At 69.8% G+C, this 47,062-nt stretch carries 44 protein-coding genes, 1 tRNA gene and 4 pseudogenes; 31 read left to right on the top strand and 18 right to left on the bottom strand.

Annotation, left to right across the window (positions count from 1 at the left end; genetic code table 11):
• Positions 1 to 534 precede the first annotated feature (534 nt).
• The 6 genes from AB0A61_RS01625 to AB0A61_RS01600 form a co-directional block, all read right to left on the bottom strand.
• Positions 535 to 1,638, bottom strand: a complete 1,104-nt coding sequence (locus tag AB0A61_RS01625) for a substrate-binding domain-containing protein (RefSeq protein ID WP_361284989.1) — start codon at positions 1,636 to 1,638, stop codon at positions 535 to 537.
• Between the two features lie 413 nt (positions 1,639 to 2,051).
• Positions 2,052 to 2,504: a helix-turn-helix domain-containing protein gene (locus tag AB0A61_RS01620; protein ID WP_361284350.1), complete on the bottom strand. Its 453-nt coding sequence runs from the start codon at positions 2,502 to 2,504 to the stop codon at positions 2,052 to 2,054.
• Between the two features lie 5 nt (positions 2,505 to 2,509).
• Positions 2,510 to 3,682 (bottom strand): molecular chaperone DnaJ, encoded by a 1,173-nt coding sequence (gene dnaJ / locus AB0A61_RS01615; protein WP_361284347.1) that lies wholly within the window; start codon positions 3,680 to 3,682, stop codon positions 2,510 to 2,512.
• Between the two features lie 36 nt (positions 3,683 to 3,718).
• Complete coding sequence (grpE, locus tag AB0A61_RS01610; protein ID WP_361284344.1) at positions 3,719 to 4,384, bottom strand: nucleotide exchange factor GrpE; 666 nt, start codon at positions 4,382 to 4,384, stop codon at positions 3,719 to 3,721.
• Positions 4,381 to 6,228: a molecular chaperone DnaK gene (gene dnaK / locus AB0A61_RS01605; protein ID WP_361284341.1), complete on the bottom strand. Its 1,848-nt coding sequence runs from the start codon at positions 6,226 to 6,228 to the stop codon at positions 4,381 to 4,383. Before dnaK ends, grpE begins: the two co-directional genes overlap by 4 nt.
• 94 nt (positions 6,229 to 6,322) lie before the next feature.
• A complete protein-coding gene (locus AB0A61_RS01600; RefSeq protein WP_361284338.1) occupies positions 6,323 to 7,618 on the bottom strand; it encodes an MraY family glycosyltransferase in 1,296 nt (431 codons plus the stop codon).
• Positions 7,619 to 7,811: 193 nt separating this feature from the next.
• Here AB0A61_RS01600 and AB0A61_RS01595 point away from each other — a divergent pair, with 193 nt between their 5' ends.
• Positions 7,812 to 10,094 (top strand): heterodisulfide reductase-related iron-sulfur binding cluster, encoded by a 2,283-nt coding sequence (locus AB0A61_RS01595; RefSeq protein ID WP_361284335.1) that lies wholly within the window; start codon positions 7,812 to 7,814, stop codon positions 10,092 to 10,094.
• Between the two features lie 105 nt (positions 10,095 to 10,199).
• Here the strand turns inward: AB0A61_RS01595 and AB0A61_RS01590 are convergent, their stop codons facing one another.
• On the bottom strand, positions 10,200 to 10,580 hold the full coding sequence (locus AB0A61_RS01590) for an antibiotic biosynthesis monooxygenase (RefSeq protein ID WP_361284332.1): 381 nt from the start codon (positions 10,578 to 10,580) through the stop codon (positions 10,200 to 10,202).
• On the opposite strand from AB0A61_RS01590, the gene AB0A61_RS01585 reads away from it, so the two are divergent.
• The 7 genes from AB0A61_RS01585 to AB0A61_RS01555 all read left to right on the top strand — a co-directional run bounded on the left by AB0A61_RS01585 (position 10,530) and on the right by AB0A61_RS01555 (position 19,054).
• Positions 10,530 to 12,212: a recombinase family protein gene (locus AB0A61_RS01585; protein ID WP_361284329.1), complete on the top strand. Its 1,683-nt coding sequence runs from the start codon at positions 10,530 to 10,532 to the stop codon at positions 12,210 to 12,212. The genes AB0A61_RS01590 and AB0A61_RS01585 overlap by 51 nt on opposite strands.
• Before the next feature lie 631 nt (positions 12,213 to 12,843).
• Entirely contained in the window at positions 12,844 to 13,425 is a 582-nt protein-coding gene (locus tag AB0A61_RS01580) for a recombinase family protein (protein WP_361284326.1), read from the top strand.
• Between the two features lie 223 nt (positions 13,426 to 13,648).
• Positions 13,649 to 14,233, top strand: a complete 585-nt coding sequence (locus AB0A61_RS01575; protein WP_361284323.1) for a hypothetical protein — start codon at positions 13,649 to 13,651, stop codon at positions 14,231 to 14,233.
• 520 nt (positions 14,234 to 14,753) lie between these two features.
• On the top strand, positions 14,754 to 15,662 hold the full coding sequence (locus tag AB0A61_RS01570; RefSeq protein WP_361284320.1) for a Yip1 family protein: 909 nt from the start codon (positions 14,754 to 14,756) through the stop codon (positions 15,660 to 15,662).
• A gap of 239 nt (positions 15,663 to 15,901) precedes the next feature.
• Positions 15,902 to 16,360, top strand: coding sequence for a DoxX family protein (locus tag AB0A61_RS01565; protein WP_361284317.1), 459 nt, complete (start codon positions 15,902 to 15,904; stop codon positions 16,358 to 16,360).
• A 370-nt stretch (positions 16,361 to 16,730) separates the two neighbouring features.
• Positions 16,731 to 17,576 carry a hypothetical protein gene (locus AB0A61_RS01560; protein ID WP_361284314.1) on the top strand — a complete coding sequence of 282 codons (846 nt, stop codon included), beginning with the start codon at positions 16,731 to 16,733 and terminating at the stop codon, positions 17,574 to 17,576.
• The gene (locus tag AB0A61_RS01555) at positions 17,573 to 19,054 is read left to right on the top strand and encodes an NADH-ubiquinone oxidoreductase-F iron-sulfur binding region domain-containing protein (protein WP_361284311.1); all 1,482 of its coding nucleotides are present in this window, start codon (positions 17,573 to 17,575) and stop codon (positions 19,052 to 19,054) included. Before AB0A61_RS01560 ends, AB0A61_RS01555 begins: the two co-directional genes overlap by 4 nt.
• Before the next feature lie 111 nt (positions 19,055 to 19,165).
• On the opposite strand, the gene AB0A61_RS01550 is transcribed toward AB0A61_RS01555, so the two are convergent.
• Both AB0A61_RS01550 and dcd read right to left on the bottom strand, forming a co-directional pair.
• On the bottom strand, positions 19,166 to 19,684 hold the full coding sequence (locus AB0A61_RS01550; protein WP_361284308.1) for a phosphoribosyltransferase: 519 nt from the start codon (positions 19,682 to 19,684) through the stop codon (positions 19,166 to 19,168).
• Complete coding sequence (gene dcd / locus AB0A61_RS01545; RefSeq protein WP_361284305.1) at positions 19,681 to 20,256, bottom strand: dCTP deaminase; 576 nt, start codon at positions 20,254 to 20,256, stop codon at positions 19,681 to 19,683. The genes AB0A61_RS01550 and dcd overlap by 4 nt, the downstream gene beginning before the upstream one ends.
• 574 nt (positions 20,257 to 20,830) lie before the next feature.
• Between dcd and AB0A61_RS01540 the strand changes: the two genes are divergently transcribed.
• From AB0A61_RS01540 to AB0A61_RS01525, 4 genes are all read left to right on the top strand, one after another.
• Positions 20,831 to 20,904: transfer RNA gene (locus AB0A61_RS01540), tRNA-Gly, on the top strand.
• A 280-nt stretch (positions 20,905 to 21,184) separates the two neighbouring features.
• Positions 21,185 to 21,733, top strand: a complete 549-nt coding sequence (locus AB0A61_RS01535; protein ID WP_361284302.1) for a DUF5994 family protein — start codon at positions 21,185 to 21,187, stop codon at positions 21,731 to 21,733.
• A gap of 4 nt (positions 21,734 to 21,737) precedes the next feature.
• On the top strand, positions 21,738 to 21,962 hold the full coding sequence (locus AB0A61_RS01530; protein ID WP_361284299.1) for a hypothetical protein: 225 nt from the start codon (positions 21,738 to 21,740) through the stop codon (positions 21,960 to 21,962).
• A complete protein-coding gene (locus AB0A61_RS01525; protein ID WP_361284296.1) occupies positions 21,959 to 23,152 on the top strand; it encodes a GAF domain-containing SpoIIE family protein phosphatase in 1,194 nt (397 codons plus the stop codon). Before AB0A61_RS01530 ends, AB0A61_RS01525 begins: the two co-directional genes overlap by 4 nt.
• Positions 23,153 to 23,182: 30 nt before the next feature.
• On the opposite strand, the gene AB0A61_RS01520 is transcribed toward AB0A61_RS01525, so the two are convergent.
• Positions 23,183 to 23,665, bottom strand: coding sequence for a DUF5994 family protein (locus AB0A61_RS01520; protein ID WP_361284293.1), 483 nt, complete (start codon positions 23,663 to 23,665; stop codon positions 23,183 to 23,185).
• A gap of 547 nt (positions 23,666 to 24,212) precedes the next feature.
• Here AB0A61_RS01520 and AB0A61_RS01515 point away from each other — a divergent pair.
• The 4 genes from AB0A61_RS01515 to AB0A61_RS01500 all read left to right on the top strand — a co-directional run bounded on the left by AB0A61_RS01515 (position 24,213) and on the right by AB0A61_RS01500 (position 26,945).
• A complete protein-coding gene (locus AB0A61_RS01515; RefSeq protein WP_272118185.1) occupies positions 24,213 to 24,416 on the top strand; it encodes a cold-shock protein in 204 nt (67 codons plus the stop codon).
• Between the two features lie 180 nt (positions 24,417 to 24,596).
• Positions 24,597 to 26,087 (top strand): DEAD/DEAH box helicase, encoded by a 1,491-nt coding sequence (locus tag AB0A61_RS01510; protein ID WP_361284290.1) that lies wholly within the window; start codon positions 24,597 to 24,599, stop codon positions 26,085 to 26,087.
• 200 nt (positions 26,088 to 26,287) lie between these two features.
• Positions 26,288 to 26,539: a CBS domain-containing protein gene (locus AB0A61_RS01505; protein WP_361284987.1), complete on the top strand. Its 252-nt coding sequence runs from the start codon at positions 26,288 to 26,290 to the stop codon at positions 26,537 to 26,539.
• Between the two features lie 61 nt (positions 26,540 to 26,600).
• Positions 26,601 to 26,945, top strand: coding sequence for an SCO5918 family protein (locus AB0A61_RS01500; protein ID WP_361284287.1), 345 nt, complete (start codon positions 26,601 to 26,603; stop codon positions 26,943 to 26,945).
• A gap of 127 nt (positions 26,946 to 27,072) precedes the next feature.
• On the opposite strand, the gene AB0A61_RS01495 is transcribed toward AB0A61_RS01500, so the two are convergent.
• Entirely contained in the window at positions 27,073 to 27,447 is a 375-nt protein-coding gene (locus tag AB0A61_RS01495) for a hypothetical protein (RefSeq protein WP_361284984.1), read from the bottom strand.
• Between the two features lie 590 nt (positions 27,448 to 28,037).
• Here AB0A61_RS01495 and AB0A61_RS01490 point away from each other — a divergent pair.
• The 8 genes and pseudogenes from AB0A61_RS01490 (at position 28,038) to AB0A61_RS01455 (ending at position 33,578) form a co-directional block, all read left to right on the top strand.
• A complete protein-coding gene (locus tag AB0A61_RS01490; RefSeq protein ID WP_208033372.1) occupies positions 28,038 to 28,382 on the top strand; it encodes a MerR family transcriptional regulator in 345 nt (114 codons plus the stop codon).
• Between the two features lie 315 nt (positions 28,383 to 28,697).
• Positions 28,698 to 29,054: pseudogene (locus tag AB0A61_RS01485) on the top strand (hypothetical protein); the annotation flags it as partial.
• Positions 29,055 to 29,158: 104 nt separating this feature from the next.
• Entirely contained in the window at positions 29,159 to 29,707 is a 549-nt protein-coding gene (locus AB0A61_RS01480) for a YcxB family protein (protein ID WP_361284283.1), read from the top strand.
• 412 nt (positions 29,708 to 30,119) lie between these two features.
• Positions 30,120 to 30,459: pseudogene (locus tag AB0A61_RS01475) on the top strand (MerR family transcriptional regulator).
• A gap of 228 nt (positions 30,460 to 30,687) precedes the next feature.
• Positions 30,688 to 30,891 carry a cold-shock protein gene (locus tag AB0A61_RS01470; protein WP_031482971.1) on the top strand — a complete coding sequence of 68 codons (204 nt, stop codon included), beginning with the start codon at positions 30,688 to 30,690 and terminating at the stop codon, positions 30,889 to 30,891.
• Positions 30,892 to 31,134: 243 nt separating this feature from the next.
• On the top strand, positions 31,135 to 32,715 hold the full coding sequence (locus tag AB0A61_RS01465) for a DEAD/DEAH box helicase (protein ID WP_361284280.1): 1,581 nt from the start codon (positions 31,135 to 31,137) through the stop codon (positions 32,713 to 32,715).
• Between the two features lie 79 nt (positions 32,716 to 32,794).
• A complete protein-coding gene (locus tag AB0A61_RS01460) occupies positions 32,795 to 33,202 on the top strand; it encodes a CBS domain-containing protein (RefSeq protein ID WP_361284277.1) in 408 nt (135 codons plus the stop codon).
• An 88-nt stretch (positions 33,203 to 33,290) separates the two neighbouring features.
• Complete coding sequence (locus AB0A61_RS01455) at positions 33,291 to 33,578, top strand: SCO5918 family protein (RefSeq protein ID WP_361284274.1); 288 nt, start codon at positions 33,291 to 33,293, stop codon at positions 33,576 to 33,578.
• Positions 33,579 to 33,697: 119 nt separating this feature from the next.
• Here the strand turns inward: AB0A61_RS01455 and AB0A61_RS01450 are convergent, their stop codons facing one another.
• Positions 33,698 to 34,606: a serine/threonine-protein kinase gene (locus AB0A61_RS01450; RefSeq protein WP_361284271.1), complete on the bottom strand. Its 909-nt coding sequence runs from the start codon at positions 34,604 to 34,606 to the stop codon at positions 33,698 to 33,700.
• Between the two features lie 87 nt (positions 34,607 to 34,693).
• Between AB0A61_RS01450 and AB0A61_RS01445 the strand changes: the two genes are divergently transcribed.
• From AB0A61_RS01445 to AB0A61_RS01435, 3 genes are all read left to right on the top strand, one after another.
• Positions 34,694 to 35,239 carry an RNA polymerase sigma factor gene (locus AB0A61_RS01445; RefSeq protein ID WP_361284268.1) on the top strand — a complete coding sequence of 182 codons (546 nt, stop codon included), beginning with the start codon at positions 34,694 to 34,696 and terminating at the stop codon, positions 35,237 to 35,239.
• 250 nt (positions 35,240 to 35,489) lie between these two features.
• Entirely contained in the window at positions 35,490 to 36,068 is a 579-nt protein-coding gene (locus tag AB0A61_RS01440) for a hypothetical protein (RefSeq protein ID WP_361284266.1), read from the top strand.
• Between the two features lie 194 nt (positions 36,069 to 36,262).
• Positions 36,263 to 36,904 carry a hypothetical protein gene (locus AB0A61_RS01435; RefSeq protein ID WP_361284263.1) on the top strand — a complete coding sequence of 214 codons (642 nt, stop codon included), beginning with the start codon at positions 36,263 to 36,265 and terminating at the stop codon, positions 36,902 to 36,904.
• Between the two features lie 93 nt (positions 36,905 to 36,997).
• On the opposite strand, the gene AB0A61_RS01430 is transcribed toward AB0A61_RS01435, so the two are convergent.
• Both AB0A61_RS01430 and AB0A61_RS01425 read right to left on the bottom strand, forming a co-directional pair.
• Positions 36,998 to 39,310 (bottom strand): transglycosylase domain-containing protein, encoded by a 2,313-nt coding sequence (locus AB0A61_RS01430; RefSeq protein ID WP_361284260.1) that lies wholly within the window; start codon positions 39,308 to 39,310, stop codon positions 36,998 to 37,000.
• Positions 39,311 to 39,330: 20 nt separating this feature from the next.
• Positions 39,331 to 41,781 carry a glycosyltransferase gene (locus tag AB0A61_RS01425; RefSeq protein WP_361284257.1) on the bottom strand — a complete coding sequence of 817 codons (2,451 nt, stop codon included), beginning with the start codon at positions 41,779 to 41,781 and terminating at the stop codon, positions 39,331 to 39,333.
• Positions 41,782 to 41,790: 9 nt separating this feature from the next.
• Between AB0A61_RS01425 and AB0A61_RS01420 the strand changes: the two genes are divergently transcribed.
• Positions 41,791 to 42,156: a hypothetical protein gene (locus tag AB0A61_RS01420; protein WP_361284253.1), complete on the top strand. Its 366-nt coding sequence runs from the start codon at positions 41,791 to 41,793 to the stop codon at positions 42,154 to 42,156.
• 476 nt (positions 42,157 to 42,632) lie between these two features.
• Here AB0A61_RS01420 and AB0A61_RS01415 read toward each other — a convergent pair whose 3' ends face one another.
• Complete coding sequence (locus AB0A61_RS01415) at positions 42,633 to 43,127, bottom strand: DUF1877 family protein (protein ID WP_361284250.1); 495 nt, start codon at positions 43,125 to 43,127, stop codon at positions 42,633 to 42,635.
• Between the two features lie 482 nt (positions 43,128 to 43,609).
• On the opposite strand from AB0A61_RS01415, the gene AB0A61_RS01410 reads away from it, so the two are divergent.
• Positions 43,610 to 44,242 carry an RNA polymerase sigma factor gene (locus tag AB0A61_RS01410; RefSeq protein WP_361284247.1) on the top strand — a complete coding sequence of 211 codons (633 nt, stop codon included), beginning with the start codon at positions 43,610 to 43,612 and terminating at the stop codon, positions 44,240 to 44,242.
• Between the two features lie 201 nt (positions 44,243 to 44,443).
• The gene (locus AB0A61_RS01405) at positions 44,444 to 45,154 is read left to right on the top strand and encodes a hypothetical protein (RefSeq protein ID WP_361284244.1); all 711 of its coding nucleotides are present in this window, start codon (positions 44,444 to 44,446) and stop codon (positions 45,152 to 45,154) included.
• 78 nt (positions 45,155 to 45,232) lie between these two features.
• Here AB0A61_RS01405 and AB0A61_RS01400 read toward each other — a convergent pair.
• Together AB0A61_RS01400 and AB0A61_RS01395 are read right to left on the bottom strand one after the other, a co-directional pair.
• Positions 45,233 to 45,493: pseudogene (locus tag AB0A61_RS01400) on the bottom strand (hypothetical protein); the annotation flags it as partial.
• Positions 45,494 to 45,549: 56 nt separating this feature from the next.
• On the bottom strand, positions 45,550 to 45,705 hold the full coding sequence (locus AB0A61_RS01395) for a hypothetical protein (RefSeq protein WP_361284241.1): 156 nt from the start codon (positions 45,703 to 45,705) through the stop codon (positions 45,550 to 45,552).
• 133 nt (positions 45,706 to 45,838) lie between these two features.
• Between AB0A61_RS01395 and AB0A61_RS01390 the strand changes: the two genes are divergently transcribed.
• Positions 45,839 to 46,330: a hypothetical protein gene (locus AB0A61_RS01390; RefSeq protein ID WP_361284238.1), complete on the top strand. Its 492-nt coding sequence runs from the start codon at positions 45,839 to 45,841 to the stop codon at positions 46,328 to 46,330.
• A 9-nt stretch (positions 46,331 to 46,339) separates the two neighbouring features.
• Here AB0A61_RS01390 and AB0A61_RS01385 read toward each other — a convergent pair.
• A pseudogene (locus tag AB0A61_RS01385) lies at positions 46,340 to 46,794 on the bottom strand (GAP family protein).
• Positions 46,795 to 47,062: the final 268 nt, after the last annotated feature.

Below are 47,062 nucleotides of genomic sequence, written 5' to 3'. Positions count from 1 at the left end.
GACGGCACCCTGAGCGCCCCTCCTCGACGGCACCCTGAGCGCACCCTGAGCGCCCCTCCTCGACGGCACCCTGAGCGCACCCTGAGCGCCCCTCCTCGACGGCACCCTGAGCGCCCCTCCTCGACGGCACCCTGAGCGCACCCTGAGCGCCCCTCCTGGACGGCACCCTGAGCGCACCCTGAGCGCCCCTCCTGGACGTGGCGACGGTGCGGCGGGGTGCGGCGCCGGGGGGGTGCTGCGGTGGTGCGGCGCCGACGTGAGGTGTGGCGCCGGTGCGGCGCCGACGTGAGCTGTCGCGCCGGTGCGGCGCCCGCGTGGGGTGTTTGCCGTGCACGACGGCAACGGCGGCCCGGTGACCCGGCGGCGGCGACCGCCCGCGTCACCCTCGGTCCCGGCACGTCGCCCGATCGGTGGTCCGCGCCCGCGCAGTGCGCCCCGTACGGCGCGCGGGAGGGGTGCGGCGAGCGCCGCCCGTGACCGGATCAAGCCGGTGGCCACCGGATCGGTCCCGGTGGCTCCCACGGCCCGTGAGGACTACTTGAGGCCGTTGGCGGCGCAGGCCGACCTGTACCTGGCGGTGCAGATCTCGGACTCCTTGTAGATGCCGTCGGCGAGGACCGTGTCCTTGATGTTGCTCTTGGTCAGGGCGACGACGGAGACGAGCTGCGCCGGGACGTCCTTGTTGGTGGGGCTGGTCACCTTGTCACGTGTGAGCGAGTCGAACTGGATGTCCTTGCCCTGGACCTTGGCGACGGCCATCTCGGCGGCGTTCTCGGCCTCGGTCGGGTAGGACTTGTACACGCTCATGTACTGCTCGCCCGCGAGGATCCGCTGCACCGCGTCGAGCTCGGCGTCCTGGCCGGTGATCGGCGGCAGGCTGGTGACGCCCGCGGCCTTGAGGGCCTTGATGACACCGCTCGCCATGCCGTCGTTGGCCGAGTAGACGCCGGCGATGTTGTTCTTGCCGATCTGGGCGATCGCCTGGGCCATGTTGGCCGTGGCGTTCTCCGGCTTCCAGTCCTTGGTGTCGTAGGACGCGGCGATCGTCACCTTGCCGCTGAGCTCCGACAGCGCGCCTGCCTTGAACTGCTTGGCGTTGGGGTCGGTGGGCGAGCCGTTCATCATGACGATCTTGCCGGAGCCGGTGTCCGCGCCCATCGCCTCGATCAGGGAGCGGCCCTGCACCTGGCCGACCAGCTCGTTGTCGAAGGAGATGTACGCGTCGATCGGGCCCTCGGCGAGGCGGTCGTAGGCGATGACCGGAATGCCCGCGTCCTTGGCCTTCTTCACCTGGTCGGCGATGGCGTGCGAGTCGACCGCGTCCAGCAGGATGATGTCGACCTTGTCGTCGATCATCTTCTGCATCTGCTCGGCCTGCTTGCCCGCGTCCGCGCCCGCGTTGGCGTAGTCGACCCGCCCCTGGTTCCGGGTCAGGGACTCGACCTGCCGCTTGATGATCGGGTAGTCGAACTTGTCGTACCGCGTGTTCGCCGTCTCCGGCAGCAGCAGACCCACTGTCACGTCGTTGCCCTTGGTCGGGCTCGCGGTGCTGCTGCTCCCGGACCCACCGAGCGCGCCACATGCGGCCAGCGAAAGGGACAACGTGGGCGCGGCCACGGCTATGGCGATACGACGCATCGAGGTGCTCACTTCTGGTGCCTTCCGGACGCGGGCGCAGCATTGCGGCCCAGGTGACTGAAAAGCCAACGCGGCGGCGACCATCTCCGTCAAGCCGTACCACTTAACGAGATGGCAACATCACGCTCCGCTTCCGGTGTGAAGGCTCTGCGGAATCCCCTCCAAACGCCCTTTACGGACCCTCCACCGAACAGTGGTTAACCGGAAGGCAAAGATCCGTACAACCAACTCCATTCACCGCGAGTCGAGATCCCGGGCGGATTCGCACCGTCAATCCGCCCCCGAGCAGGTGACCGAACGAACCAGGCCAGACGCACGACGGCCCCGGTGGCCGAGGCCCGGGACCGGTCGAGCACGAAGGGGCCCGGAGGTTCGGGTGAACCTCCGGGCCCCTGTTCCGCTCGTGCGCGCGGTCAGTCCGACTGCTGCTGGCGCTTGGGACGCCACACCACCAGCGCGCTGGTCTGCTGGACCTCCTGGTACGGGACCAGGTCCCGGCGGTAGGAGGCGTGCACGGCGGCCTCGCGCTGGCGCATCGCGGCCGCCGCGCCGTCCAGCGCCGCCTGCATCTCCGCGACGCGGGACTGGAGGGCGGCGACCTGGTTCTCCAGTTCGATGATCCGCTTGATGCCGGCCAGGTTGATGCCCTCGTCCTGGGACAACTGCTGCACCTGGCGGAGCAGTTCGATGTCGCGGGCCGAGTAGCGGCGGCCCCGGCCGGTGGTGCGGTCCGGGGAGACCAGGCCGAGCCGGTCGTACTGACGGAGTGTCTGCGGGTGCAGTCCGGACAGCTGGGCGGCCACCGAAATGACGTACACCGGTGTGTCTTCCGTCAGTTCGTACGGATTGCGACGGCGGCCGTCCATCTCTCTCATGCTCCCTTCGCGGCCTCGAACAGCTCCGCCCGCGGGTCCTCGCCCGCGGTCGCCTCGCGATACGCCTCCAGCGCGTCACGAGCCTTCCCCGCAAGGTCCTTCGGGACACTCACCTCGACGGTGACCAACAGGTCGCCGTGCGTCCCGTCCTTGCGGACCGCTCCCTTGCCACGGGCTCGCATCGTACGGCCGTTCGGCGTGCCGGGAGGCAGTTTCAGCGTCACCGGCGGCCCGCCGAGCGTCGGCACCCGGACCTCGCCGCCGAGGGCCGCCTCCGCGAACGTGACCGGCACGGTGACGGTGAGGTTGTCGCCCTTGCGGCCGAAGACCGGGTGGGCGGCGACGTGCACGACGACGTAGAGGTCGCCGGCCGGGCCGCCCCGCTCGCCCGGTGCGCCCTTGCCGCGCAGCCGGATGCGCTGGCCGTCCAGGACGCCCGCGGGGATGCGCACCTGCATGGTCCGCGAGGACTTCGCCCGTCCGCTGCCCTTGCAGACCTCGCACGGGTTCTCCGCGATCAGGCCGCGGCCCTTGCAGTCCGGGCAAGGGTCGGTCAGCGAGAAGCCGCCGCCCGAGCCGCGCGCCACCTGCCCGGTGCCGACGCAGGTCGGGCACACGCGCGGTGTGCCGTTCTTGTCGCCGGTGCCCGAACAGGCCTTGCACGGCTGCTGGCTGGACATGCGCAGCGGCACCGTGGCGCCCTCGATGGCCTCCGTGAAGCTCAGCGTGACCTCGGACTCGATGTCCTGGCCGCGCCGGGGCTGGGTGCGCGTGGTGCCCGCACCGCCCCGGTTGAACAGGCCCCCGAAGACGTCACCGAGACCGCCGCCGAAACCGCCGCCCCCGCCCTGGGCGCCGCCTCCGAAGAGGTCGCCCAGGTCGAAGTTGAAGTTGCCGCCGCTCGCGCCCGGCCCCGGGCGGAACCCGCCGTTGCCGAAGAGTGCGCGGGCCTCGTCGTACTCCTTGCGCTTCTTGGGGTCACCGAGGATGTCGTTCGCCTCGGAGATCTCCTTGAAGCGCTCCTCGGCCTTGGCGTTGCCCTTGTTGGCGTCCGGGTGGAACTCGCGGGCGAGCTTCCGGTACGCCTTCTTGATCTCGGCCTCGGTGGCGTCCTTGGGGACGCCGAGGACCTTGTAGTAGTCCTTCTCGATGAAGTCCTTGGTGCTCATCCCCGACGCCCCTCCTTCCCTGCGTTCGTTTTGACGTCAGCCCTCCTCCGGGCCACCGTTCTCCTTGTCCTCGGCCTGCTCCGCGGACGTGGCGTCCTCGGTCGGCTTGACCGTCTGCGCGCCCGGCTGGGGCTCGGCCACGGCCACCCGCGCGGGGCGGATGGTGCGCTCGCCGATCCGGTACCCGGGCTGCAGGATCGCCACGCAGGTCGTCTCGGTGACGTCCGGCGCGTAGCTGTGCATCAGGGCCTCGTGGATCGTCGGGTCGAAGGGCTCGCCCTCCTTGCCGAACTGCTGCAGCCCCATCTTCGCCGCCACGGTCTCCAGTGACTCGCCGACGGACTTGAAACCGCCCACCAGTTCGCCGTGTTCGCGTGCGCGACCGATGTCGTCGAGCACGGGCAGCAACTCGGTCAGGAGGTTCGCGATGGCGATCTCCTTGACCGCGATCCGGTCGCGCTCGACCCGGCGGCGGTAGTTCTGGAACTCGGCCTGCAGCCGCTGGAGGTCCGCCGTGCGCTCACCCAGCGCCGTGCGGGCCTGGTCCAGCTGCGCCGTCAGACCGGCCGTCCGATCCGCGTCCCCGGCCGGGGCCGCCCCCTTCTCCTGGGAGGAGGCGGCCTGCGGCTCGGCGTCGTCAGTCGAGGCGCCGGAGGGGACATCGGGCTGCTGCTCGTCGAAGCCCGGGGTCTCCTCCGTCACGCGGCACCGTCCTTACGGTCCTCGTCGACGATCTCGGCGTCGACGACGTCGTCGTCGGCCTTCGCCTGGCCGGCACCGGCGTCACCGGCACCGCCCGCGGCCTGCGCGGCCTGGGCGTCGGCGTACATGGCCTGGCCGAGCTTCTGCGAGACGGCCGCGACCTTCTCGGTGGCGGTGCGGATCTCCGCCGTGTCCTCGCCCTTGAGCTTCTCCTTGAGCTCGCTGACCGCGGCCTCGACCTCGGTCTTGATCTCGCCCGGGACCTTGTCCTCGTTGTCCTTGAGGAACTTCTCGGTCTGGTAGACGAGCTGCTCGCCCTGGTTGCGGGTCTCGGCGGCCTCGCGGCGGCGGTGGTCCTCCTCCGCGTACTGCTCGGCCTCCTGGCGCATCCGGTCGACCTCGTCCTTCGGGAGCGAGGAGCCGCCGGTGACGGTCATCTTCTGCTCCTTGCCGGTGCCGAGGTCCTTCGCCGTGACGTGCATGATGCCGTTGGCGTCGATGTCGAAGGACACCTCGATCTGCGGGACGCCACGCGGCGCCGGCGGCAGACCGGTCAGCTCGAACATGCCGAGCTTCTTGTTGTACGCCGCGATCTCGCGCTCGCCCTGGTAGACCTGGATCTGCACGGACGGCTGGTTGTCCTCGGCCGTGGTGAAGATCTCGGACCGCTTGGTCGGGATCGTGGTGTTGCGCTCGATGAGCTTGGTCATGATGCCGCCCTTGGTCTCGATACCGAGGGACAGCGGGGTCACGTCGAGGAGCAGGACGTCCTTGACCTCACCCTTGAGGACACCGGCCTGGAGCGAGGCGCCGATGGCGACGACCTCGTCCGGGTTGACGCCCTTGTTGGCCTCCTTGCCGCCGGTCAGCTCCTTGACGAGCTCGGCGACGGCGGGCATACGGGTGGAGCCACCGACGAGGACGACGTGGTCGATCTCGTTGATGGAGACGCCGGCGTCCTTCATGACGTTGAAGAACGGCGTCTTGCAGCGCTCCAGCAGGTCGGCCGTCAGCTGCTGGAACTGAGCGCGGGTGAGCTTCTCGTCCAGGTGCAGCGGGCCCTCGGCGGACGCGGTGATGTAGGGCAGGTTGATCGAGGTCTCGGTGGACGAGGACAGCTCGATCTTGGCCTTCTCCGCGGCCTCACGCAGGCGCTGGAGTGCCATCTTGTCCTTGGACAGGTCGACGCCGTGGCCGGCCTGGAACTGCTTGACCAGGTAGTCGACGATGCGCTGGTCCCAGTCGTCACCACCGAGGTGGTTGTCACCGTTGGTGGCCTTCACCTCGACGACGCCGTCGCCGATCTCCAGCAGGGAGACGTCGAAGGTGCCGCCACCGAGGTCGAAGACGAGGATCGTCTGGTCGTCCTTGTCGAGGCCGTACGCCAGGGCGGCGGCCGTCGGCTCGTTGACGATGCGCAGTACGTTCAGACCGGCGATCTCGCCGGCCTCCTTGGTGGCCTGGCGCTCTGCGTCGTTGAAGTACGCCGGGACGGTGATGACCGCGTCGGTCACCTTCTCGCCCAGGTACGCCTCGGCGTCCCGCTTCAGCTTCTGCAGCACGAAGGCGCTGATCTGCTGCGGGTTGAAGTCCTTGCCGTCGAGGTTGATCTTCCAGTCGGTGCCCATGTGGCGCTTGACCGACCGGATGGTCCTGTCGACGTTGGTGACCGCCTGACGCTTGGCCACCTCACCGACCAGCACCTCGCCGTTCTTGGCGAAGGCGACGACGGACGGCGTGGTCCTGGCGCCCTCGGCGTTGGTGATGACGGTGGGCTCGCCGCCCTCCAGAACGCTGACGACGGAGTTAGTCGTGCCCAGGTCGATGCCGACCGCACGTGCCATGGTGAATTCCTCCAGCTGACTTGAGTGGAACGGACTCAAGTGTGCACGAGCCCTTCCCCGGGGTCAACAGAGGTGAGTCGAGCCGACTCAAGTCTTATCTATCACTTACACGCAAGGGTCCCCTGACCTGCGGCGATGTGGATTGCCGGGGCGGCCGGGCGGAATATTCAGGTTGACGACGAGGGCCCTGGGCGGCGTCCCGGCCCCGGGTTTCGTAGGGGTCCCGGCCCCTGGGCTCGTAGGCGTCGGCCTGACTCCGAGGACCGCGCAGGGGGGCCTCCTGGCTCCGCAGGCCGCGCGGGGCGCTCTGGTTCCCGGCGACGGGGCCGCTCTCGTGCCGCCCGGTGCCGTGGGCGTCGGTCTGCCGCCGGGCGCCGTGGGTGCCGGTCTGCCGCCGCGCGGTCTGTACGTCCGCGGGGCGGCGGGGGCCGTACACCGGGACCCGCAGCAGCCCGAGAACGACCACCAGGGTCACGCCGACCACCCACAGTACGCTCGACCGCCCGGCCCAGTCCGTGTGGAGGAGCACGCCGACGAGCACCGCGGAGAAGGTCCCGATGCCGATCAGGACCGTCGCGCCCTGCGGGGTGAGGCCGAGCCGGCGCAGCCGGTGCGCGAGGTGGTCGGGGCCGCGGCGCGCCACCGCCCGGCGGGCCAGCTTCCGGGACAGCACGATCAGGAGGGCGTCGGCGCTCGCCGTCGCGGTGAGCGGGAAGAGGACGGCCGCGGTGGAGACCGGGTCGTAGCCGCTGCGGGTGAGGACGGCCGACGAGGCGAGCACGAAGCCGGTGAACAGCGCACCGCAGGCCCCGAAGGTGGTCCGCGCGGGATGCCAGTTGTGCATGAGGAAGCCGGTCAGGGCGGCGGCCAGCACGCTCAGCAGCACCGCCAGGTCGTCCATGACCTCGGCCGCCGCGCAGGCCCCCACCCCGAAGGCGGTGAGCACGCCCACCGTGCCCGCGAGGCCGTCGGCGTGGTCCAGCCCCCGGAAGGCGGCGGCCACGCAGGCGATCCAGACCACGGAAAGGATGCCCATGGGCAGCCCGGTCTCGTCGTAGGGCACCACACAGGCCGCCGCGGCGGCCGCGCCCACCAGCAGCAGCCGCGTCTTCAGCCGCCACACGTCCGCGACCAGCCCGAGGACGGCGACCCCGGCACCGGCCGCCAGCAGCCTTGCCACCCCGCCGCTGAGGGGGGCCGCGCCGGTCCAGTCGCCGGCCGCCGCGACCAGGCAGGTACTGGCCACCACGGCGACACCGCCGAGCAGCGGCACGGGCCGCACCCGCCGCCGGTCGACGAGTCCGAGCCGCAGCGCGGGCACCCGGAGCAGCGCCGAGAGCAGGGCGGCGAGGAGCAGGGCGGTGGTGGCGGTGGCGATCCCGTAGAGCACGCTTCTTAAATTAGGGGCGAATGGGTCGATTAGGTGTGAATAACACGATCAGATCCACAGGCAACCCTCAGCGACGCAGATCACCGACCATGCGGCTACATTGCGACGGAGGATGGGGGTAGTCTCAGACGGACTGCATAAGTTACCGCTTAGTAATCTCGCTCAGCCAATCGAGGCCGCCTCAGGAGCCCCAATGCAACTCGCCGCGATCATCGTGTCGCTGGTCCTGATCGTGGTCGGCGTGGCACTGTTCGGCCGCGCCCTCCTGCAGATCTACACCTTCATGCGGCTCGGTCAACCGCTGCCCGCCGGGTCCAGGACCAACGAGCCCACACAGCGCACCATCACCGTGGCCAAGGAGTTCCTCGGCCACACCCGGATGAACCGCTGGGGCGTCGTCGGCGTGGCTCACTGGTTCGTGGCGGTGGGCTTCTTCACCCTGCTGCTGACGATCGTCAACGCGATCGGGCAGCTGTTCCAGGCGGACTGGATTCTGCCGGTCATCGGAGACTGGGCGCCCTACAACATCTTCGTCGAGTTCATCGGCACGATGACGGTGCTCGGCATCCTGGTCCTGATCGTCATCCGGCAGCTGAGCAAGCCGAACAAGCCGGGCCGCAAGTCCCGCTTCGCCGGCTCCAACTTCGGCCAGGCGTACTTCGTCGAGGGCGTCATCCTCATCGTCGGCGTCTGCATCTTCATGCTGCACGCCCTGGAGGGCGCCCAGCACCACGTGGACGGCTACGAGTCCTCCTTCTTCATCTCGTACCCGGTCGTCTCGTGGCTGGAGGGCCTGGACGTCTCCACGCTCCAGAACCTCACCTACTTCTTCGCCGGCCTGAAGATCGCGACCTCCTTCATCTGGATGATCACGGTCGCCCTCAAGACCGACATGGGTGTGGCCTGGCACCGCTTCCTCGCCTTCCCGAACATCTGGTTCAAGCGCAACGCGGACGGCTCGACCTCCCTCGGCGCCCTGCAGCCCATGACGAGCGGCGGCAAGCCGATCGACTTCGCCGACCCCGGCGAGGACGACGTCTTCGGCGTCTCCCAGGTCGAGCAGTTCTCGTGGAAGGGCCTGCTGGACTTCTCCACCTGCACCGAGTGCGGCCGCTGCCAGTCGCAGTGCCCCGCCTGGAACACCGGCAAGCCGCTTTCCCCCAAGCTCCTGATCATGTCGCTGCGCGACAACGCGCACGCCAAGGCGCCGTACCTGCTGGCCGGTGGCGGCAAGACCATGGAGGGCGAGGAGAAGGCTTCGGCCGAGGCCCTCAAGGACGTCCCGGCGTCCGCGCTGGCCGAGGCCGAGCGCCCGCTGATCGGCACCGCCGAGGAGAACGGCGTCATCGACCCGGACGTCCTGTGGTCCTGCACCACCTGCGGCGCCTGCGTCGAGCAGTGCCCGGTGGACATCGAGCACGTCGACCACATCGTCGACATGCGCCGCTACCAGGTGATGATCGAGTCGGCGTTCCCGTCCGAGGCGGGCACGATGCTCAAGAACCTGGAGAAGAAGGGCAACCCCTGGGGCCTGGCCAAGAAGCAGCGCCTGGAGTGGACCAAGGAGGTCGACTTCGAGATCCCGGTGGTCGGCCGGGACATCGAGGACCTCACCGAGGTCGAGTACCTGTACTGGGTCGGCTGCGCCGGCGCCCTGGAGGACCGGGCGAAGAAGACCACCAAGGCCTTCGCGGAACTGCTGCACATCGCGGGCGTGAAGTTCGCGATCATGGGCGGCGACGAGAAGTGCACCGGTGACTCCGCCCGCCGCCTGGGCAACGAGCCCCTGTTCCAGGAGCTCGGCATGGAGAACGTGGCCGCGCTGAACATGGCCTTCGGCGAGGAGACGGACGACGAGGGCAACGTCACCCCCGAGTCGAGGAAGCCGAAGTCGGCGAAGAAGATCGTCGCCACCTGCCCGCACTGCCTCAACACCCTCGGCAACGAGTACCCGCAGCTCGGCGGCGACTACGAGGTCATCCACCACACCCAGCTGCTGCAGCACCTGGTGGACGAGGGCAAGCTGGTCCCGGTCACCCCGGTCGAGGGCATCATCACCTACCACGACCCGTGCTACCTGGGCCGCCACAACAAGATCTACACGCCGCCACGCGAGATCATCGGCAAGGTGCCCGGCCTGCGCAACGAGGAGATGCACCGCCACAAGGAGCGCGGCTTCTGCTGTGGCGCGGGTGGCGCGCGGATGTGGATGGAGGAGCGGATCGGCAAGCGCATCAACAACGAGCGCGTCGACGAGGCCCTGTCCCTGAACCCGGACATCGTCTCCACCGCCTGCCCGTTCTGCCTGGTCATGCTGACCGACTCGGTCAACGGCAAGAAGAACGACGGTAAGGCCAAGGAGTCCATCCAGGTCGTGGACGTCGCCCAGCTGCTCCTCGACTCCGTCAGGACGCCGGTCGACCCGGCGGGCGAGGCGGAGACCGAGAACGCACCGGAGCCCGAGCCGGTGAAGTAACCGACCCGGTCGCCGACGTCCGACGCCCCCGAGCCCGAACGGGCCCGGGGGCGTCGTCGTACGGTACGGCGGCCCTGGGATCGCCCTGGGAGCCCAGGGCCTGTCCTAGGCGCCCTTGGGGGCCGCCTGCTGCACCACCTCGAAGGACCAGAGGGTGGAGTCGGTGGCCGCGGGCCTGGGCCGCTCCCCGCCCTCGCCGACGCCCTGGTGGGCGGCCTTCATCGGCCCCTCCATCCAGGCCTGGAAGGACTCCTCGTCCCGCCACCGGGTGTAGACCAGGTAGGTGTCGGTTCCCTCGACCGGGCGAAGCAGCTCGAACCACTCGAACCCGTCGGAGCTCTCCACGGCATGCGCCCGCGACGCGAACCGCTTCTCCAGCGTCTCCCGCTGCTCGGCGGGCACGGTCAGTACATTGATTTTTACTACGCTAGGCACATGACACCTCTCGTCAAACGGGGCTCCGACTGGACCCCTAATCTGGACCATGTGCGCGCAGTGTCCTACATCCGACAGTCAAGGAAGCGTGAGGACGACTCCGCGTCGTCCCCCGAAGCACAGCGGACCAAGTGCGAGGCGCTGATCACGGCCAAAGGCTGGGACAACGCGGGCCACTTCGCCGACGTCGGTAAATCCGGCTGGGACCCGAAGGTCGTCCGGCCGGAGTTCGAGGAGATGATGTCCGCCGTTCGCGCCGGGCACGTAGACGCAGTGGTCGTGTTCTCGCTGTCCCGGCTCACCCGACAGGGCGCCCTCGAAGCGATGCTGATCAACGAGGAACTTGCCAAATACGGCGTACTGCTCGTCAGCGTCGAAGAGCCCTACTTGGACACGTCTACTCCCATGGGCGTTGCGATCTTCGGCCTCATCGCTGCGCTGGCTCAGCAAGAGTCAGACCTGAAGTCGGCGTACATCACGGCGACTAAAGAGACCCTGCGCGCTGCTGGCTCCCACGTGTCCGGCATGGCCCCGTACGGCTTCCAGTCGAGCCGTGAGCCGCGCGGGGACCTGGTGGTGGTCAAGCTGGTCCCGGACCCGGCAGAGGCACCGCACGTGCACCAAATGGTCGAGTGGGCGTTGTCCGGCGTAGCCGCATCTGCCATTGCCCGCAGGCTGAACACAGACGGCGTGCCGACCAAAGCGGCGGACATGGCAGCGCGCGTGACCGCCCGGCGGGGCAGGGGCATAAGCAAGCCGCTGGAGCGTACTGCGTGGGTGTCCTCGACCGTGCTGCGCATCCTGCGTGACCCTCGCCTTGCTGGCTATGCCGCTGAACGCCAGGGCACCAAGCGAGTCATTCTGCGCGACGATTCCGGCGCCCCCTTGGTAGCACATGAGGGCATCGTTCCCGCTGACGACTGGTGGCGCCTTCAGGACGTTCTCGACGGCCGTACGCCGCAGGTTGTGAGGCAGGCTGGCCGGTCTGTGCCGTCGCTGCTCGGCGGGGCAGGGATGCTGTTCTGTGGGGTGTGCGGATCGTCCATGGTGACCGACCGACGCAACGGCAAGCAGCTCTACCGGTGCAACCGGGCCCAGTCCGGCGCTGTGCCGGGACATGGTGGCCTGGCCATCAGCATGGAAGCCGCCGACGACGTGGTCGCCCGCACCGTGTGGTCGCGCCTGAGTGCGCTGGACCCCGAGGACCGTGAAGACCTGGAATGGCTTGAGGAGGCAGCGCGCCGATTTGCCGCCCAGGCAGACACGGGCGAACGGCAGGCTGAACTAGCCGCCGCGCGGGCTGAGTTGGAGCACGTACGGGAAGCCCTGCGCACGCTGTACGCCGACCGACAAGCAGGGCTGTACGCCGGGGCGACTGGCACGGCCATGTTCGCTGAATCCGTCGAGCGGCTGACTGCCCATGAGGCTCGCGTGAGTGAGCGCGTAGCTGAGCTGGGGCGGGATGAGAGCGGCACCGTGGCCATCCCCTCGGAGTGGACGGCCCCGGAGGGCGACCCCATCGGGCCGGAGTCGACGTGGGGCAGTTGGGACCTGGAGCAGCGACGTAGCTTCCTGGCTTTCTTCCTCGACCGCATCACCATCGCTAAGTCCATTGGCCGTGGCCGGCACGCGAACACGGAGGATCGGGTGACTGTGCGTTGGGCAGAGGCGCCAGCCAAGTAGGCGCCTGAGCACCCCCTGAGCCCCGTTTGGTCGATCCCTAGCGGGATTTGGTCGAGCGGGGTTCTTTCATGCCTCAGACGGCCGTACAGCGTGTAGGTGTTCGGCTCGCTCCTGCCCCATGTAGTCACTCAGAGCTTCCCCGGTTCCGCCCCAAATCTGGGCACTCAATGGACGCCCCACAGCGGGGTGCGCGTTGATCGCTACGTGTGATCACGACACAGCAAGCCACCCCTTCGTTACCTTCCGTCACTCTCGCGGCGTCAGCGGCGACCCTTGGAGCCAGCGAGCGTGACGAAGCGGTTTTCCGAGGCAAGATCCACACACCCTCTGACCTGCTCAAAGTGACGAAGTGACGATTTGACCCCCATCTCACAGATCCCTAAGGAGTTCTATAGAGATTCCGGAAGTGGCATCCGAACCGTCACTTCGTCACTCCTCCGGCGGCCAGCCTCTTCGGCGCACGGGGGTGGAGACCTCACGCAGCGTGATCAGATCCGGCCGTCTCTCAAGCGATGGTTAATGAGACGGTCACCGCGAGGCGGCCCGAAGGGCGTTTCGGGTGTTCAAAACCCGTCTCAGAACATACCCGGGAGGCCTGATGTTTTGAGACGAATTGTGAGACGATCTCGGCATGACGACGAGGAACGCCGGAACCCTGATCGGCTACCAGCGGGTCAGCACGAACGCGCAGGATGCACAGCTTCAGGCGGACGCTCTCGCTGAGGCAGGGTGCGCCCGCATCTTCGAGGACAAGGCTTCCGGCAAGAACGCCGACCGTGCCGGGCTGCTCGCTGCTCTGGACTACATGAGGGAGGGCGACATTCTCACCGTGTGGAAGCTGGACCGGTTGGGCCGTTCCACCAAGGACGTGCTCACGATCGCTGAGGATCTGCACGCCCGGGGGATCGCGCTGCGGATTCTGACAGGCACGCTGGCCGGTAGCTACTCCCCGAGGGGTGAGGGCAAGTTCTTCTTCACGATGATGGTTGCCTTTGCTGAGCTTGAGCGAGACATGATCGTTGAGCGCACCCGGGCGGGCCTGGACGCTGCCAAGGCTCAGGGTCGAACTGGTGGACGGCCCACTGTCATGGATGCTGACAAGCTCGCTGCGGCCAAGGCACGCAAGGCCAAGGGAGAGAGCGTCACGGCCATTGCCAAGGCGCTCAACGTGTCCCGCGCGACGCTGTACCGGGCGCTCGCCGACACGGAGTGACCCAGCCGATTTGAGAGACCGTCTGCCCACAGTGGTGGAGGGTCTTTCTCATGTTGTCGACGGTCACGTAATTCCCGACCAGGAGCTCCAGCTTCCCCGCCCTCGCGTTCGAGTGAGGCTGACAGATGCCTCCTGCGGCTGATGAACCGCATAGGGTTCGGTCCGGTCGGCTCAGCTGATAAGAGCTAGCTCGCGACCTGTCTCGTGCCTCAGAATCCTCGGCGTGGCAGACACGGGACCTACCGAAGAAGAGACGCCGGACGGGTTGCTGGGCTGGTGCCTGGTGGCCAACGTGGCGCGAGAAACCGCACGCGGCGAGAGCGGCCTCGACATCCAGCACGGCACGAAGCACTTCCGCGCAGGCGCCCTGCTGTGGATACCGCCCGTCCGCTGGGACCCGGGCGACGGTCGCTGGCACGCGGTGGGCCGGCACCGAGGCAACGGCCGCCGGTACGTCAACATGGTCGTGCGCGCGGACGACCTGGAGAACTTCCGGGTCAAGGGTGTCTACAGCGGGGCTCTGGTGCGCAGCCTCAACGGTTACGACCACGACCCGGCCGCCCCGCGGACCTTGCAGAACCCGTGGACCCGCGAGCGGGCCCAGAACTGGGCGGACGCCCGGAACCACTTCCGGGAGCCTGTCTTCATCGAAGACCAGCCCTACGCCCACCCGCGGATCTCCGTTCCCAACCCTCCGCCGGCAGAGATCCAGATCGACGGTGAAACCCTGCACCTCGCCCACTACGGCACCAGGGGCGCCCACTACAGCCGCATGCCCCCTTCCGTGGAATGGATCCCCGAGACCTAAGCGGGATGTTCGAACGTGTGGGTGGAGAAGTTGACGCCGCTGGTGGGGAATTACGTGACGTCCACACATGTCAGGACGCATGGGGGGGGTGGGGCAATCTCTGGACGAAGGGAGGCCCGGGACCCGGCCCCCATGCTCGCGCGTGTCATCGCGAATTTGGGACCCCGGGGGTCTGGACGCCAATCGGGCGGGACCTCTTGCTGTCAGACCATAACCGCAGGGCTCCTATGTGCATGGCTTGATACATTCATTGACGCTCATGGATCCATCCTGCCCCGCGCGGGCGCCGAGCGGACCAGGACACCCCCGGCGGCGTGCCCGTACCCGCGGGGCCGCCCTCCGCCGCGCCCCGCTGCCCCGGCCCCCGAGCCGACCCGGACCCCACTTCGGGGAGCACCCCGGAGACGCTCCCCGCTCAACTCCTGGACTCCCCTTAGGGGATGTCACAGCTCGGCAGCAAAGCCGGGCCGGACGGCCGAGCCCGGCATGTCACTCTCCGGGACCCGGTACGTTCGATTACGTGGCTGGATTCAGGATCGGACGCGGCGGCCGGGACAACCGCGCCCCGCAAGCGCGACCGCAACAACACCCGCACGGCCGGCAGGCCCCGCAGGGCCCGTCGTACGGCTACCCGCAGGCTCCGCAGCCGTACCCGCAGCGCGGGGGCGGCGGGTCCGGCGCCGGCCAGTGGCCACAGCCGAACGGCGGAGGTTACGGGGGCGGTCAGGGCGAGCCGGAGTACTTCGGCGACGGCGCCTACCCACAGGGCGGTCCGGACCCGTACGCGGCCAACAACCCGGGTCACACCCAGGCCTTCGCGGTCGGCGAGGACCCCTACAGCCAGAGCGGGACCTACCGCGCGGGCTCGGCCCCGGCCGGCCCGATCGGCCCCCGGCTGCACTGGAAGGACCTGCTGCGCGGCATCGTGCTGTCCCCGCGGCAGACCTTCCTGCAGATGCGCGACTACACAATGTGGGGCCCCGCCCTCGTCGTGGCCTTCCTCTACGGTCTGCTGGCGGTCTTCGGCTTCGACGGCGCCCGCAAGGACGCCATCAACGCCACGCTCTCCAACGCGGTCCCGATCGTCCTGATCACGGCCGTGGCCATGGTGATCAGCTTCTTCATCCTCGGCGTGGTCACCCACACCCTGGCCCGCCAGCTCGGCGGGGACGGGGCCTGGCAGCCCACGGTCGGCCTGTCCATGCTGATCGCGTCCATCACGGACGCGCCGCGCCTGCTGTTCGCCATGTTCCTCGGCGGTGACGCCGGCTTCGTCCAGTTGCTGGGCTGGGCCACGTGGGTCGCGGCGGGCGCCCTGCTGACCCTCATGGTGAGCCGCTCCCACGACCTGCCGTGGCCGAAGGCGCTGGGCGCCTCGGCGATCCAGCTGATCGCGCTGCTGTCGATCGTGAAGCTGGGCACGTTCTAGTAGTGCGGGAACGCGGTGCCGCGGCGCCATGGTGCCGCCGTGCCGCGACCGCGGGTGAGGGTGCGTGTGAGGGGCCTCGGCGTGCAGCCGGGGCCCCCGCCCGTCTTCAGAGGAAACGCAGAGCTTCCGGCGGCTGGTGCAGACCTGCGTCCTGCGTTACAGGTTGTATGTCATGCATGTCATGTCCATGGCAATCCGGAGTCCGCCGCCGGGTTTCCCAGATCTGAGGAGTGACCCCCATGAACTTCTCACCGGCACCGACGTTACGCACCGTGCGCCCGGTCGTGCAGGCCGTATTCCGCCTGGTGACCGGCTTCCTCTTCGCCTGTCACGGCGCGGCCTCCCTGTTCGGAGTCCTGGGCGGCGCCCACGGCGGCGGCACGGTCCCCACCCTGCAGTGGCCCGGATGGTGGGCCGCGGTCATCGAACTGGCCGGCGGAGTCCTGGTCTCCCTCGGCCTGTTCACGCGGGTGGCGGCCGTCATCTGCTCCGGTTCCATGGCCTACGCCTACTTCAGCGTCCATCAGCAGCACGCGCTCTTCCCCATCGACAACGGAGGTGAGCCGGCCGTCCTGTTCTGCTGGGCGTTCCTGCTGGTCGCCTGCCTCGGCCCGGGCGCCTGCGCAGTCGACACACTCCTGAAGAGAGGAACGACCACCAGAGCGGACGACGCCACGGCGCGGGTGCCCACCTCGTAGTCCCCGCCCTGCTCCCGCGCGGGTGAACCCGGTCACGCCGCACTCGGCATCCACTACGCACGGCCGTAGACCAGAAACTCCCACCGGGGCACGGGAAAGCGGCACCGAGGCCGGGCCCCGCTACGATCCGGGGCCGTATCGGGCGCCTTTGTCACCGGGCTGGGGTACCAGCTAACGATGGTTCCCGTCGTGTAGTGCCGCCGGTGCCACACTCCCCGGCGGCAGCCCTTCCCCGACGTTGGCATACGGAATCCCGATCCGGCCCCGCCACGGCCCGGCTGTGCGACCCGCACACGAGGAAGCCCGGCTGTGCGACCCGCGCACGAGGAAGCCCGGCTGTGCGACCCGCGCACGAGGAAGAAGGTGCCCCATGTCCAGCGTCGCCCTGCTCACCCACCCTGCGGTCGGCGCCGCGTCGGCCGCAGTGGCCGGCCGGACGATGGCCTTCCTGGACTACTTCGCCGGCGTCTTCACCCTGCTCTCGCTGACCGCCGTGGTGACATGCGGGCTCGCCGCCACCGACCGGCTGGTGCTGACCCCCCGGCTGCGGGTGGCCGTGCAGTCGGTGCACCGGGCGAGCGCCGTCGCGGCGCTCGGCTTCCTGGGCACCCACATCGCGGTCAAGGTCGTCGAGCGGCACGCCGCTCCACAGAGCGCGGTGGTCCCCTTCGCCGGCGGCGCCGCCATCGCGGTGAGCCTGGGCACCATCGCCGCCGACCTGCTCGTCCTGGTCACGGCTACGGGCGTGCTCCGCGGTCGGTTCGCCGGCGGCCGCCGCCCCTGGCTGTGGCGGGTGCTGCACTCGATGGCGTACGTCTGCTGGCCGATCTCACTGGTGCACGGGCTGACGGCGGGGCGCAAGGCGCACGCGTGGGTGCTCTGGGGCTACGGCCTGTGCGCGGCCCTGGTGACGCTCGCACTGCTGGTCCGTGCCCTTTCCCACCTGGGCCGCCACCGGACCCTGAGCCGGCGTCGGCGCGGCGCCAAGGCGTATCGGCCCGCCGCTGTGCACCCGGCCGCGCTGGCCGCCCTGTCCACGCGGTCCGCCCGGCCCATCACCGGCGCCCGCCCGCTCGCGGGGGCCGCCCGGCCCGCGGCACCGACGACGGCGGCTCGCCGGTCCGCGCCGAGCGCCGGCCTGCCCGTGCAGCCCAGGCACGCCGCGAGACCGGGGCCCCGGCCGCTCCGCCTGGCCCAGCCGGGGAGCAGCAAGTGAAGGACGCCCGGCTGAAGCTGCCCGAGGTGCGCCGGCTGGATTCGGCCCGGCTGACCGCCGGACTGGACCGCCACCGGCGCCTGGACCTCGCCGCGCACACCCGTGTCCACCCGCCACTTCCCCAACCGGGCCGGGACGGTCTGCTCGCCCTGGCCGAAGCCGTCGCCCTGTCCGGCCGCGGCGGCGCCGGCTTCCCGTTCGCCCGCAAGGCCCGGGCCGTGCTCGCCACCGCCGACCGCACCGGCGCGCGGCCGGTCGTCGTGGTGAACGGCGCGGAGGGCGAACCGTCCAGCGCCAAGGACAAGATGCTGTTCGCCCGCGTGCCGCATCTGGTAGTGGACGGCGCCTGCCTGGCCGCGGCCGCGTTCGGCGCCGAGGAGATCGTGATCGGCGTCGCCGCGGGCAGCCCCGGCGAGATATCGGTCCCGGCCGCCCTCGCCGAGCGCGAACTTCCCTGCCCGGCCCGGACCGTATGCCTGCCCGAACGCTTCGTCTCCGGCGAATCCGGGGCCCTGATCCGTGGCATCAACGGTCTGCCGGTGGTACCGGTGCCGCTGAAGGCCCGTGCGGCCGACGGCGGAACGGGCGGGGTACGTCGCCGTCCGACGTTGCTCTGCAATGCCGAGACCTGGGCCCAACTCGCCATCGCGGCCCGGCTCGGACCCGACGCCTACGCCGCCGTCGGCACCGCCGCCGAACCCGGCACGGTCCTGCTCACCGTCAACCGGCCGGATGCCGACCCGCTGGTGGTCGAGGTGCCGGCCGGTACCCGGCTGGGCCCGGTACTGGACGCCTGCGGCCTCCAGCCGGGCGCCGGCGTGCTGGTGGGCGGCTACCACGGCGCCTGGCTGCACCCGTCGGACGCCATCGACGCGCCGCTTTCCCGCGCCGGACTCGCCGGCCTCGGCGGAACCCTTGGCGCGGGCGCGATCGTCACGCTTCCCGTCGGCACCTGCCCGCTCGGCGAGACCGCCCGGGTCGCGGCCTGGCTGGCGGCCGAGTCCGCCGGCCAGTGCGGACCGTGCAAGCGCGGCCTGCCCGATGCCGCCGAGGCCCTGGCCGTGCTGGCCGCCGGTGCTGCCGACCCCCCGGTGCTGGAGGACGCCCGGCGCGCCCTCGGCGCGGCCCGGGCCGGTGGCGCCTGCTCGCACCCGGACGGCACGGCCCGCTTCCTGCTCACCGCGCTGGACGTCTTCGCCAAGGACGTCGACGCCCACCTGTCCGGCCCCGGCTGCGGCCGTCCCGTGCACGGGGTACTGCCCCTCCCGCCTGCGAAGGGCGCCCGGCTGGAGGTGGACTGGTCCCGCTGCAACGGCCACGGTCTGTGCGCCGTGCTGGCCCCCGACCTCGTCCGACTCGGCCCGCACGGCTATCCCGCCTCCACCACCATCCCGGTCGCCCCCTGGCAGGAGCACGGTGCCCGCCGCGCCGTCAACCAGTGCCCGGCCCTGGCAGTGCGTCTCCGGCGTCACGCGTGACTCCTCGCGCGAGGCACCACCTGGGGCCCCAGGTCCACGCCCCGGGGACTCGCGCTTGAGCGGTTGAACCGGAGCGATTGGACTGAAGCGGTGGGACTGAAGCGGTCGGCCTCAGAGAGCGTCTTTCGAGGGCGTGATCGGCGTGCCGGCCTTACGGCATGGAGGCAACACGGACCAGGGGAAGTTGATCCAGTCGTCGGTGCGCTTCCAGACGTAGTCGCACTTCACCAGCGAGTGGGACTTCTCGTAGATCACGGCGCTGCGCACCTCGGCGACGGTGTCGAGGCAGAAGTCACGGACCAGCTTGAGCGTCTTGCCGGTGTCGGCGACGTCGTCGGTGATCAGGACCTTCTTGTCGGAGAAGTCGATGACGTTGGGGACCGGCGCGAGCATGACGGGCATTTCCAGCGTGGTGCCCACACCGGTGTAGAACTCGACGTTCACGAGGTGGATGTTCTTGCAGTCGAGGGCGTACGCCAGCCCGCCCGCGACGAACACACCACCGCGCGCGATGGAAAGGACGATGTCGGGCTCGTACCCGTCGTCGGCGATGGTCTGCGCGAGCTCGCGTACGGCGGCGCCGAACCGCTCGTAGGTCAGGTTCTCCCGTATGTCCGTCACGGCGCTCATACCTGCGTCCGGTGGAAATTGAGGTAGGAGCGGGAGGCGGTGGGCCCGCGCTGCCCCTGGTACCGGGACCCGTAGCGCTCACTGCCGTACGGCGACTCGGCGGGCGAGGTGAGCCGGAACATGCACAGCTGGCCGATCTTCATGCCGGGCCAGAGCTTGATCGGGAGGGTCGCCAGGTTCGACAGCTCCAGGGTCACGTGCCCGGAGAACCCGGGGTCGATGAACCCGGCGGTGGAGTGCGTCACGAGTCCGAGCCGGCCGAGGGAGCTCTTCCCCTCCAGCCGGGAGGCGAGATCGCCGGGCAGCGTGATGACCTCGTAGGTGGAGGCGAGTACGAACTCCCCGGGGTGCAGGATGAACGGCTCGTCCCCCTCCGGCTCGACGAGCCGGGTGAGGTCCGGCTGCTCGATCGAGGGGTCGATGTGGGGGTACCGGTGATTCTCGAACACACGGAAATACCGGTCGAGGCGGACGTCGATGCTCGACGGCTGCACCATGGATTCGTCGTAGGGATCGATCCGCACCCGCCCGGCGTCGATCTCGGCCCGGATGTCCTTGTCTGAGAGAAGCACTCCCCGAGGATACGCAAGGCGCGCGGAGCCACCACAATCATGACGACTCCACGCGCTGATCTGCTGCCCTGCTGCTTCGCCCTACTGCTTTTCCACCGCTGTTCCCTACCGCTTCTCCAAGGCCACCGGCACCACACTGCGGAGCCGGGCACATCGCGGACACCTCACGAGCCGGCCGGGGCCGAGCCGACCGGCCTGCTGCATCGGGAACGAAGCGGTGCTGAACACGTGCCCATCGGCACAACGGACGACGGTGCGCTCCATCAAGTCCTAGAGTCCCTTCCCCAAGAGCCGCGTCTGGCTGTTGCCGCCTGACAACAAAAGCCACATTACGGGATCAAAGAGACGGCCCTCCAGGCGGCACCCCGACCCCGCCCCACCCCTCTCACGGACCCCCACGGTACGCCCCAACTCCTTTCCCCCGCAGCCGCGTCCACTCCTCTTCACTCCCCTCACCCCCGCAGGACACCGACACCCCGGGGCAACACGACCGGCCCCCAGGGCTTGAACACCGGGGGCCGGGGATGAGGTACAGTGGGCGAGCGCTTGGACACCGAGCAAATCGGCGTCTTACGCGGGTGTAGTTTAATGGTAGAACATCAGCTTCCCAAGCTGAGAGCGCGAGTTCGATTCTCGTCACCCGCTCCATGCGAAACCCCCAGGCCAGAGGCCCGGGGGTTCTTTGTTGTCTAGTCTGGCCATCGCGGCACGGGCCGCACCGGCGCCGCTCACCAGCGGCTCCGGGGACGCGCCCTCTCGGGAAAGTGCCTGGTCACGTGCACGTCCCGGGGCCTCGCAACGGCGTAGAGTGAAAGCACGTAGATTGAGGCACGGGTGTACTTCGCACACCGGCCGCCATGTCGGTGTCGTTCCTGGCGAGCAACAACACCGGGACGTCGAAGACCAGCCCCGGGGACAGGTCCGCGTCATGACCGCGACCATCGACCGTACGATCACCATAGAGCTGCTGTCCTCAGCGCCGGCCCGGCTGTCCCTGACCCCGCCGGCCTCGGCCCCAGGTCTCCTGGACGGTGCCTGGTGGCCCCGCTCCCGCGATCTCCTTTGGGAGATCCCCGCTCTGACGGACGCGCTGGACGCGCGCCGGGGCCGGATCACGCGCGTCATCGTGAACCCGGCCCACTGGCCCGTCATCCCGCGCAGGGTGCCTGTCAGTGGGCACATCGTGCAGGTCGGCTGGTTCGCCGCCGAGCAGGATCCGAACAAACTGATCCTCCTCTCCTACACGGTGGGCCGCCTGGATCTGTTGGTGATCCCTCCGGAGGCGGAGGCGGCCGCCCCCGCCCGGCTGATGGCGGCAGCAGCCGTTCCGGGAAGCCTCCGCACCGCCGGCGGTCTGATGGCCGACGAGGCCATGAGCCGCGACGCGGCAGAGGTCCGAAGCCGGGAAGAGGAATGGGAGACCGACGGCGGACCCCCTCCGGCGGCTGGGCTCTTGAGTTCCGCCCCGAGGAGGTGAGGACGTGGAGACAGTCGTCGCGGTCGCCGTGCTCATCGTCGTGATCAGCGCGGGAATGTTCGTGATCCACCGGCTCAACGCGCAGCATGCCGAAAGGATCGGTGCGTTCCACTACAGCGACGCCCTGCCGGGAATCGGTCGGCGGAACCGGAAGAGGCCGGGGGCCGTCGGCTCGGGTGGGCACCCCGCCGCAACCGATATGTGCGGATCATGGCGGGTGAGCGGATGACGCCCGGACGGCGCGCGGACCGCTCCGAAAGCTTCGGGGAAGCGTTGCTGGGAGCGGTTCTCGATCGCGCGCACGAGCTGCCTCCCCATCTGATCGGGCCGCTTGTCGCAGACGTGGTGGAGCGGCTGGGGGGCCGCCGTCCGCAGGTGCTGCTGCAGGACTACGGCCAGCAGCTGCTCGTGCCCCTGCCCGGTGAGGGCCTCAGGGACGGGGAACCGCACGTGATCGACGACTCCGAGGCGGGCCGCTGCTTCCTCGACGCGATCCTCGTCGAGCTGCCCGAGGAGGACGGCGTCCGGGTCCATCTGCCGCTGCTGGACGGCGGCGACCAGGTGGGGGTCATGGCGGTGACGCTGGACAGCGTCGACGACGACGACCGCCGCCTGCTGCACAGGATCTCCGGCCTGGTGGCCGACCTCCTGGTGACCAAGCACGGCTACTCCGACCTGTTCTTCCGCTCCCGACGCGATGAACCGATGAGCGTCGCCGCGGAAATGCAGTGGTCCCTGCTGCCACCGCTGGCGATGATCATGCCCAGGGTCGCCGTGGCCGGAATCCTGGAACCCGCCTATGACGTGGGGGGTGACAGCTTCGACTACGCCCTCAACGGGGACGTCCTCCACGCGGTCATGATCGACGCGATGGGGCACGGCCTGGACGCGGCCACGATGGCCACCGTGGCCATCGGCGCCTACCGCCACGCCCGCCGCGCCGGCATCGGGCTGTCGGAGATCTACGACTTCATGGACCGCGCGGTGGCGGAGCAGTTCGGTCCCGAGCACTTCGCCACCGCGCAGATGATGCAGCTGGACACGACGACAGGTCGGGTCCAGTGGGTCAATGCCGGGCACCCGCCGCCGATCCTCGTCCGCAACCACCGCGTCGCGGGCCGCCTGACGGCCCCGCCGACCCTCCCGGTCGGCCTGGGTGGTGCGGAGCCACGGATCAGCGAGCTGGGGCTGGAACGCGGGGACCGCGTCCTCTGCTTCACCGATGGACTGGTCGAGGAGCACAGGACCGGCGGGGAGGAGTTCGGGGAGGACCAGCTGATCGACTGTGTGAACCATCTGGAGAGGACCGGCCGCGGGATCCGGGCGGTGACGCGCTCCCTGTCCCACACGCTCAAGCGGGCGCGGGGCGGACGCACCACGGATGACGCGACGCTGCTCATGGTGGAGTGGCGCGGCTGACCTCACCGGCCTCGGTCGAGCTGCGGCGCATCAGTCCGACGGCTCCTGCCCGCTCCCGGTATCGATGAGGATCTGTTCCGCCTTGCTGACGTTGTCTGCCCGGACCGCCTGGGCCATCGCGGCGCGGGCGGCCTCGGGTGTCGCGTTCGGCGGGACCACCAGCAGCGAGAAGAGATCCCGGTCGCCCCGGGTGATCAGGACGGTGTCGTCACCCACGGGATAGGAGTCGATGTGCACCACCCGGTCGTCGACGACGATCCGCGTCAGGAGCCCTTGCCAGGCCGCGGTGTCCAGGCCGACGCGGGTGACCGGCCCGAGGTGGCTGGTGAGGGCCCTCAGCAGCTCGGGCAGTTCGGCAGCCATGTCGCGCGACCGCGGCCACCACGCACCATCCAGGACACCTTCCCGCGACTCCGTCGTCTCCAGCCGGAGGAGCGCGCACCCCGGCCGTACGGCCTCGTGAACGCCGCTCGGCAGATGCAGGGAATCAGGGGGTGAATCAGAGCCGGTCATGAGGACCACCCGTCTTCGGGAGCCGGTGCGAACACGCGACTCGCCTCGCCCCTCCCACGCTACTCCCCGTGCTCCCTCCAATCCCTGGGCCTACCTGACCGACGTGGGCCTGATCACCATCAACTGGACTTCGCACAAGACGCCCGCCACCGCGGGGCGAGGTCTCGCGGAGGATGTGACCTTTGTCGCGGTACAGGAGTCTCAGACGCGTTCGCCGTTGTACCAACCGCTGATGACGGTGGCAGCGGCACATGTCCCGTCGAAGGAGGTCACAGGGCTGTGGGTGGAAGTACACGGCAGGAAGGCCGCGCCCACGGAGAGCAATATCTGTGCCCGTGAAATGAGATATAGGTGCGGGGTACGGCGAGTATTCCTCGGCCGCCCGGCGGAGCGGAATTATCCACCGCGCAAGGCCGATCGCGCCGTGCTACTGTCGATCTCAGTTGCAGGTGTGGTTGCCAGAAGGTTTTTCCGACGGCTGATCATCACGGCGACACGGAATGCGCACAGGGCGTATTCCTGGCACCGCCTCCGAAGGAGAAACAACATGACTACTGGCACCGTGAAGTGGTTCAACGCCGAAAAGGGCTTCGGCTTCATCGAGCAGGACGGCGGCGGCCCCGACGTCTTCGCCCACTACTCGAACATCGCCGCCCAGGGCTTCCGCGAGCTGCTGGAAGGCCAGAAGGTGTCGTTCGACATCGCCCAGGGCCAGAAGGGCCCGACGGCCGAGAACATCGTTCCCGCCTGACGCACCGGCACTGCCGCGTACTTCGCAGCTGGGGCCCGCACCTTGGGGTGCGAGCCCCAGCTCGCTTCATTTCCAGGGTGATTCGGCCCTGTCGTTTTCGGCCCGTTCTCGCGATTCTCTGCGCCGCTCATTCTGCTGCGGAAATTCCTTGATACGTGCCCGCATCGAGGAAGGTTCCGCATGAACCGCACCCGCTCCACTCGCGCACGCACCAATCGCACATACGACCGTTTCGGAGGAAGCGCCGCCGCGAACCGCTCCGGCGTTCCGCGCCGTTCCGCCGGTTACGGAAACCGACAGCCCGCGGGGAGCGAGTTCGCGCTGCCGAAGACGGTCACGCCCGCGTTGCCCGCTGTCGAGGCGTTCGCCGATCTCGCCATGCCGGCGCCGTTGCTGACCACGCTCGGCCACGAAGGCGTGACCGTACCGTTCCCGATCCAGGCGGCCACCCTGCCGAACTCCCTGGCCGGCCGTGACGTGCTCGGCCGCGGTCGCACCGGGTCGGGCAAGACTCTCGCCTTCGGCCTGGCGGTCCTCGCCCGTACGGCGGGCCGGCGCGCCGAGCCGCGCCGGCCACTGGCTCTGATCCTCGTCCCCACCCGTGAGCTGGCCCAGCAGGTCACCGACGCGCTCGGTCCCTATGCCCGCTCGGTGAGCCTGCGGCTCGCCACCGTCGTCGGCGGAATGTCCATCGGCAGGCAGGCCGGTGCGCTGCGTGCCGGTGCGGAGGTGGTCGTCGCGACGCCCGGTCGGCTCAAGGACCTCATCGACCGGCGCGACTGCCGGCTCGACGACGTCGGCATCACGGTGCTCGACGAGGCCGACCAGATGACCGACATGGGCTTCATGCCCCAGGTCACCGCCCTGCTCGACCAGGTGCGTCCCGGGGGTCAGCGGATGCTGTTCTCGGCCACCCTGGACCGCAACGTCGACCTGCTGGTCCGCCGCTACCTGACCGACCCGGTGGTCCACTCCGTCGACCCGTCGGCCGGTGCCGTCAGCACGATGGAGCACCACGTACTCCACGTGCACGACGCGGACAAGCACCGCACGACCACCGAGATCGCGGCCCGGGACGGCCGGGTCATCATGTTCCTGGACACCAAGCACGCCGTGGACCGGCTGACCAAGCACCTGCTGAACAGTGGTGTCCGCGCCGCGGCCCTGCACGGTGGCCGGTCCCAGCCGCAGCGCACCCGGACCCTGGCGCAGTTCAAGGACGGTCACGTCACCGTCCTGGTGGCCACCAACGTCGCGGCCCGCGGTATCCACATCGACAGCCTCGACCTGGTCGTCAACGTAGATCCGCCCAGCGACCACAAGGACTATCTGCACCGTGGCGGCCGTACGGCCCGCGCCGGGGAGTCCGGCAGCGTCGTCACCCTGGTGACCCCCGGCCAACGCCGCGGAATGACCCGGCTGATGGCCTCGGCCGGCATCAGCCCGCGCGTCACCCCGGTCCGCTCGGGCGAGGCGGAGCTGAGCCGCATCACAGGCGCCCAGGCGCCCTCCGGGGTCCCTGTGGTCATCACCGCGCCTGTCGTGGAACGCACCCGCCGCGCGCCTTCGCCGTCCAGGGACCGCCGGGGCCGCACCGGCCAGGGCCGACCCGCCGACGCGGGGGCGCGCCGCAGGGCACCGCGGCGCCCCGGGAACGACTCGGCTGCTTAGGCCGGCGCAGTCCCCGGAGCCCCCTCGGCCTCCCGGAAGCCGCCGTGCTCTCCCGGGGCCGCAAGCGCCGCCAAGCCGACCATCCCCTACCGAAGGAGACAGCCTTGACGCCAGCGGGGACGCAGTACCGCAGGCCGGACCCCACCCCCGTGCCCGTGGTCGACGACCGCGAAGGGCACGGGCCTCGGGTCTGTGACGACATGACCGTCGAGGTGGCTCTGGCCGTCATGGCGAGTGCCCGGGTCGAGTACCTGACCGTGTGCGACGGGGACGACGAGAGCACAGGCTTGGTCACCCGGCTCCGGCTCGCCGTTCTCCGCGATTGTTCCGCGTACACGGACCGGATCCGTCTGCGGGACGTCCTCGACGTACCACTGCCCTCACCCGGCGGCCGCTCGGGCGGCGTCGGTGAGTGCGGCCGGGTTCCGGGCGTACCCGCCCTCTCGTGCTGATCGGTCTCGCCCCGCGCGGCCCGTTCTCCTTCCCCCTGCGACTTCTCCCCTGTGAGGCATCATGCGCTGTGTCATCGCCCGGTACCCGTTCGACCTGACCAGGACCGGGGTTCTGGCCTCGATGAAGGGCGTCAGGCCCGAGCTCGTCACGGGGGCGTCCGTGACCATCGGCCGCCGCCGCTACCCCGTCAAACAGGTGGGCCAGGTCATCACGCGACAGGACCCCCGTGACTTCACCGCCGGCGAGGTCGTGCGGGCCATGACGCGTCTCGGCTTCACCTGCCACGACCGACCCGAGGGCGCGCCCGTGGGCGAGGGTGGACCCGCGCCCGTGGGCGAGGGTGGACCCACTCTCCTCCAAACCGCGTCCGCACTGCTCGGCGGCACCGGCCCCGTGGCCGTGTGAGGACGGGCGCGAGACCGCCCTCAGAATCCTGGTGGGGGCCCTGCCGACGTGCGTCGGCAGGGCCCCCACCGCTGTGTCGCCGTCCGCTCGGAAAGCGCCGGCCGGGCAACGGGGCGGAGGCAGCGTCTCACCGGTCGAAGTGGATGAGATCTCCTACGGTCCATGCGCTGACGTCCTTGATCGCGACTCGATACATGCCGCCCGTCTCCGGGATACCGAGGCTGCCCTGCAGGATCCGAGCGAGATGAAAGTGCAGATGCGTGGGCGCCTCGCCGCGATCGGGCCGGTTCCCTCGCGGACCGCGCGCAAAGACGTCCGAGAACGGGCCGAGACGGTCCCAGTCCCTCAGGACCCCCGCCACCCGCTCCCTCCACACGGCCTCGGGACCCAGCCGGCCGGTGATGACGGCGCCGCCGACGACCACGGTCAGCGACATCTGATTGCTTCGCTCGGACTCCACCGCGGCGGAGATGACGACGAGCAGCTCATCAGGGTTCGGCATGAGCAGCTGCGCGCTCGGCAGGAGGCGGCTTCCGCCAACCGGTGAGCCGCGATCGCGGCAGGCTTCTTCCTTCACGAGAAGGGAGAAATCTACTGTTGTACGAGTAGATTTTCGTTCCTGACATGGGTATGGTTCTTCTCGTAGACACGGTCGAACGAGACCCGCCAGACACGAACTGGCGGGTGGCTGAATACGAAGTACGCAGGTCAGTGCGGCTCTCGAGCCTCGAAGCCAGAGTGTTCCCAGAACGGTGACGGGACCGAGAGCCGCACTGGGCGGCTCGCATTCCCAGGAGCTGCCAACAGCAGTACCGGTTCACTCAGTGGTTGGTTCGAAGAGGAACGGAGGAGCAGACGCCATCAGGATCGCCCGGCCCGAGAAGCACTCGGCCCGGGTACCGCAAGACCCCGGAATGGATGGTGGTCCCCGGTCAAGCAGCTGCGATCCCCCGCACCCCCCCTCTGCCGGGCCGGGTAGCGGAAACAGAAGGTCGGCACAGCAGTAGGGCCGACAGATGGTGTTCAATTTCCTTCGGGGCCCTGGTGCCGTACGGCACCAGGGCCCCTCGACGCGTTGCACAGCGAGGTGACATGACATCGGACAACCCCCTGAATGATCGTCTGGACGACGACGACTACCCTGCGTACACGATGGGCCGGGCGGCCGAGATGCTCGGCACCACCCCGGCCTTCCTCCGGGCCATCGGTGAGGCTCGTCTGATCACTCCGCTCCGCTCGGAGGGAGGACATCGCCGGTACTCCCGCTACCAACTGCGGATCGCCGCGCGCGCCCGCGAGCTCGTCGACAAGGGGACTCCGATCGAGGCCGCGTGCCGCATCGTCATCCTCGAGGACCAGCTCGAGGAAGCGCAGCGCATCAACGCCGAGTACCGACGTGCCGCCAGCGAATCGGCGGGCAGTACCGGCTCCGGCTGAACACGTGGGCTCGGGCCGTATCCGGAACGCCGTCCGGCCGAAGACTACGGCCCGGAAAGTCGCCCGCTGGCATCGACCACTCGCCCGCGCGGAACGCGACGAAGAGACCCGCATCGGCTCCTCCGTCCCAACCGGCGGCCTGTGCACTCGCCGAGTGTCCTCGGGTTGGTCGACGGAGACAGCGGCACCAAGCGCGGAGCCCGTTCACGCAAGCACCTCGGCCGGCGTCCTTCGACGCCGTGCCCACAGCGTGCCCTTAAGGGCGGACAACCACGGTCAACAGCGAGCGATCCTGCGCCCTCAGGCACCACGCCAGACGCCGCCAACCGCAACCAACTGGCCCGAGCCATCATGGCGACCGCGCACCTGGACGAGGCCGAGGCCCACAGCCGCGAGATCTGCGGCTACTCCGAGATCGACTACGAGCGCAACAAGACTCTGTGGCTCAAGGAGCAGCAGCCGACGAAGCTGGACCCAGAAGCAATCTCGGCCCAGCTCGACCAGTTCGAGGCCGAAGCCCGAGCCCGCGGAGTCACCCACACGACGTTCCGACGCATTACCGAGGCCCTGAACCTCAGCGGCTCGCAACGCGACGACCTGCGGCAGCTCCTCATCAACAGCCGGCCGGAGCAGTACGACGCCCCCTTGTGGCGCATCCCAACAGTCGCCTGAGTAACAACCTTCTTCACGGGTTGAAGCACCCGTCGTCGCTTCGCTCCTCCAGTCCAGCACTGAGGTTCGATAGGATCCCGCGATCTTCGCACCGAGGAGGGATCATGGCCAAGGGCGGCGGGACCGAAGGTACCGACAACAGCGCGGAAACCTCTGACGATGTCGTGGACCAACAGTCCGCGGTCCAGCTGGTGTACCGGCCGCAGCCTGCCGACACACGGGTCGGCCTGCGGGTCCGCGACCGGGTCAAGCGGACCAAGCTGGTGCTGCGGGGCGTGCTCCTCGCGCTGGGGGTGGGGTTCTGGCTGATCACTATCGACGTGGTCTCGACCGGTCTGCTCTTGTTCGTCGTCCTGTGGATGTGGGGGTACCCACGGCTGCACGTCGCCTACATACAGCGGATCACCGGATGGCAGGGTGAGTACCGCGCCACCGTGTCCGCCGCCGGGATCACCTGCCGCAGCGACCACAGCACGCTGGTCCAGAAGTGGTCCGTCTACCAGGGCTACCGGGAGACGGCCGACCACTTCGTCCTGCTCAGCCGGGACCCCAACATCATGTGGCTCGAAGTCCTGCCCAAGCGGGCCGTGCATGAGGCCGAGGACCTCGACCGGCTTCGGGCCATCCTGGACCAACACACCACCCGCGTGTGACGGACGTACAGGGCGTCCCGCGCCGGCGGTCGACGGCCGGGCCTGCCCCTGGGGTGTGGCGTACAGCAGCGAAGTACAGCAACCGCCGCAACCGCGGCCGACCAACCCCATCCGCGAGCGAACGTCCGATCAGCCGGGCAGACTTCAGCGACCGCCCCGCCCATAGTTCGCATCGAGACTTCCGCCTCTGCGCCGGCCCCTGCCGGCGGTGCCGCCGGAGGAGGCCGAGCGCACGGACGGCGAGGACGTACGGCGGCTGGATTGGCCGTACGCGGAAATCTGTCACGGCGGGGCCACATCTCCGCGCCTGGCGGAGTTGGGGTTGTGCCAGGAGGCAGATGGCGCCGAGTCTTCGGAGCGCGGGTGCCACGCACGCCCTGGGTCCCCACCGCGTCCCCGAAACGAAGGTGCTGTGCCCGCCGAGAACGCCCCTGCGGCCGGCAACCTCGACGATGACGACTATCCCGCCCACACCATGGGACGGGCCGCGGACGTCATCGGCACCACCCCCGCCTTTCTACGGGCCGTCAGCGAAACCGGGCTGATCACTCCCCTGCGTTCGGAAGGCCGCCATCGCCGGTACTCCCGCCGCCAGTTGCGCGTCGCCGCCCGCGCCCGTGAGCTGGTCGACCAGGGCACCGCCATCGAGGCCGCGTGCCGCATCGTCTCCCTCGAGGACCAGCCTCCACGACGCGCTCCGCCTGAACCGGGAAATGCGCCGGAAGCTGGAGGGGCGCGGCGCGGATATCTAGTCCCGCCGCTACAGAATTACCGACTGCGGCGGGACGAGAATCAGCAGACGCTCCGGAAAACACATGGGTGCTGCTGGTCCACCTGTGTTAGCGTGACAGCAGTTGCAGTTTTGGTTGCCAGGAACTTTTTCTTTGCAAACTTTTCCGGATATTTCCGGAGGGTGATCATCGCGGCGACTCGGCTTCGCGAGGTGCGGAGTCCGGCACTGCCCCCAAGGGAGATTCAATATGGCATCTGGCACCGTGAAGTGGTTCAACGCGGAAAAGGGATTCGGCTTCATCGAGCAGGAGGGTGGCGGCCCGGACGTCTTCGCCCACTACTCGAACATCGCCACCCAGGGCTTCCGCGAGCTTCAGGAAGGCCAGAAGGTGACCTTCGACGTCACGCAGGGCCAGAAGGGCCCGCAGGCCGAGAACATCGTTCCCGCCTGACGCTGACGCGAACCGTCGCGAGCCAGTGGTTCGCACATCATGTGGCTGGGGCCCGCGCTCTTGGGGTGCGGGCCCCAGCTCATTTCTACCGCTTTCCGGGTTTTTCCGGATCGCCGGCCGCCCCGGCCTCAGCGCCACGAGGCGCGGCACTTTTATTTTTCTTCGGCTCAGTCTTGCGAATCCTCGCGCGGTCATCACCGCCGGACGGAATTCCTCGATACGCCGCATCGAGGAAGGTTCCTGATGAACCGCACCCGTCGCACCGACGACCCTTCCGGTGACTCCCGCGCGGACAGAAGGTCCACGCGTTCGGCAGGCTCCACCCGTTCGGCAGCCTCCGCTCCCGGAAGCCGCTTCCGTGCCCAGGGGACGGGCCGCCAGGGTCCCCGTCCGGGCGCCGGGCGAAAGAGCGGCCAGGGCACACGCTCCACCCCGCGCCGACAGGAGTTCGCCCTGCCGGTCACCCTCACCGATCCGCTCCCCGCGGTCGGGACGTTCGCCGAACTGGACATGCCCGCACCGCTGCTGGCCGCCCTCGATGCCGAGGGCGTGACCGTGCCCTTCCCGATCCAGGCGGCCACGCTGCCGAACGCGCTGGCCGGCCGGGACGTCCTGGGCCGGGGTCGTACCGGCTCGGGAAAGACGCTCGCCTTCGGCCTGCCGGTGCTGGCCCGCCTGGACGGGCAGCGGGCCCAGCCCCGGCAACCGCTCGCCCTCGTCCTCGTCCCGACACGGGAACTGGCCCAGCAGGTCACCGACGCGCTCACCCCCTACGCCCGCGCCCTGCGGCTGCGGCTCGCCACCGTGGTGGGCGGCATGCCGATCGGCCGGCAGGCGAGCGCGCTGCGTGGCGGCGCCGAGGTCGTCGTGGCGACGCCCGGCCGCCTCAAGGACCTCATCGAGCGGCGGGACTGCCGGCTGGACCTGATCGCCGTGACCGTCCTGGACGAGGCCGACCAGATGGCCGACATGGGTTTCATGCCGCAGGTGACCGCACTGCTCGACCAAGTCCCCGCCCGCGGCCAGCGGTTGCTGTTCTCGGCCACCCTGGATCGCAACATCGACCTCCTGGTACGCCGCTACCTCCACGACCCCGTGGTGCACTCGGTCGACCCGTCCGCGGGAGCCGTCACCACCATGGAGCACCATCTGCTGCACGTGCACGACGCCTACAAGGACACCGCCGCGACCGAGATCGCCGCACGCGACGGACGCGCGATCATGTTCCTGGACACCAAGCACGCGGTCGACCGGCTGGCCAAACACCTGCTGTCGGTCGGGGTGCGTGCCTCGGCACTGCACGGCGGCAAGTCCCAGTCACAGCGCAACCGGACACTCGCTCAGTTCAAGGACGGGCACGTCACGGTCCTGGTGGCCACCAACGTCGCCGCCCGCGGAATCCACGTCGCGGGCCTCGACCTCGTCGTGAACGTCGACCCTCCCGGCGACCACAAGGACTACCTCCACCGCGGCGGCCGTACCGCACGCGCCGGCGAGTCGGGCACCGTCGTCACTCTCGTCCTACCGCACCAGCGGCGGGCGATGGACCGCCTCATGACCGACGCCGGCATCGCTCCGCGCACTGTCCTGATCCGCCCGGGCGAGGCCGAGCTGCAGCGCATCACCGGCGCCCGGACCCCCTCCGGCGTGCCCGTCATCCTCGCCGCACCGGTCGACGGGCATCGCGAGGGCGGCGGATCCGCGGGCCGGCATCGCCGGGGCCGGGCAGCGGGCCGTGGAGGGAGCGGCCAGGGCGCCGGCCGTGGCGGAAACGGCCGGGCCACCCCCCGGGGCCGTCGGCCCGCACCGAGGAACAACCCGTAGCCCGAACAGGGGGAAGCGCTCCCTGCGGTCGGGACGAGCCGTCGCCCGTCCTGCCCGCCCCGACGAAGAGGAGAGGCCCTTGACGCCGTTCCCGCCCCGAACACAGCAGGCCGGCAGCGCAGACGGCACCGGTCTGACCGCCCGTGACGCAATGCAGGCTCCCGGGCCGCAGGTCGACGACCACATGGCGGTCGACGTGGCCCTGTCCGTGCTCATCGGTGCGCGCGTCCCGCATCTGCTCCTCCGGGACGAGGACGGGCGGTGCGCGGGACTCGTCACCCGGGCCGAGCTCGCCGCGCACCGCGGCGGCTCCTGGTACAGCGACCGGACGCGACTGCATGACATCCCGCTCGACCGCGGACCGTTCACCTCGTCCGTGACCACACTCGGCGAGGCGGAAGCCGCCATGCGGGTCCGGACCCTGTACGTATCTCCCGTGATCGATGAGCACGGCTACGCCCTGGGCGTGCTCGCTCTCGCGCCCTGACCGTCCTCCGGCCACCGTCCCGCCGCCGTCACGCCGCCGTCACGCGGTCGTCCCCTCCGGCGTTCTTCCCGACCCTGTGGAGGCATCCATGCGCTGTGTCATCGCCCGTTTCCCCTTCGACCTGACCAAAAGTGAGGTCGAACAGTCCATGAGCGGCATCACGCCCGAACCCGTCACCGGTGTGTCCGTCACCATCGACCGCCGCGTCTACCCTGTGATGCAGGTCGGTGAGGTGATCACCAGGCTGAGCCGCAGGGACTTCACGGTGGCGGAGATGCACCGGGCGCTGACCCGACTCGGCTTCACTTGCCACGGCGCGCGCCCGGTCGCGCCGGCCCGGAACGCACAAGCCGAAGAGGATGCGCTCGGCTGGTGACGCCATCGAGGGCGACGGCAGGTGATACGTCGTCTGCGGGCTGGAACGCCGAAGGACGCGGCACCCGGCTGTGACGGGCCGGACACGAACCGCGTCCCGTGGGGCCGCTTGCGTCCAGCTCAGCGGGCCAGCCAGGTCAGCACCGTTGTCACCAGGAACACGACGACCGCCGCAAGCCAGACCACAAGGCGTGTCGGCCCCGAAGCGCCGGCCGACGCCCACTCCTCTCCCCCCGGTGACAGCAACGCATCGGCGAATACCTGAGCGGTTTGCGGTCGGTCCTCGGGTTCTACGGACAGCGCAGCACGAAGGAGTGTGTCGATGCCGTTCGGAACCCCCAGATCGCGGGGAATCGTGGGCACCGAAGACTTCGGTGCCTGCTCTGCCGCAAGGAGTGCGTGACCGCCCGAACCGAACGGCTTGCGTCCGGTCAGCAGTTCGAACGTCACGACGCCGAGGGCGTACACGTCGGCTCGACCGTCGAACCCGCCGGTCTGGAAGGCCTGCTCGGGTGCCATGTACGCGGGAGTGCCCGTGGTCACGGTCAGCCCCGACGCGTCAGCCAGTTGCTTCGCGCTGCCGAGGTCCGCGACGAGTACGGCACTGGGCGTGCGGCCGACGTCGAGCAGGAGGTTCGACGGCTTGATGTCGCGGTGGATGACGCCTGCGTCATGGAGCACCTGGACGGCGTATCCGGCCTCGGCTGCCAGATGGAGTGCCTCCGCAGGTCCGCAGTGCCCGATCTTCTCGGCCAGCGTGCCGCCTCGGACGTAGTCCATGACGAAGTAGGGCCGGTCGTCCTGGACACCGACGTCGTGAACTCGTACGACACGTGGGCTGGAGATCCTGCGCAGCAGCCTCGCCTCCGCCAGAAACCGTTGTCGCACATCGGCGTTCGACGCCCAGTTGTCGGCCAGCACCTTGACCGCGACATCCGTGTCGAGCTCGGGATCGTATGCTTTCCAGACGGTGGCGAACGAACCGGCCCCCAGTCTGTCCTCGAGGAGATAACGACCTACCTTCTGCACGGGGCAGCATTCTGCCCGAGCCGTCGGGGCGGGGAACTCCGGTGCGGCCAGGTGGGATTCGGGTCAGGCGCGAACGGGGGCAGCAGGGTGATCGAAGAGGATGAGCTGAAACAGCTCGTGGTGTCCGCCCAGGCGGGTGACCGGGCGTCCCTGGACCGCCTCCTGGTCAGGCTTCGACCCATGGTCATGCGCCGCTGCTCCAGGTTCCTTCCGCACCACGCCGACGCCGAAGAGGCCGCGCAGGATGCTCTGCTGTCCATCAGCACACATCTGCACGAGTACAGCGGGCGAGGCTCGTTCCTCGGGTGGGTGACAGTGATCGCCTCGAACGCCGCCAGGTCCACGTACCGCTCGATGCGCCGGCGCGCGGAGGACAGTCATGCGGTCCTTCCCGAGGGTGCCGACCCCCGGACGACAAGCGTCATCGCGGGGACCCGCCTGGACCTGATGGAGGCGCTGGCCGCGCTCGAGGAGCGGCATCCGGCCCTGGTGGAATCCTTCGTGCTTCGCGATCTCGGAGACCTGACCTATCTTCAGGTCGCTGAGGTCACCGACGCCCCCCTGGGTACAGTCAAGGACCGCATCCATCAGGCCCGCCGCTTCATGCGGGAACGACTCGGCGCCGGCTTCTGAGGCCACCCCGGCTCTTCACTCTTCACTATTCACTATTCACTGGCATCAGCTTGACCGGGAGCCGGGAGGTGCTGCCGTGCGGACTCGGACGATCGCCGTCATCCTGGCGACGGCCATCGGACTTGGCCTGTTGACCGGCCGGTTCGTCCTGCCCGCTCGCTCTGCTCCGGCCACCCCGACAGGACCGCCGGGCGCTTCGGCTTCCTCGCCGGGTAACGGCTCTCCGGTGCCGAAGCCCGCCGGCGGACCCATGACGGACCAGCACTTGCTGGCAGCCGCCGAGTTCACGAAGGCCGGGATCCACAAGCGCATCTACGTGCGGGATCGTGTCGGAGACGGCAGGTACGCCGACGCGGCCTGCGTCGGAGAGAAGACGCTCGGCGATGCCTTCGGAGCACTGGGGCGAGACGCGCACTTCCGCGGGTTGGTGACCAGCAGGAACACGGACGACAGCGACCCCACGCTGGCGGTGAACAGCGGCGATCAGGTCGCGCGCGAAGTCGCCGCCAACGCACGCAGTCGGTCGATGGCCCAGAACCTCGCCGAGCGCCTGTTGTTGGAGGAAGTGCCGTGCCAGGAGGAACCGGCAGGCCACTGGGTCTACGGGCCGACGCACACGATTGATGTCGCTCCGGGTATCTCCGCGAGCTGGATGGGTACTTACGACGGTGACCTGAACACCACAGGGACCGCACCACGGGCCAAGGAGTCGTGTGGCGGCATCGCCATACTCCGCAACGGCTCCCACTACGGGGTCCTGGAGGTTGACGCCTGCCTGGACACGGCTGCGATGACGCGGATCGTTCGTGCGGCCGTGACACGGCTCTGAGACCGCCCCGACCCCACTGACGAAGGTGAGGCGGATCACACCGCTCACAGCAGACCGCTGTCCAACATCTCCCGCAGGCCCTGCATCTCCCAGGTGTACGACGACGCCAACCGCGTCGCGACCAGACAGGAGATGAGATGTTCGACAACCGAGCCGCCGGCAAGAAGTTCCCGCGTCGCGGTCGTACCGCAGGAGTGGCCGCCTCCATCGGTGCCGCCCTGATCGTGGTCGGCATCGGCACGCATCCCGCTGCCGCCGGCGCGGACACCAGCTCTGCGAGCCAGTCGGCAACCGCGTCCACCGCCGCTCGTGCCGGGCACGGCCTCGGCTCCGGCAACCTGATGCAGAGTGACGACTTCTTTCAGCAGGGCCTGGCCCCGGTCGGCGCGACTGTGGACATGACCGGGAAGCAGGCTCTCTCGGCGTGCTCCGGCGAGGAGACGATGCGAGCACTGACCAAGGGGAAGGCCGACGCCTATGCCGACGTGACCTGGACCTTCGACGCCGGTGACACCTTGCTGACCGAATCCGTCGCAGACGGTTCCACCACCACGTCGGCGACCTCGTACGAGAAGCAGCTCAACAAGCTGGTGGGCGGCTGCCAGGATGAGCCGGCTGGTCACTGGCACTACGGCAAGGGGCACGCGATCACCGTCAAGGCCGGCGCGGGTAGCTGGTACCCGGCCTTCAACGGCGACGGAAAGGTCTCTGGTGGTGTCGCGGTGATCCGTACTGGGCACAGGTTCGGCATTGTCGGACTCTCCGGTCAGCCCAGCGACGACCCCGGCTACATGGAAGGCATCGCTGCCGCCGCCATCAACCGGCTGGCCGGCTGATCTTCCCCCGTCCTGGGACCATCCGGGCCGAGCCGGCGCGGTCCGTGGAGGCGTCTTCCGCGCCTGGTGGCCGGGCGGCCCGGCCCCGGGTGGTCAATGGCACTTGTGGGGGCGGCACCTGGGTCGCGGCACCGGGGCGGAGCCGACGGGGGCGGTGGGCGGTGTTCTCTTGCCGGGCTTGCCGATTCGCTTGGCGGGGGGTGCGGAGGGGGACGGTTCGGGAGTGCCGGGCTCGTCGGCGCCGTGGGCCAGGGGGGCGGCGGTGGGGAAAGGAGCGTTGGGGAGGCCGGCGAGGGCATCGCGCATGTACTGGGTCCAGATCTCGGTGGGGATGTCGCCACCGAACACTTTCTGCAGGCCACCGACACCTACCAGGGACTGCAACTGGGGGTGGTTCGGGTCCTCCCGGAAGATGACGACGGAGGTGGCGAGCTGCGGGGTGTAGCCGACGAACCAGGCCGACCGGTAGTCGTCGGTGGTTCCGGTCTTGCCCGCCGCGGTCCGGCCCAGCGCCTGGGCCTTGGTGCCGGTGCCCCGGGCGATGACACCCCGCAGGACATCGGTCACGTTGTCGGCGACCGCCGCCGACAGGGCGCGTACGGGGGCGGGGGCGGTGAAGCCGGGCAGTGCCGCACCATTGTGGGTCACCTTGGTCACCGAGTACGGGGTGGCCCGCTCACCGGAGGCGGCGAAGGTCGCGTAGGCGCCTGCCATGCGAATGGCACTCGGCGTGGAGGTGCCGATGTAGAAGCCGGCGCTGGGAGCGGCGAGGCTGTCCGGACGCAGGCCGAGGGTGGTGGCGGTGCCCGCCACGTTTCCGTAGCCGACCTCCTCTCCCAGCTGGACGTACGGCGTGTTGACCGACTGCTCCATCGCCTGGCGCAAAGAGATGTAGCCCCAGCGATGTGTGGTGTCGTTGTGCTGGTGGAGGAGGCCGGTGGGGTCCTTGTCGTCGGTGATGTAGTTGCCCTGCTGATCTTTGATCTGGATGCCGTCGTCGCCGTTGAACCTGCTGGCCGGGGTGACCGGCAGCGGCGGCCTGCCGGGGTGCAGTACGGCTCCGTGCTGGAGCGCGGCGGCGAGGACGATGGGTTTGAACGTCGAACCCACCGGGACGCCGGAGGTGTCGGCGTTGTCCGAGTAGTGGGCGTGGTCGAAGCCGGGGCCTCCGTAGACGGCGAGGATCCTGCCGGTCGCGGGGTCCACCGATGCGGCTCCCACCTGGACGTCCCGGTCGACGGACCGGTGGGCGGGGTCGAGGCGTTGCTTGCGCACCGCCTCGACGGCCTTGGACAGCTCCGCCGTCCTCTTCCGGTCGAAGGTGGTGTGTATCTGGTAGCCACCCCTGCTCAGGCTGCTGTCGGTGATCGTCCGGTCATGCGCCTGGGCATACGACCTGGCGAGTTGAACGAGGTAGCCGGTCTCGCCCGTGAGACCCGAACCCGGGGCCCACTTCGTGGGCGCCGGAAATCCGGCGGCCGCGTACCGTGCCCGCCGGCCCGGCGTCAGCTTGCCGATGCTCACCATCCTGTCGAGCACCCAGGACCAGCGTGCTTTCGCCTGTGCCCTGGCCGCGGGGTCGGAGTCCGCGTGCTGGAAGAGGCTGGGCTCGTTGACCGCCGCGGCGAGGAAGGCTCCCCGGCTCACGTCGAGCTTCTCCACCGGGAGGTTGTAGTACATGCGGGCGGCGGCCTGGATGCCGTTGGCCTGGCGGCCGAAGAAGCAGGTGTTCAGGTAGCCCTGGAGGATCTGCTGCTTGGTCATGGCGGCGCCGATCTTGGTGGAGATCAGCAGTTCCCTGAACTTGCGTGAAACCGTCTGCGACTGATCCAGATAAGTGTTCTTGACGAACTGCTGAGTGATCGTCGATCCGGACTGGACGGAGCCGCCCCCGGCCATGTGGACGACGGCCCGGAGGATTCCCTGCGGGTCGATGCCCGGGTCGGTGTAGAAGGAGGCGTTCTCCGCGGCGATGAAGTCCCACTGCACGTCGGCGGGTACCTGCGAGAGCGACACGTTCTGCCGGTTGACGCTGCCGTCCGTGGCCAGGACGGTGTCGTCCGACCAGTAGTAGACGTTGTTCTGCAGCAGTGTCCTGGGATTGGGGTCGGGGATGGTGACCGTGGCGTACGCATAGCCGACGGCCGCTGCCGTGCCGCCGAGGAACAGCAGGAAGACCCCGAGCAGTTGGCGCACCGACGGCAGCCAGCGGCGCGGGCCCTTCCTGTTTCGCCGCGGGTAGTCGATCCAGCGCCTCTTCTGTGGCGCCCCCCTCCGGGTGCCGGGCGGCATGTCCTGCCGGGGGGTCGGGTCACGGTGTGCCGTCCGGCGACCGGTGGCGCGGACACTTCCGGTAGGCGTGCCGAAGGCCGAGCGCTGGGGCGGTCGGCGCCGGTGTTCGCTCATGGGCGCTGATCACTGTCCTCTCAGTGCAACGGTGTCTCGTACGGTCCGGGCTGCCGGAATCCGGGGTGGGGCGGGATGGGTGGACGGCCGCCGTACGGTGCCGGTTGCGGGACGGGGGCGTACGGCGCCGGGTGCGGAAGGCCGTCGTAGGGGACCTGCTGGGGAAGGCCGTCGTAGGGCACCTGCTGCGGAAGGCCGTCGTACGGTACCTGCTGCGGAAGGCCGTCGTACGGTACCTGCTGCGGAAGGCCGTCGTACGGTGCCGGTCGCGGGAAGCCGCCGGGGGACTGCGAAGGGACGTCGTCGGCGGGCGCCGCTGTGCCCGCCGGGGCCTGCAGGCTGCCGTAGCGCTCCATACGCTGCCAGCGCAGGCGCGAGCCGGACACGGCGGTGAAGAGGGACTGGATCACGACCAGATACATGAGCTGCCGGTAGACGAACTGCTGGAGCGGCAGACTCCAAAGCGGTCCGGGGCGTTCGCCGTCGAGACGGAACGCGTACAGGCCCATACCGAGTTGCAGCAGCAGGAAGGCCAGCCACAGACCGGTGATCCGGACCGGGTCCAGGAACACCAGGCCGTACAGGGCGAAGATGTCCACGACCGGCGCGAGCAGGGGCAGCAGCACCTGGAAGAGAAGGAGGTAGGTCAGGCCCCGGCGGCCCAGTTTCCCGGCGGCACCGCGCTGCACCAGCGCACCGCGGTGCTTCCACATCGCCTGCAGGGTCCCGTAGCACCAGCGGTACCGCTGGCGCCACAGGGCGTTCAACGACGCGGGCGCCTCGGTCCAGGCGACCGCGCCCTCCTCGTACACCACGCGCCAGCCGTCGCGGCACAGCGCCATGGTCACGTCGGTGTCCTCGGCGAGGGTGACGTCACTGACGCCGCCGATGTCGAGCAGCGCCCGGCGGCGGAACGCGCCGACCGCGCCGGGGACGGTCGGCATGCATTCGGCCAGGTCGAACAGGCGACGGTCGAGGTTGAAGCCGACCACGTACTCGATGTGCTGCCAGCGCCCCAGCAGGCCGCCGCGGTTGACGACCTTGGCGTTGCCCGAGACGGCGCCCACGCGGGGGTCGGCGAGGGGCTGCACGATCGTACGGACGGTGTCGGGTTCGAAGACCGTGTCGCCGTCGACCATGACCACCAGGTCGCAGGTGGCCGCGGCGAGTCCGGTGTTGAGTGCGCTGGGCTTGCCCGCGTTCTGCTGCCTGATCACCCGCACTCCCGGCAGGCGGAGCGACTCCACCAGGTCGGCGGTGCCGTCGGTGGAGCCGTCGTCCACCACGATGATCTCCACCGGATGGTCCGAGGCGAGCAGTGAGCGCACGGCGGCCTCGATTCCGGCGCTCTCGTTGTACGCGGGGACGATGACGCTGACCGGTTCTGTCACCGGACGCCCCCAGGAGCTGCTCCGGGGCCCTGTGCGCAGCCGCCGGTGCCGGCGGGCCGCGATCAGGACGACCGCCGCGCGCAGCACACTGATCGCTCCGGCCGCGTACATCAGCACACCCAGCAGCCAAACGACCCGGTCGCCCGTCTGCAGCAGGGTGATGAGAGCCATTCCCTGCAGATGGTCGCCGAGCCCGGCGGGCTGGACGGGTCTCGCCATGCCGACGGCGGCGCCGACCGTCGCGAACCGGAAGCCGTGTGATGTGAGGCGTGGGATCAGGGCGTTCAGCGCGGCGACGGTCTGGGACCGGTCACCGCCGCCGTCGTGCATGAGCAGGATCTGCCCGGTGGAGCCGTGCGGTGTCGCGTTCATGAGGATGCGGTCCGCACCGGGCCGCTGCCAGTCCTCGGCGTCCTGGGTGGAGAGCACCGTGACATAGCCCGCCGCGCCGGCCTGCTTCAGGACGGACCAGTCGGCGTCGTCCAGCGCGTCGTTCCTCGAGGAGTACGGCGGCCTGAACAGCCCGGTGGTGACCCCGGCCGCGCCGGCCACCGCCAGCTGGGTCTCGCGCAGTTCCAGAGAACGCTGCCAGGAGGGGAGGCGTGACAGGTCGGGGTGGGTGAAGGTGTGGATGCCGATCTGGTGGCCCTCGGCGACGATCCGGCGGGCCAGCTCGGGATGGGACGCGACCTCGGTTCCGACGACGAAGAAGGTCGCGCGCACGTGGTTGCGGCGCAGCACGTCGAGGATGCGCGGTGTCCAGACGGGGTCGGGGCCGTCGTCGAAGGTGAGTGCGATGGTCCGGTCCTTCACGCGGGCCGTGTGCGCGGAGGTCGCGGCGTCCGCGATCACCGGTCCGCCACGGGTCACCCGGCCGGGAACCGCCTCGTCCCGGCCACGGCCGCCGGTCACGTCGTCCGGCGTGATGCCGAACATGTGGTGGGTGTAGCCCTGCAACAGGAGGGCCGCCGACAGGGTCACCACGAGCACGCTCAGCAGCAGCCAGTGGGTGCGGGGGGTGATCGGGCGCGGACGGCTGCGGCTCCGGGAGGGGGCGTTGTGGCGTCGGCGATCGGTCACGTCAGGGCCTTGGATCACTTCACGGGCTTGTGGGACGAACCGACGGCGCGCCCCCTGGAGGTGTGGGTGGGGGCAGGGGTGGAGGTGGCGGCCCGGGAGGCGGTCCCGGTGGGCGCCGTGGTGGGCCCGGACGCGGCCGCAGGGGCGGTCGGGAGTGTCGACCGGCTGTTCGGGCCGGAGGTCTTCCGCGTCGCCGGGCGGGAGTTCTGGTGTGCCGCGGTGGAGCCCGTGCTCCCGGTGGAGTGGCCGGTGCCGGACGGGGAGTCGGGGGCCGTCACACGGGGCGTGTCCGGGTGCGCGGTGTCCGGCTGGGGGAAGAACGGAGAGCTGACACTGGGGGCGCCCAGCATCGTGCTGATCAGCAGCGCGACGTAGCCGCCGGCGGGGATCGCCAGCAGCCTGGCGGCGCGTGCCACGCGGCGCTGGCGTCGCCCCGTGGGGTCCACGAAGACCGGCCGCACCGACCCGTTCTCCAGCATGTCCTGTTCCGGTACCGGATGGCCGGATGTATCGCCCTTCCGGGGCGGTACGGGCGGTACCGGCGGTACAGGCGGTACGGGCGGTACCGGCGGTACAGGCGGTACGGGCGGTACCGGCGGTACTGGCGGTACTGGCAGTACTGGCGGTACTGGCGGTGCGGGGAGGACGTCGCCGTGGGCGGCGTAGGCATACGCGTACCCGAGGCCGCCGTACGGATCCTTTCCGTACGCTCTGCCGCTTTCGTCCGTCCACTGCACGAGTCGTGCTCCCTGTCCTGGCCGACCGAGGTGGTCGCCCGCATGGAAAGAGCGCACGCGGCCGAAACTGTTACACCCCCGGCCCTGCCGACGGACCACTGCGCCGAAGACGCCTCAGGTCGGCAGCCGCTTCACCACGGCGTCCCCGCTCTCGGCCGTCCTCGCGTAGAAGGCCTTCAGCTCCCGGTGCGCCGCCGCGAACTCGCCCCACGTCCGGGGCTCCGCGCTCACACCGCCGTAGCGCGGCAGCAGTGCGTCCCGGGCGAAATCCCACAGCGTGTCGAAGTCGGCCGTCGCCAGGAACCCGGCCACCCGGCGCGCCTGCGCCGCCGTCAGCACCAGGAGCGGGGACTTCTGCCGGTCGGCACGGAGCACGGGCCGGCCACCGAGCACCACCAAGGTCCGGGGCCAGTCCCCGGCACCATGGGAGGCGGCGCCGGCGTAGATGCGCTCCTGGTCCAGATAGCGCTTGTCCAGCACCTCCTCACGGTGTCGGCCGACCCGGCAGCGAACGGTCTCGGAGTCGCTCTCGAAAAGCCGTTCCAGCCAGGTCGCGCTGTTGCGCAGTGCCGGGGGCGGCACCGCTTGCAGACGGAGGTACTCGGTCATGCCGGAAGGAGCGCACGCAGGCACCGAAGCATCACATCGCGCACACGCCTGGGCCGATACGCGCGCTACGCGCACCCTGCGCACGGGGCGGCCCGGACCGCGGGCAGTGGTCCGGGTCCCGGCCGCCCTTCCCTCTCCGTGCCGCTCACGGGAGGAGACACGAACGGTACGGGGAGAGGTTCGGGGGCGACCGCGTCGTCGGCGTCGGCGGGGGGTTCGCCCTCGGCCTGCGCGGTCCGCACCCGGTACCCACCCAGCGCACGGCCTGTGGGAAGCATCACCCGGCCGCAACGGTGCCGCGCTCCGAAGTACGCTCACGGATCCAGCGGCTGGGCGGCGAGGCACCAGCGACGACCTGACGGGCGCCTGGTGCGTTGTGACACTTCTGTGACGACGGACGCTGGTCACCATGGGGCCGCCGATGCGACCGGAGCTTCGACCGCGGCAGGACTCGCAGTGAACCGGTGTGAACGAGGACAACCTTGGGCCAGGTACGGCAACCCCGGCGCGTACAGCCGCGCGACGGGGAACTGGGCGCGGCGGTCGCGCGGGCCCAGGACGGCGACGAGACCGCCTTCGCGGTCGCCTACCGGATCGTGCAGCCCGGCCTGCTCGGTTACCTGCGCGGCCTCGTCGGCGACGACGCGGAGGACGTGGCGTCCGACGCCTGGCTGGAGATAGCCCGTGACCTGGGGCGTTTCAAGGGCGACGGCGCCGGGTTCCGGGGCTGGACGGCGATCATCGCCCGGCACCGGGCGCTGGACCATCTGCGTCGTCAGCGGGTGCGGCCCCGGGCGGGCGGGACCGAACAGGACGTACTGGATCTGCCCGGCCCGCACAGCACCTACGACCAGGCCCTGGAGTCCCTCTCCACCGAGCGGGCCCTGGCACTGGTGCGCGGGCTGCCGCAGGACCAGGCCGAGGCGGTGCTCCTGCGCGTCGTCGTCGGCCTAGACGGTCCCGCCGCCGCACGCGTCCTCGGCAAGCGCCCGGGAGCGGTGCGCACGGCCGCCCACCGGGGCCTGAAGCGCCTTGCACACCAGCTGGGCATGGGCGGCGACGCGGACGAGGGTGTGACGGATGGGGCTTCCCGGACGCTGGGGCAGTCGAAATGAACTACTACGGCAAATGAACGACGACGGCAGCGGTGGGCCGGCGGACGGGCAGCAGGACCCGGCACGCCGGAGGATCGAACCCGTCGGACTGGAACGGAAACGGACATGGGTGAACGGATGAGCGGCGGCGGAGTCCCGGGCCCTCGACGTGTGCACCCTGGCGGCGCCGTGTCCGGCCCGCGGGATGGGCGTGGCGCCGCCGTGCTGGAAACCGTGCTGGCCGCCGCCCTGCGCGGCGGCGATCCCGGCCCCGAGGACGAGCAGCGAGCCCTGGCCGCCTTCCGGGCCGCCCGCAGCGCGGGCGCGCACCGTGCGCGCACCCGGCGCCGGGACGACTGGCGGCTGCCCGCGGAGCGGCGTACCGGGCGCTCGGTGAAGATGACGTTCGGCGTGGTGTTCGCCAGCCTCACCCTGGGTGGTGTCGCGGTCGCGGCCATCGGTTCGGCCGGCTCGTCCACGGGCGGTAGCGACGCCGGCCGGGGAACCAAGCCGTCGGCCGTCGCCCCGGACCGGCCGGCCGGAGCGACTTCGTCGGCGTCCTCCGGCTTCGAGCCGACGGTCGGCTCGGCCCGCGCCCGGGACACCGAAGCTCACTGCCGCGCCCACGAGCAGGTCAAAGACCATGGCAAGGCGCTCGACGCGACGGCCTGGCAGCGGCTCGTCGCGGCCGCCGGCGGTCAGGACAAGGTAGCCGCGTACTGCTCCGAACAGCTGGCGCGGGCGACAGCCGCGGCCGGCCGGCCGGGCAACAGGGGCAGGCCCAGCGACGGCAACGGCAACGGCACGAGCGGAAACACCGCGGCCCCGGGCAACGCCGCCTCCCACCGTGGCACCGGTGGCACCGGTGGCACGGGGAGCGCGGCCGGAAACGGCCGAGCAGGCGACGGCAAGGGCAGCGGGAAGCACAAGTAGGGCGCGCCCCTCGAGCGCAGTGCGCTCACGGTTGCCGACGTATGAGCTCGTTGGCGCTGCGGTCGATGGTGGGGTTACGGAGGTGGCGCCGGCCTCGGGCGTGTACGGCGTGGTGTGCAGCGGGGAGCCGTAGTCCAGGACCGTCCCGGTCCTGAACTCGAAGTTGGTGATGGCGGTGCCGAAGCCCTCGTTGTTGCTGTCGGGCGCGGATGCCGTCTCGGTCCACAGGCGGACGACGCCGCTGCGGTTCTCGACGCCGAGGCTGACGCCGTGGCCGAATCCCCGCAGATACATGTAATCGACGATCGCGCCCGACCGGTTGAGGCGCGTGACGCACATGTCTCCGTGGGCGAGCCGGTCAGCGCCGGAGACCGGCCCGGACTCCCCACTGAGGGTCAGACCTCCCTCGTCACCTGGAGCACGAAGATGTCTCCGGACACCGGGTCGATGCCGAACGACTGCATCACGGTGCTGTTCTTGAGCGGGCGCCGGTGGAGCAGCTTGCCCACCGGTCCCGCGATGTCTATCTGTCCTGCCAGAGTCACGCTCAACGACGCCGCTCTTTCTCGCACATTCGAGCAGGGTGTGGTCGATGCCGTTCGGCTCAGTAGCGATTGCGGGCCGGAGTGGGGGCGGTGATCGTTGCAGAGCGGAGACAGCTCGGACGACGGCCGGAAGGTTGCCATGGCGATCAGCGAGAAGGATCTGCTCGGGGCGAGCAACCACCGGCTGGAGGAACTCTTCCGGTCGAGCACGGCGGGGGACGTTCCCACCGGGCCGACCGAGGGCACGGGGCTCGTCTGTACGGGGACCTGGCCGGCACGGCCGATCGCGGTGCTCGTTCGCCTGCTTCTCTGGCAGGGCAAGGTGTTTGCCGCTGACGGCCGGTCCCTGGTCAATCGGGTCACTCCCCTGGATGCGCTCGCCATCGGCGCCTTGGTCTATCCGGGCCCAAGCCTCATGGATGACCGGGACTGCATCGTCATCGACTATTCGAAGACGTCCCGCGTCTTCGGCGCCGTGCGCGATGAGATCCGTCAGGTGGCGCCGGACCTCTTTCTGGGCGTGGTGTGGTTTCTCGGACGCAAGACCTGCTGGTTCGCCCTGCGGGTGCCGAGACCCGACAGCGAGCCGGCGAGCCGGCCGGGGGTCACCACAGCGACGCGTTCCGCATAGCGGCCCCGTTCAGGAACTCAGGACGGCGATGCCGTCCCCGAGGAGCTTCAGGCCGAACACGAAGAACAGGACCGCCATGATGGCCGTGTTGTGCCGCGCGGCCCACTCCTTCCAGTTGCCCAGCGTTCCCCTTGCCCGCTCCCCCATGACCAGGAAGAGGCCCAGCGGAGTCAGCAGCCCGAGGAGGCGATGACGACGAAGATCGCCAATGTGGCGATCTGTTCTCCGGCCGGCAGCCCCGACGAACTGATGGACACCGCGGCGGCGATGGTCAGCGGGGCGTTCTTCAGGTTCCCGGCCGACAAAAGGAGAGCGAGAGGGAAGACCTTCGTCGGCGTGAAGCGGTCGATCGCGGCCATCCACTGCGGTAGCCGCGCCTGCGAGACGTCGGCAGGGCGGTGACGCCATTGCCGCACGGCGAGGAGAACCAGTGCAACCCCCAGCGCGAGCTTGACAGCCCCCACCCAGCCGGCCTGCTGTCCATGGGTGTTGGCACTTCTCCTGGCCGCCGACGACCAGGGTCACCGCGCCCACGGCCGACAGATCCACCAGCCAGCCGACCGCGAACACCAGCCCGTTGACGCTTCCCCGGGGCGTGGCCGGCACGATGATGATCGCGACGACGGGGAGCGGGCTGACGGCGACACCGGCCCTGCTGCGTGGCGCCGGTGATGGGAGCAAGCGGATGACGGAAGCGGATGACCGAAGCCGTTGGCGGCGTGGTGGACGGTG

Origin of the sequence: Streptomyces sp. NPDC046197 (assembly GCF_040646295.1) — a bacterium.
Lineage (GTDB): Bacteria > Actinomycetota > Actinomycetes > Streptomycetales > Streptomycetaceae > Streptomyces.
The sequence above is the reverse complement of the archived record's forward strand: the minus strand, read 5'-3'. Positions and strand labels throughout refer to the sequence as shown.

Bases quoted from the DNA above. Each gene is read 5' to 3' on its own strand.
- AB0A61_RS01490 (WP_208033372.1), top strand. From the start codon at position 28,038: ATGACATCGGACAACCCCCTGAATGATCGTCTGGACGACGACGACTAC.
- AB0A61_RS01520 (WP_361284293.1), bottom strand. From the start codon at position 23,665: ATGACCGGCTCTGATTCACCCCCTGATTCCCTGCATCTGCCGAGCGGC.
- AB0A61_RS01620 (WP_361284350.1), bottom strand. From the start codon at position 2,504: ATGGACGGCCGCCGTCGCAATCCGTACGAACTGACGGAAGACACACCG.
- AB0A61_RS01525 (WP_361284296.1), top strand. From the start codon at position 21,959: ATGACGCCCGGACGGCGCGCGGACCGCTCCGAAAGCTTCGGGGAAGCG.
- AB0A61_RS01585 (WP_361284329.1), top strand. From the start codon at position 10,530: ATGACACCTCTCGTCAAACGGGGCTCCGACTGGACCCCTAATCTGGAC.
- AB0A61_RS01510 (WP_361284290.1), top strand. From the start codon at position 24,597: ATGAACCGCACCCGCTCCACTCGCGCACGCACCAATCGCACATACGAC.
- AB0A61_RS01550 (WP_361284308.1), bottom strand. From the start codon at position 19,684: ATGAGCGCCGTGACGGACATACGGGAGAACCTGACCTACGAGCGGTTC.
- AB0A61_RS01495 (WP_361284984.1), bottom strand. From the start codon at position 27,447: ATGCCGAACCCTGATGAGCTGCTCGTCGTCATCTCCGCCGCGGTGGAG.
- AB0A61_RS01390 (WP_361284238.1), top strand. From the start codon at position 45,839: ATGGCGATCAGCGAGAAGGATCTGCTCGGGGCGAGCAACCACCGGCTG.
- dnaK (WP_361284341.1), bottom strand. From the start codon at position 6,228: ATGGCACGTGCGGTCGGCATCGACCTGGGCACGACTAACTCCGTCGTC.
- AB0A61_RS01515 (WP_272118185.1), top strand. From the start codon at position 24,213: ATGACTACTGGCACCGTGAAGTGGTTCAACGCCGAAAAGGGCTTCGGC.
- AB0A61_RS01440 (WP_361284266.1), top strand. From the start codon at position 35,490: ATGACGGACCAGCACTTGCTGGCAGCCGCCGAGTTCACGAAGGCCGGG.
- AB0A61_RS01560 (WP_361284314.1), top strand. From the start codon at position 16,731: ATGTCCAGCGTCGCCCTGCTCACCCACCCTGCGGTCGGCGCCGCGTCG.
- AB0A61_RS01590 (WP_361284332.1), bottom strand. From the start codon at position 10,580: ATGGTCCAGATTAGGGGTCCAGTCGGAGCCCCGTTTGACGAGAGGTGT.
- AB0A61_RS01465 (WP_361284280.1), top strand. From the start codon at position 31,135: ATGAACCGCACCCGTCGCACCGACGACCCTTCCGGTGACTCCCGCGCG.
- AB0A61_RS01505 (WP_361284987.1), top strand. From the start codon at position 26,288: ATGACCGTCGAGGTGGCTCTGGCCGTCATGGCGAGTGCCCGGGTCGAG.
- AB0A61_RS01455 (WP_361284274.1), top strand. From the start codon at position 33,291: ATGCGCTGTGTCATCGCCCGTTTCCCCTTCGACCTGACCAAAAGTGAG.
- AB0A61_RS01535 (WP_361284302.1), top strand. From the start codon at position 21,185: ATGACCGCGACCATCGACCGTACGATCACCATAGAGCTGCTGTCCTCA.
- AB0A61_RS01430 (WP_361284260.1), bottom strand. From the start codon at position 39,310: ATGAGCGAACACCGGCGCCGACCGCCCCAGCGCTCGGCCTTCGGCACG.
- AB0A61_RS01500 (WP_361284287.1), top strand. From the start codon at position 26,601: ATGCGCTGTGTCATCGCCCGGTACCCGTTCGACCTGACCAGGACCGGG.
- AB0A61_RS01595 (WP_361284335.1), top strand. From the start codon at position 7,812: ATGCAACTCGCCGCGATCATCGTGTCGCTGGTCCTGATCGTGGTCGGC.
- AB0A61_RS01415 (WP_361284250.1), bottom strand. From the start codon at position 43,127: ATGACCGAGTACCTCCGTCTGCAAGCGGTGCCGCCCCCGGCACTGCGC.
- AB0A61_RS01580 (WP_361284326.1), top strand. From the start codon at position 12,844: ATGACGACGAGGAACGCCGGAACCCTGATCGGCTACCAGCGGGTCAGC.
- AB0A61_RS01470 (WP_031482971.1), top strand. From the start codon at position 30,688: ATGGCATCTGGCACCGTGAAGTGGTTCAACGCGGAAAAGGGATTCGGC.
- AB0A61_RS01625 (WP_361284989.1), bottom strand. From the start codon at position 1,638: ATGCGTCGTATCGCCATAGCCGTGGCCGCGCCCACGTTGTCCCTTTCG.
- AB0A61_RS01480 (WP_361284283.1), top strand. From the start codon at position 29,159: ATGGCCAAGGGCGGCGGGACCGAAGGTACCGACAACAGCGCGGAAACC.
- AB0A61_RS01565 (WP_361284317.1), top strand. From the start codon at position 15,902: ATGAACTTCTCACCGGCACCGACGTTACGCACCGTGCGCCCGGTCGTG.
- dnaJ (WP_361284347.1), bottom strand. From the start codon at position 3,682: ATGAGCACCAAGGACTTCATCGAGAAGGACTACTACAAGGTCCTCGGC.